At 54.9% G+C, this 57671-nt stretch carries 50 protein-coding genes and 3 pseudogenes; 28 read left to right on the top strand and 25 right to left on the bottom strand.

Going from position 1 to position 57671, the window contains the following annotated elements:
* Positions 1 to 18: 18 nt before the first annotated feature.
* Both VD17_RS26005 and VD17_RS26000 read right to left on the bottom strand, forming a co-directional pair.
* Positions 19 to 408: an NAD(P)-dependent oxidoreductase gene (locus VD17_RS26005; RefSeq protein WP_259674595.1), complete on the bottom strand. Its 390-nt coding sequence runs from the start codon at positions 406 to 408 to the stop codon at positions 19 to 21.
* Between the two features lie 41 nt (positions 409 to 449).
* Positions 450 to 1430, bottom strand: coding sequence for an isopenicillin N synthase family dioxygenase (locus tag VD17_RS26000; RefSeq protein ID WP_046056330.1), 981 nt, complete (start codon positions 1428 to 1430; stop codon positions 450 to 452).
* A gap of 361 nt (positions 1431 to 1791) precedes the next feature.
* Here VD17_RS26000 and VD17_RS25995 point away from each other — a divergent pair, with 361 nt between their 5' ends.
* From VD17_RS25995 to VD17_RS25985, 3 genes are all read left to right on the top strand, one after another.
* Positions 1792 to 3828: an NADH:flavin oxidoreductase gene (locus tag VD17_RS25995; RefSeq protein ID WP_046056329.1), complete on the top strand. Its 2037-nt coding sequence runs from the start codon at positions 1792 to 1794 to the stop codon at positions 3826 to 3828.
* 55 nt (positions 3829 to 3883) lie between these two features.
* Positions 3884 to 4999, top strand: a complete 1116-nt coding sequence (locus tag VD17_RS25990) for an S-(hydroxymethyl)glutathione dehydrogenase/class III alcohol dehydrogenase (protein WP_046056350.1) — start codon at positions 3884 to 3886, stop codon at positions 4997 to 4999.
* Between the two features lie 63 nt (positions 5000 to 5062).
* Complete coding sequence (locus VD17_RS25985) at positions 5063 to 5446, top strand: VOC family protein (protein ID WP_046056328.1); 384 nt, start codon at positions 5063 to 5065, stop codon at positions 5444 to 5446.
* 69 nt (positions 5447 to 5515) lie between these two features.
* On the opposite strand, the gene VD17_RS25980 is transcribed toward VD17_RS25985, so the two are convergent.
* From VD17_RS25980 to VD17_RS25965, 4 genes are all read right to left on the bottom strand, one after another.
* Positions 5516 to 6292: a pyrroline-5-carboxylate reductase family protein gene (locus VD17_RS25980; protein ID WP_046056327.1), complete on the bottom strand. Its 777-nt coding sequence runs from the start codon at positions 6290 to 6292 to the stop codon at positions 5516 to 5518.
* Positions 6282 to 6989, bottom strand: a complete 708-nt coding sequence (locus VD17_RS25975) for a TetR/AcrR family transcriptional regulator (protein WP_046056326.1) — start codon at positions 6987 to 6989, stop codon at positions 6282 to 6284. Before VD17_RS25975 ends, VD17_RS25980 begins: the two co-directional genes overlap by 11 nt.
* A 220-nt stretch (positions 6990 to 7209) precedes the next feature.
* The gene (locus VD17_RS25970) at positions 7210 to 8331 is read right to left on the bottom strand and encodes a mandelate racemase/muconate lactonizing enzyme family protein (protein ID WP_046056325.1); all 1122 of its coding nucleotides are present in this window, start codon (positions 8329 to 8331) and stop codon (positions 7210 to 7212) included.
* Positions 8318 to 9436 carry an alcohol dehydrogenase family protein gene (locus VD17_RS25965; RefSeq protein WP_046056324.1) on the bottom strand — a complete coding sequence of 373 codons (1119 nt, stop codon included), beginning with the start codon at positions 9434 to 9436 and terminating at the stop codon, positions 8318 to 8320. Before VD17_RS25965 ends, VD17_RS25970 begins: the two co-directional genes overlap by 14 nt.
* 525 nt (positions 9437 to 9961) lie before the next feature.
* On the opposite strand from VD17_RS25965, the gene VD17_RS25960 reads away from it, so the two are divergent.
* The 3 genes from VD17_RS25960 to fdhA all read left to right on the top strand — a co-directional run bounded on the left by VD17_RS25960 (position 9962) and on the right by fdhA (position 13131).
* Positions 9962 to 10729: an SDR family NAD(P)-dependent oxidoreductase gene (locus VD17_RS25960; RefSeq protein WP_046056323.1), complete on the top strand. Its 768-nt coding sequence runs from the start codon at positions 9962 to 9964 to the stop codon at positions 10727 to 10729.
* 12 nt (positions 10730 to 10741) lie between these two features.
* On the top strand, positions 10742 to 11497 hold the full coding sequence (locus VD17_RS25955) for an SDR family NAD(P)-dependent oxidoreductase (RefSeq protein WP_046056322.1): 756 nt from the start codon (positions 10742 to 10744) through the stop codon (positions 11495 to 11497).
* A 434-nt stretch (positions 11498 to 11931) separates the two neighbouring features.
* Positions 11932 to 13131, top strand: a complete 1200-nt coding sequence (fdhA, locus tag VD17_RS25950; protein ID WP_046056321.1) for a formaldehyde dehydrogenase, glutathione-independent — start codon at positions 11932 to 11934, stop codon at positions 13129 to 13131.
* A gap of 162 nt (positions 13132 to 13293) precedes the next feature.
* On the opposite strand, the gene VD17_RS25945 is transcribed toward fdhA, so the two are convergent.
* The 12 genes from VD17_RS25945 to VD17_RS31870 form a co-directional block, all read right to left on the bottom strand.
* Positions 13294 to 14535: a M24 family metallopeptidase gene (locus VD17_RS25945; protein ID WP_046056320.1), complete on the bottom strand. Its 1242-nt coding sequence runs from the start codon at positions 14533 to 14535 to the stop codon at positions 13294 to 13296.
* 58 nt (positions 14536 to 14593) lie between these two features.
* Positions 14594 to 15511 (bottom strand): DMT family transporter, encoded by a 918-nt coding sequence (locus tag VD17_RS25940; RefSeq protein ID WP_046056319.1) that lies wholly within the window; start codon positions 15509 to 15511, stop codon positions 14594 to 14596.
* A gap of 35 nt (positions 15512 to 15546) precedes the next feature.
* Complete coding sequence (locus tag VD17_RS25935; protein ID WP_185753228.1) at positions 15547 to 16560, bottom strand: GlxA family transcriptional regulator; 1014 nt, start codon at positions 16558 to 16560, stop codon at positions 15547 to 15549.
* A gap of 102 nt (positions 16561 to 16662) precedes the next feature.
* On the bottom strand, positions 16663 to 17661 hold the full coding sequence (locus tag VD17_RS25930; protein ID WP_046056317.1) for a 4-hydroxyproline epimerase: 999 nt from the start codon (positions 17659 to 17661) through the stop codon (positions 16663 to 16665).
* Positions 17662 to 17673: 12 nt separating this feature from the next.
* The gene (locus tag VD17_RS25925) at positions 17674 to 18522 is read right to left on the bottom strand and encodes an ABC transporter permease (RefSeq protein ID WP_046056316.1); all 849 of its coding nucleotides are present in this window, start codon (positions 18520 to 18522) and stop codon (positions 17674 to 17676) included.
* The gene (locus VD17_RS25920; protein ID WP_046056315.1) at positions 18519 to 19367 is read right to left on the bottom strand and encodes an ABC transporter permease; all 849 of its coding nucleotides are present in this window, start codon (positions 19365 to 19367) and stop codon (positions 18519 to 18521) included. Before VD17_RS25920 ends, VD17_RS25925 begins: the two co-directional genes overlap by 4 nt.
* The gene (locus VD17_RS25915; protein WP_046056314.1) at positions 19364 to 20482 is read right to left on the bottom strand and encodes a quaternary amine ABC transporter ATP-binding protein; all 1119 of its coding nucleotides are present in this window, start codon (positions 20480 to 20482) and stop codon (positions 19364 to 19366) included. Before VD17_RS25915 ends, VD17_RS25920 begins: the two co-directional genes overlap by 4 nt.
* A gap of 75 nt (positions 20483 to 20557) precedes the next feature.
* Positions 20558 to 21409, bottom strand: a complete 852-nt coding sequence (locus VD17_RS25910) for a glycine betaine ABC transporter substrate-binding protein (protein WP_046056313.1) — start codon at positions 21407 to 21409, stop codon at positions 20558 to 20560.
* A gap of 68 nt (positions 21410 to 21477) precedes the next feature.
* The gene (locus VD17_RS25905; protein ID WP_046056312.1) at positions 21478 to 22824 is read right to left on the bottom strand and encodes an NAD(P)/FAD-dependent oxidoreductase; all 1347 of its coding nucleotides are present in this window, start codon (positions 22822 to 22824) and stop codon (positions 21478 to 21480) included.
* Positions 22821 to 24338 (bottom strand): aldehyde dehydrogenase, encoded by a 1518-nt coding sequence (locus VD17_RS25900; RefSeq protein ID WP_046056311.1) that lies wholly within the window; start codon positions 24336 to 24338, stop codon positions 22821 to 22823. Before VD17_RS25900 ends, VD17_RS25905 begins: the two co-directional genes overlap by 4 nt.
* A complete protein-coding gene (locus tag VD17_RS25895; RefSeq protein WP_046056310.1) occupies positions 24331 to 25242 on the bottom strand; it encodes a dihydrodipicolinate synthase family protein in 912 nt (303 codons plus the stop codon). Before VD17_RS25895 ends, VD17_RS25900 begins: the two co-directional genes overlap by 8 nt.
* Entirely contained in the window at positions 25239 to 25577 is a 339-nt protein-coding gene (locus VD17_RS31870) for an FCD domain-containing protein (protein WP_259674594.1), read from the bottom strand. The genes VD17_RS25895 and VD17_RS31870 overlap by 4 nt, the downstream gene beginning before the upstream one ends.
* 582 nt (positions 25578 to 26159) lie before the next feature.
* On the opposite strand from VD17_RS31870, the gene VD17_RS25885 reads away from it, so the two are divergent.
* Together VD17_RS25885 and VD17_RS25880 are read left to right on the top strand one after the other, a co-directional pair.
* A complete protein-coding gene (locus tag VD17_RS25885; protein WP_046056308.1) occupies positions 26160 to 27395 on the top strand; it encodes an aromatic ring-hydroxylating oxygenase subunit alpha in 1236 nt (411 codons plus the stop codon).
* 122 nt (positions 27396 to 27517) lie between these two features.
* The gene (locus VD17_RS25880) at positions 27518 to 27715 is read left to right on the top strand and encodes a tautomerase family protein (protein WP_046056307.1); all 198 of its coding nucleotides are present in this window, start codon (positions 27518 to 27520) and stop codon (positions 27713 to 27715) included.
* Between the two features lie 81 nt (positions 27716 to 27796).
* On the opposite strand, the gene VD17_RS25875 is transcribed toward VD17_RS25880, so the two are convergent.
* A complete protein-coding gene (locus tag VD17_RS25875) occupies positions 27797 to 28750 on the bottom strand; it encodes a LysR family transcriptional regulator (RefSeq protein ID WP_046056306.1) in 954 nt (317 codons plus the stop codon).
* 447 nt (positions 28751 to 29197) lie between these two features.
* Here VD17_RS25875 and VD17_RS25870 point away from each other — a divergent pair, with 447 nt between their 5' ends.
* The 8 genes from VD17_RS25870 (at position 29198) to VD17_RS31295 (ending at position 37282) form a co-directional block, all read left to right on the top strand.
* Positions 29198 to 30235, top strand: a complete 1038-nt coding sequence (locus tag VD17_RS25870) for a quaternary amine ABC transporter ATP-binding protein (protein ID WP_046056305.1) — start codon at positions 29198 to 29200, stop codon at positions 30233 to 30235.
* A gap of 47 nt (positions 30236 to 30282) precedes the next feature.
* Positions 30283 to 31248 (top strand): glycine betaine/L-proline ABC transporter permease ProW, encoded by a 966-nt coding sequence (gene proW, locus VD17_RS25865; RefSeq protein WP_046056304.1) that lies wholly within the window; start codon positions 30283 to 30285, stop codon positions 31246 to 31248.
* 68 nt (positions 31249 to 31316) lie between these two features.
* Positions 31317 to 32360, top strand: a complete 1044-nt coding sequence (gene proX, locus VD17_RS25860) for a glycine betaine/L-proline ABC transporter substrate-binding protein ProX (RefSeq protein WP_185753226.1) — start codon at positions 31317 to 31319, stop codon at positions 32358 to 32360.
* Between the two features lie 86 nt (positions 32361 to 32446).
* Entirely contained in the window at positions 32447 to 33802 is a 1356-nt protein-coding gene (locus tag VD17_RS25855) for an MmgE/PrpD family protein (RefSeq protein WP_046056302.1), read from the top strand.
* A 41-nt stretch (positions 33803 to 33843) separates the two neighbouring features.
* A complete protein-coding gene (locus tag VD17_RS25850) occupies positions 33844 to 34878 on the top strand; it encodes a GlxA family transcriptional regulator (RefSeq protein ID WP_033061684.1) in 1035 nt (344 codons plus the stop codon).
* A gap of 100 nt (positions 34879 to 34978) precedes the next feature.
* Positions 34979 to 36130 carry an MFS transporter gene (locus tag VD17_RS25845; protein WP_046056301.1) on the top strand — a complete coding sequence of 384 codons (1152 nt, stop codon included), beginning with the start codon at positions 34979 to 34981 and terminating at the stop codon, positions 36128 to 36130.
* Between the two features lie 137 nt (positions 36131 to 36267).
* Complete coding sequence (locus tag VD17_RS25840; protein WP_046056300.1) at positions 36268 to 36909, top strand: dimethylsulfonioproprionate lyase family protein; 642 nt, start codon at positions 36268 to 36270, stop codon at positions 36907 to 36909.
* The gene (locus VD17_RS31295; RefSeq protein ID WP_052962739.1) at positions 36896 to 37282 is read left to right on the top strand and encodes a hypothetical protein; all 387 of its coding nucleotides are present in this window, start codon (positions 36896 to 36898) and stop codon (positions 37280 to 37282) included. The genes VD17_RS25840 and VD17_RS31295 overlap by 14 nt, the downstream gene beginning before the upstream one ends.
* Positions 37283 to 37607: 325 nt before the next feature.
* Here the strand turns inward: VD17_RS31295 and VD17_RS32745 are convergent, their stop codons facing one another.
* From VD17_RS32745 to VD17_RS25825, 3 genes are all read right to left on the bottom strand, one after another.
* Positions 37608 to 37739, bottom strand: coding sequence for a hypothetical protein (locus tag VD17_RS32745; protein WP_259674593.1), 132 nt, complete (start codon positions 37737 to 37739; stop codon positions 37608 to 37610).
* A 395-nt stretch (positions 37740 to 38134) separates the two neighbouring features.
* Positions 38135 to 38350 (bottom strand): hypothetical protein, encoded by a 216-nt coding sequence (locus tag VD17_RS25830; RefSeq protein WP_046056299.1) that lies wholly within the window; start codon positions 38348 to 38350, stop codon positions 38135 to 38137.
* Positions 38351 to 38517: 167 nt separating this feature from the next.
* A complete protein-coding gene (locus tag VD17_RS25825) occupies positions 38518 to 39291 on the bottom strand; it encodes a ParA family protein (RefSeq protein ID WP_046056298.1) in 774 nt (257 codons plus the stop codon).
* A gap of 230 nt (positions 39292 to 39521) precedes the next feature.
* Between VD17_RS25825 and VD17_RS25820 the strand changes: the two genes are divergently transcribed.
* A complete protein-coding gene (locus VD17_RS25820) occupies positions 39522 to 40388 on the top strand; it encodes a patatin-like phospholipase family protein (protein ID WP_046056297.1) in 867 nt (288 codons plus the stop codon).
* Positions 40389 to 40775: 387 nt separating this feature from the next.
* The gene (locus VD17_RS25815) at positions 40776 to 41384 is read left to right on the top strand and encodes a trimeric intracellular cation channel family protein (protein ID WP_046056296.1); all 609 of its coding nucleotides are present in this window, start codon (positions 40776 to 40778) and stop codon (positions 41382 to 41384) included.
* A 232-nt stretch (positions 41385 to 41616) separates the two neighbouring features.
* Here the strand turns inward: VD17_RS25815 and VD17_RS25810 are convergent, their stop codons facing one another.
* Both VD17_RS25810 and VD17_RS25805 read right to left on the bottom strand, forming a co-directional pair.
* A complete protein-coding gene (locus VD17_RS25810) occupies positions 41617 to 43071 on the bottom strand; it encodes a TrkH family potassium uptake protein (RefSeq protein WP_046056295.1) in 1455 nt (484 codons plus the stop codon).
* A 352-nt stretch (positions 43072 to 43423) separates the two neighbouring features.
* Positions 43424 to 44461 carry a GGDEF domain-containing protein gene (locus VD17_RS25805; protein ID WP_046056294.1) on the bottom strand — a complete coding sequence of 346 codons (1038 nt, stop codon included), beginning with the start codon at positions 44459 to 44461 and terminating at the stop codon, positions 43424 to 43426.
* Between the two features lie 77 nt (positions 44462 to 44538).
* On the opposite strand from VD17_RS25805, the pseudogene VD17_RS31865 reads away from it, so the two are divergent.
* The 3 genes and pseudogenes from VD17_RS31865 to VD17_RS25800 all read left to right on the top strand — a co-directional run.
* A pseudogene (locus VD17_RS31865) lies at positions 44539 to 44739 on the top strand (FAS1-like dehydratase domain-containing protein); the annotation flags it as partial.
* A 3-nt stretch (positions 44740 to 44742) separates the two neighbouring features.
* Positions 44743 to 44820: pseudogene (locus VD17_RS32740) on the top strand (hypothetical protein); the annotation flags it as partial.
* Positions 44821 to 45011: 191 nt separating this feature from the next.
* Positions 45012 to 45440, top strand: a complete 429-nt coding sequence (locus VD17_RS25800; RefSeq protein WP_046056293.1) for a hypothetical protein — start codon at positions 45012 to 45014, stop codon at positions 45438 to 45440.
* A 283-nt stretch (positions 45441 to 45723) separates the two neighbouring features.
* On the opposite strand, the gene VD17_RS25795 is transcribed toward VD17_RS25800, so the two are convergent.
* Complete coding sequence (locus VD17_RS25795; RefSeq protein WP_046056292.1) at positions 45724 to 46350, bottom strand: hypothetical protein; 627 nt, start codon at positions 46348 to 46350, stop codon at positions 45724 to 45726.
* A 258-nt stretch (positions 46351 to 46608) separates the two neighbouring features.
* Here VD17_RS25795 and VD17_RS25790 point away from each other — a divergent pair, with 258 nt between their 5' ends.
* From VD17_RS25790 to VD17_RS25760, 7 genes and pseudogenes are all read left to right on the top strand, one after another.
* The gene (locus VD17_RS25790) at positions 46609 to 47625 is read left to right on the top strand and encodes an AraC family transcriptional regulator (protein WP_046056291.1); all 1017 of its coding nucleotides are present in this window, start codon (positions 46609 to 46611) and stop codon (positions 47623 to 47625) included.
* A 242-nt stretch (positions 47626 to 47867) separates the two neighbouring features.
* Positions 47868 to 49214 (top strand): MFS transporter, encoded by a 1347-nt coding sequence (locus tag VD17_RS25785; protein ID WP_046056290.1) that lies wholly within the window; start codon positions 47868 to 47870, stop codon positions 49212 to 49214.
* Between the two features lie 62 nt (positions 49215 to 49276).
* Positions 49277 to 50014: a nitroreductase gene (locus tag VD17_RS25780; RefSeq protein ID WP_046056289.1), complete on the top strand. Its 738-nt coding sequence runs from the start codon at positions 49277 to 49279 to the stop codon at positions 50012 to 50014.
* Positions 50011 to 51663: an AMP-binding protein gene (locus VD17_RS25775; protein WP_046056288.1), complete on the top strand. Its 1653-nt coding sequence runs from the start codon at positions 50011 to 50013 to the stop codon at positions 51661 to 51663. Before VD17_RS25780 ends, VD17_RS25775 begins: the two co-directional genes overlap by 4 nt.
* Before the next feature lie 142 nt (positions 51664 to 51805).
* A complete protein-coding gene (locus VD17_RS25770) occupies positions 51806 to 53068 on the top strand; it encodes an OprD family porin (RefSeq protein WP_046056287.1) in 1263 nt (420 codons plus the stop codon).
* A 432-nt stretch (positions 53069 to 53500) separates the two neighbouring features.
* A complete protein-coding gene (locus VD17_RS31290) occupies positions 53501 to 56902 on the top strand; it encodes a bifunctional diguanylate cyclase/phosphodiesterase (RefSeq protein WP_185753224.1) in 3402 nt (1133 codons plus the stop codon).
* Between the two features lie 369 nt (positions 56903 to 57271).
* A pseudogene (locus tag VD17_RS25760) lies at positions 57272 to 57671 on the top strand (diguanylate cyclase); the annotation flags it as partial.

Genomic DNA, 57671 nt, shown 5'->3' with positions numbered 1-57671 from the left:
ATGCGGACACCATCGCCCTTAATGCTGGAGTTCGGAAGGTGACTTGGTCAGACGCTTACCCAGAACATCCAGTACGGCACCTTCCAGACGGCCTTCACCCAACGCAGAAAGCAAAGCGGTTTCTATAACGTGGGCGCCACGTCCCACGTTAATCAGTCCCGCTCCATGAGGCAGGCAATCGAGCCTCACAGCATTGAGTATCCCGTCTGTTTCGGGAGTCAGTGGCAACATGTTCACAAGGATGTCGCACTGCCCTAAAAACGCCTCTGGTTCTTCCGGGCCAACGTAACAATGGCCACCTGGCACCTCCTTCAAAGAACGACTCCAGCCACCGACCTGAAATCCCAATGGCTGAAGGCGATCAAGCGCGGCGCGTCCGAGATTGCCAACCCCCATGACGCCCAGCATCGGCGGGGGCGGCCATGTATAGGATGCACATAGACAACTCCCTACTCGACTTTCAGATGCGTATAGCTATCAACGAAACGCTTAAATTTGTGTTTGCCACAAGTGTACGCTTCATACTTCGCGGGTAGAGCCTCACTCACGCAGGTTGGCACAGGCTCGACAACTGCATCGAAATCCAAATCAATAAAGAAAGGTATTGAATAGCGCTCTAGGCCGCTAGTATTTATGACGCGATGCATTGTCGAGGTGTAGCGATCATTGGTGAGGGTTTGAACCAAATCACCAATGTTGACGATAAAAGTGCCTTCAACTGGTGGGGCAGTAACCCACTCCCCTGCACGGTTCCTGACTTGCAAACCGCCAACTGCATCTTGGGAAAGGACCGTCAAGAAACCATAGTCCGTGTGTGCCCCAATACCGATCTCCTCTTGGGAGACCCTTCCGATCTGGGGCGGGTAACGCAAAATTCGCTGAATAGTGATGGGCTTACGCTGAAGATGTTCAAAGTAATCTTGTGGTAAACCCAAACTCAGCGCGATCCCGCCAATGAGCATTCGCGCGAGAGCCAATACAGAGGAATGGTAATCTTCGGCAACCTTCTCAAATTGCGGCAGTGCAGACGGCATTTGATTAGGACCAAAAAATGGAGAGACCTCATCATAATGAGCTCCGCAATCAAAACACTCTTTGAAATCGCGGGTGTTAGCAGGATCGACGTTTTCCGCGTACATCGGTATATAACCACGTAGCGTGAGCCCGGAATTCACGACATTAAGCTTGTTCTTCTCCTCATAAGGAAGCTTGAAAAAACTTTTGGTCAGCGCATACATCTCATCTATTAACCGCTGATCAACACCATGGTTTTTTATATAAAAAAAACCCACCTTTTCGCATGCATCACCTATTTGGCTTGCCACCTTCAGCGGATTTTCACCGTTTATGAGCGACGATATATCTATGACTGGAATTTCAGTGAAAGCTGTCTGTTTGCTAGCCAAGCGAATATCAAATAACTCTGTCACCTATGCTCTCCTTTCCGAAATATCAATAAGGCAGAAGTTTAAGAAAGCACGACTGTGCCCTCTTCAATCCCACTGAATCACATCTGAACCGTCACCTATAACACCCACTTTCATGTGCGCCTCAACGAGTGCGGTTTGCCGCTGCACGCACTTTCATCACGCCGCGGGCACTGACCGCTCAATGCGATGGAAACCAGGCGCGTACGAGTCAAATCAGTCCGGGTTTTGACGGATGTTAATCCTGGATTTTTTGTCACGCAAGCAAAATGTACACATGTGTCATCAACCGTTGACACAGGTGTACATTTATCCTAATTTTAAGTCACCGAGCCTGATGAAGCCCACTTTGGAGCGCACCACGATGTCCAGCGATCCCTTGCTGCAACCCTATAAAATCAAGAATCTGACCCTCAGAAACCGGATCATGACCACCTCCCATGAACCGGCCTACCCTGTGGACGGCATGCCCAAGGATCTCTACCGCGCCTACCACGTGGAGCGCGCCAAAGCCGGTGTCGCCCTGACCATGACTGCAGGTTCCGCTGCCGTATCCCGAGACAGTCCGCCGGTGTTCAACAATGTGCTCGCCTACAAGGACGAAGTAGTCGGATGGTTGAAGGACCTGACCGATGAATGCCACGAACATGGCGCGGCAGTGATGATCCAGTTGACTCACCTGGGCCGTCGCACCCGCTGGGACAAGGCCGACTGGTTGCCGGTGGTGTCGCCGTCACACCGTCGCGAGGCTTCACACCGCTCCTTCCCGAAGAAAATGGAAGAATGGGACATCGAGCGGATCATCAAGGACTATGTAGACGCCGCGGAGCGCATGAAGGCGGCAGGTCTCGATGGCCTGGAGCTGCAGGCTTACGGGCATTTGATGGACCAATTCTGGTCGCCGTTGACCAATGACCTCGACGGCCCTTACGGCGGGTCACTTGAAAACCGCATGCGCTTTACCTTCGACATCCTGCGTGGCATCCGTCAGCGGGTCGGCGAAGATTTTCTGCTGGGAGTTCGCTACACCGGTGATGAAGAATTGCCCGGTGGCTTCACTGCCAGCGAGGGCATGCAGGTTTCTCACATGCTCAAGGACAGCGGACTGGTCGACTTCCTGAACGTCGTGCGTGGTCACATCGATACGGATGCAGGGCTGACCGATGTCATTCCGATTCAGGGTATGCGCAACTCGCCTCATCTCGACTTCGCTGGCGAGATCCGCTCATCAACTGGCTTTCCGACCTTCCACGCTGCGAAGATTCCAGATGTCGCCACGGCGCGCTACGCGATCGCCTCGGGCAAAGTGGACATGGTGGGCATGACCCGCGCGCACATGACCGATCCGCACATCGTGCGCAAAATCATCGAGAAGCGCGAAGAAGACATTCGTCCGTGCGTGGGCGCCAACTATTGTCTGGATCGCATCTACCAGGGTGGCGCGGCCTACTGCATCCACAACGCAGCGACGGGTCGGGAAACCACCATGCCTCACGACATTCCCAAAGCCGCCGTCAAGCGCAAGGTGCTGGTGGTCGGTACGGGCCCTGCCGGGCTGGAAGCGGCGCGGGTCGCCGGTGAGCGCGGCCATGATGTAACGGTGCTTGAGGCGGCTGACCAACCTGGTGGGCAGATTCGTCTGACTGCGTTGAGCGAGCGTCGTCGCGAGATGATCAGCATCATTGATTGGCGCATGGCGCAATGTGAACGGCTGGGGGTGAAGTTTCACTTCAACACCTGGGCCGAAGCCGACACTGTGCAAGCCTTCGAGCCTGACGTGGTCATCGTGGCGACCGGCGGCCTGCCGGATACCGAGGTGCTCCGCGAAGGCAACGAACTCGTGGTTTCAACCTGGGACATCATTTCCGGTGACATCAAGCCGGGGCGCAACGTACTGATCTTCGACGATGCTGGGGATCATGCCGCCCTGCAGGCTGCCGAAGTCATCGCGCAAAGCGGTGCGACCGTAGAGATCGTCACCCCTGACCGCTCGTTTGCACCTGAAGTCATGGCCATGAACCTGGTGCCCTACATGCGCAGCCTGCAGGACCTGGACGTCACCTTCACCGTCACCTACCGGGTCGATACAGTGGAAAAACGTGATGACGGGCTCGTTGCAACCTTTGGCAGCGATTACGGGCAGGTCCACAAGCAGCGCGTGGTCGATCAGGTGGTCGTCAACCACGGCACCCTTCCCCTGGATGACTTGTACTTCGACCTGCGTCCTCTCTCCACCAATGGCGGCGCGGTAGAGCAGCATGACCTGATCGCCGGCACGGCACAGAACATCGTCACCAATCCCGAAGGACGCTTCCAGTTGTTCCGGATCGGCGACGCCGTGTCTGCTCGCAACACCCACGCGGCCATCTACGACGCTTTGCGCCTGATGAAAGAAATCTGAATCCGAACCTCCATTCCTGTTGGAACGGAGGCTCGCCATGAACAAGAGGGAAACCATGTCCGCAGTGACCATCAAATCGAAGGCGGCAGTCGCTTTCGGCCCAAGACAGCCGTTACAGCTGGTGGACATCGATGTCGCACCGCCCAAGGCTGGCGAAGTACGGGTAAGAATCGTGGCAACCGGAGTCTGCCACACGGATGCTTTTACCCTGTCGGGCGACGATCCCGAGGGAATCTTTCCTGCCGTGTTGGGTCATGAGGGCGGCGGGATCGTCGAGTCAATCGGCGAAGGTGTTACGTCATTGTCGGTCGGCGATCATGTGATTCCGCTGTACACGGCGGAGTGCCGGCAATGCAAATTCTGCCTGTCGGGCAAGACCAACCTGTGCCAGGCAGTCAGAGCGACACAGGGCAAGGGCCTGATGCCTGACGGAACATCGCGCTTCTCCTTTCAGGGCCAGCCAGTGTTCCACTACATGGGCTGCTCGACCTTCTCCGAGTACACGGTACTGCCGGAGATCTCCCTGGCCAAAATCCCCAAAAATGCGCCGCTAGAACAGGTGTGCTTGTTGGGCTGTGGCGTGACCACAGGTATTGGTGCCGTACTCAATACTGCCAAGGTCGAGGCCGGGGCAAGCGTTGCGATATTCGGGCTCGGCGGGATCGGGCTGGCGGCCGCGAAAATGGCCAACGCCGGGCGAGTCATCGCCATTGATATCAACCCGGCCAAGCGGGACGTCGCCCTATCGCTCGGCGCGACCGACTTCATCAATCCCAAGGACTATGACAAGCCCATCCAGGACGTGATTGTCGAGCTCACCGACGGTGGCGTGGACTATTCGTTTGAATGCGTCGGCAACGTCAAGTTGATGCGAGCTGCTCTGGAGTGCTGCCACAAGGGCTGGGGTGAATCGATCATCATCGGTGTCGCCGGTGCGGGCCAGGAAATCAGCACCCGCCCTTTCCAACTGGTGACCGGGCGCGTCTGGCGTGGCAGCGCGTTTGGTGGAGTCAAGGGCCGCACGGAGCTTCCCAGCTACGTTGAGAAAGCGAGCACCGGCGAAATTCCGCTGGAAACCTTCATCACCCATAACCTTGGCCTTGAGGACATCAACAAGGCTTTCGAATTGATGCATGCCGGGCAAAGCATTCGCACCGTCATTCATTTCTGAGCAAGGCACTGCCGTGATATCGGCCAGCGCTCACACCCTCATCACAACCCAAAGGAAATCAAAATGTCTGTTTTTACCCATGTCACTGTCGGTACCAATGACCTTGCCAAAGCACGGACCTTCTATGATGGCGTTCTGAAAGAAATTGGTCTCAACCGTGTTGCCGACCTTGATGAATCCGGCTCCATTTGGGGCGTGAATAAACCGTCGTTCTTCGTGCTCAAACCCGCCAATGGCAATCCTGCCAACGTTGGCAATGGCGTGACTGTGAGCTTCGAAGCGCCTAATCGCGCTGCGGTACATGCATTCCACGAAACCGCACTCGCGGCGGGTGGCATCTGTGAAGGCCAACCGGGTTCGCGTAACTGGGCTGAAAATGCCTATGCCGCTTACGCTCGGGACCTTGATGGCAACAAACTGGCTGTCTACTGCTTCAAGGCCGAATAATCGCAACCGGCTGACACCTTTTACAGTGAAGGCCCTTCAGCGGGCCTTCACTGTCTACCCCCTGCCTGGCTACATTCCCCGCCGCGCAACCTCAGCGCCTGCCTTTACTGCCCGCCCCACAATGGACTCGATGTTCTGATCGGCCATCGACTGCAGCGCTGCCGCCGTCACGCCACGGTAAGCCATCAACGACTCAATCATTTGCCGCGGATCGCGGCTGGCAAGCATCTGGCCGCCCCCCACCACTACGCCTTGTGCAGCGCGCTGCGCGATGACAAGGGGAATTCCCGCAGCCACCGCCTGATTAGTCAGCGCCATTTGCAGCATTGCCGGGAAGGCCGGCCCAGTCCCGGACAACGCGCTGAGGTAATCAATACAGTCTTCATCAGGCACTTCGTCCGCCGAACCTACGCACTCGAACAGTCGCTGCACCCACTGGCGGTCGCGTTCAACAAGGTTTCCGACACAGTACCAGGGCGTGAACGACTGCCTGATTTCCACGGCCGCATTCGGCATGGCCCGCACTATTACATCCGCACCGGTGGCCGCGCTGATGGCTGAAGCCGGAACTCCGGCCATCAGAGAAATCACTACCTTGCCGCGGGCGTTGATCCGCAGTTCGCGAAACTGCTCCGGCCGGATAGACAGCACGACAATATCGCTGAGGTCCACCAACTGCTGGTTGTCGGTCAGCAGCTTCACGCCTGGCTCGAAGGTACTGACGCCTGAGCGGTTCGAGATCAACAAATGGTCAGGCTTGATGAAGCCGCTTTCAAGGAGCGCCTCGGCAATTGCACGCCCGAGCCAGCCGGTGCCCCCAATGATGCCCAGGGTTCTATTCTCCATCGGCAGGAGACTCCTCGAATGTTTCGACCAAGGGAACGAAAACGCCCGGTTCTTTTTCTGCGTAGCCGAACTTTCCATAAAAGCGGTCCAGCTCGCGCCGCTTCGGTACTTTGCCGGTAAACACGCTCACGTACTGAGGAATCCGTCTAAAACGGACGACAATATCTTCATCGGTTTTCATGGAGATGTAGCCGATCTGTGTGAGGTAGATCGTCCTGGCCCGAACGTCAGCCCCCTCGCCGTCGTAGCCAAACCGTCGGAACATCGCGGCCAGGGCATTCATCCGCGCTTCATCGGCTAAAGCGATTTCAGCTTTGACCTCGTCCGATTGCAGCGCCCAACTGCGCACGGCAAATTCGAACTGCGAGTCGAACAGCTCAGGGCTCACCCAGCACTCAAAGACGTTGAGAATCGCTTCGGAAATACTTTCTGCATAACTCTCACATTGGCTGACCATACCGCCGGTGTTCTTGTCCCGCCATCGAGCCAGGAGTGCCGCGAGCAGTTGTTCCCGATCTTCATAGAACCAGTAGAAGCTGGTACGAGACAAATTCAAGCGCTTGGCCAGCGGCATCACCCGCACAGCATCCACACCCGACTCTTTAAGAGCATCGTAGGCGGCATCCAGCCAACCATCGACGGAGCCTCGCCAGCCTGCGTCCTGCGCTTTGGTTTTCGCCCTTCCTGTCTGTGACATTCGGGTTGACCTTTCTTTGAAAATTCCTCGTCACTGTACACCCCAGGATCTTTGGCGTACACGGCATGTACACCGGCGTACATTTTCGAGACGTTCTTTCGCCAACTCAAGTGAGCACACCAGCAATAGACCCGAATCAATTCGCTAGTCAAAAAGCAGATTCCACACAAAAAAACGCGGCGCACGAAGTACTTCATGCGCCGCGCTGCTGGAGATGAACTCAGCGATATACCGTTACGGGTTCACCGACGACGTCCCGATTGATCGTGATGCCCAATCCTGGTGTCTGCGGGGCACGGATACGGCCATCCACCACGGGAATGTCGACGTGCGCCGTGATCGGTGGATACATATCGCGCGTATCAAGCACGCAGCGCAAATTTCGGTGTGGGATAGATTGCCCGAGGTGAATCAGCGCTGCGAACGCTACCTGTGAGCCAGCGGTCTCCTGAACGCTCATCGTCAAACCGGAGGTCATGCACATGTCGCGCAGACGTCGGGCTCTGGTCAGGCCACCATGTTTGGAAACTTTCAGACCAATACCGTCGGCAGCTTTCTCGCTGATCAGTTGCATCACAGAAGCTTCGTCCGTCGCCAGCTCGTCCATGATCAGCGGCACATTGGTTCGCTGGCGCAGGGACATGTGCTCAGCCCAGGTGGCGCATGGCGCCTCAAGGACGAAGTCCAGCCCGGATGGCAGCAGTTTCAGCATGCGCAATGCATGCTCCACCGTCAGGCCACCGTTGCAATCAACGATGAAGTATTCCTCGGGGCGTGCATCTGCAAGTGATGCCTCAATGCGCGCAGCATCCAGCGCAGGCCCACCCTCCTCCGGTGTCGCGCCGACCTTCACCGAATGCCCCAGGTATCCTTGCTTTCGTGTCTGAGCAACTCGACGACGCATGTCCTCAGGATCGCCGGCATAAGTTGAGTCGATGATCGGCATGGACAGTCCTGTACTGCCCCCCAGCAGTTCACACACCGGCATACCAACCGCTTTGCCCAGGATGTCCCAGCAGGCCACATCAATCGCTGCTTTTGCATGAAGGTGGCCCATCAAGGTACTGTCCATGAGATCGTTGATACGATCAACCTGCCGGGGATCCCGGCCGAGGAGCATGTCCGCCATTTCGGCGATACCCGCTCTCACCCCCAGGGCGTGCGCTGCAATGTAGTTCGGGCCAAAAGGTGTCGATTCGCCCCAGCCTTCAAAGCCAGTGTCTGTGCGAATACACACTATCGTGGAGTCAAAACTTGTGTAAGTACGGCCGCCTGACAGCTTATAAACGCCGCCAGCATAGGGCAGATCGACTTGATAAACTTCAATTTCAATGATCTTCACAAACACTCTCCTGTGGTGGCACCAATACCAGTTTTCCCGCATAACGTTTTTCTATGAAGTCATCCTGTGCCTTGGCAATGTCGGACAGCGGATAACTGTTGCTGACAAAGGGACGGATACGTCCATGTTCAATATGACTGACCAACTCCTCGAAAACTGCATCCTCTTGGAAAGTGCAGCCATGAAATGTGAGGTCCTTCAAGTAAAGCGTTCTAAGATCCAGCTCGACGATTGGGCCAGCGATCGCACCCGAAACACCGTAGCGACCACCCCGCTTGAGCACTTGCAAGAGTGCGGGCCAATCGTTCCCGCCCACCAGATCCAGCACCACGGAGACACTATTTTCACCCAGCGCCTCCACTAAGTTTGCGTCTCGATAAATAACGCGATCGGCGCCCAGAGACAAAATTTGATCCGCCTTGCTTGCGCTGGTAATTGCAATTACCTCGGCGCCGCGGCACTTTGCCAACTGGACCGCAGCCGATCCCACACCGCCGCTTGCACCGGTGATCAGTACTTTGTCAGTACCATTGACGGCTGCACGCTGGAGTAAAAGTTCGGCGGTTGAATAAGCACATGGAATAGAAGCTAATTCGATATCGCTCCAATTACTGTTCACGGGCCAGGTGTCCGCTGCGGGAGCAACCGTAAATTGCGCAAAAGCACCATTGCAGTCTGAGCCATAAGTCCAGCATTCGAATGGCCGACTCTCAACCGGTGCTCGGAGCATGTTCCGTACCAGTACCCGCTGTCCGATTCGAGAATCGTCCACCCCTTGGCCAACCGCTACAATGCGCCCGCAGCAGTCGGCCCCCTGGATCAGCGGAAATTTAAGCGGAACGCCGGACCACGATGCGTCCTCAGTGTCGATGTTAGCGAACCCGGAAGCGCCTCCCGAATTTGTATCGCCGGTTACTTGTTTGGAGTACCAACCAATACGCGTGTTGATGTCGGTGTTATTGACTCCAGCAGCGCCAACTTTTATCAAGACTTCGCCGACACCAGGGCGAGGCACTGGCACATCAGTTCGATACTCCAGTTGCTCCGTCCCCCCATGCCCCTTCAGAAGCACGGCGTGCATGGTCTTGGGTAATGTAAACGTCATTCGGCTCTCCTAGTCGTTTGAGGGTTATGCAACCTGTCTTCGATTTTTATTAGTCGGCGGATTTGCCAAGAGGTTGTTTGCTGCGCGCGCAAACGGAAACGTTTCACTGGCGTTTATTTTTTCTTACTCATCAGGCGCTTAAACGATGTGTATACAACGCCTTAAGTGTTACCAGTAAAATAATGAGACTTGGAAAGTGCAAGCTTGTAGCTTCCCACTTATAGAAAACCTTAGCAGCTGGTCCCCCCTGACCATAATGATATTTTAGATACATAAATGATGACTTCTCGTTATGAACGGCTGGCGTGCTGCTCGCTATGCAAATAATCAATATTTTCTCAGGGTGGGGTTTGGTGGCGGAACTACATTTGCCCCACGCCGGCTGGCTCGAGCGTGAATCCAAACGCTCGAGTCAGTTTTTTTGATAACGCCACGTTATCTTTGGCCCTATGAAAAAGTTGCTAGACGCTGCGATCCGTTGAAATTAAATAATGGCTGCGCCAAAAAACTACCAGGCAGGGCCCTATGAAATTCAATAATAAAGTGGTAGTCATTACCGGCGCTGCCGGCGGTGTCGGACAGGCGCTAGCACTATTGTTCGCCCGAGAAGGCGCAAAGCTTGTTTTGTCTGATCTTGATGAAGCCGGTTGCAAATCAATTTCCGTCAAAGTCCGTGACCTGGGCGCCGAAGTGCACTACGTGGCAGGTGATTTACGCCGAAAAGAATATTGCGAAGCGATTGTCCAAACTGCCGTCGATGTTTTTTCGGGGATCGACATCGTGTTGAACAATGCGGGCATCATTCCCCGCGGCACGATTGAGGAAACCACTGACGACATGTGGTTCGACGCCATGGGCGTAAACCTGAATGCGGTGTTCTTCATCTGCCGTGCCGCGATACCGCACATGAAAAATCGCCCAGGCGCCGCAATCGTCAACACATCATCTGTCTGGGGCATTTATCCAGGCCCCGCTCATGTGGCGTATTGCACAAGCAAAGGGGCTGTCGCGGCTTTAACCAAAAATCTGGGCCGCGATTGCGCCCCTTTGGGCATTCGCGTCAACGCCGTGTGCCCGCATGAAATCAATACCCCGATGATACGCAGCGGCTTTGAGCGTCGTGGCCTGGATCCGGACCAAGCCGTGCAAGAACTGAATAGGAGCGTGCCGTTAGGCCGTATCGCCGAGCCTGAAGACATTGCGGATGTCATCGCATTTCTGGCGTCCGACGAGGCCAGGTACATCGCCGGTGAAACGGTAGAAGTCACAGGCGCCAAGCCGGTATCCGGCTAAGGAGAGGTAGCGATGCTCAACGGTAAAAATGTAGTAGTGACAGGGGGCGGCAGAGGGATTGGCCGAGGCATCACCGAACAATTGCTTGAGGCGGGAGCTACTGTGTTGATCGCTCAGCGCCAGGCACTGGACGCCGACTTGCAAAATCACCCTCAAGTCTATTTCGTCGAGGCTGATCTCGCCTCGATGGAGTCACCCAATTTGATTGCACAGTTCGCCCAGGAGCAGCTTGGCGGAATCGATGTATTGGTTAACAACGCTGGGTTCATGTTCGAGAAATCCATTGATGATATGACCGAACAGGACTGGGATCGCATGATGGCAGTCAATCTGCGGGCGCCAGCGTTCTTGTGCAAGGCGTTGGTGCCACAGATGCGTCAGCGAGGCGGTGGCAGCATTATCAACATCGGCTCGATCGAAGGCATAGGAGCCAACCCTGAACACGCCGCGTACTGTGCCTCCAAGGCGGGCATCCATGGGCTGACCCGAGCCTTGGCAGTCGATCTCGGCCGAGACGGCATCCGCTGCAATGCCATTGCTCCGGGGTGGATCAACTCGGAGTTGAGTGATGCGTACCTCGCCGCTCAAGCTGATCCGCGTGCGGCGCGCCAGGCACTCCTGCGCCTTCACCCGGTCGGACGTACCGGATTGCCGACGGATGTTGGCGGAACAGTTGTCTTCCTGGCCTCCGAATCATCGGCCTTTATCACCGGGCAAGTGCTTGTGGTGGATGGGGGGCGCACGGCGAAACTGCCACTGCCGTTTTGATCGAATTCGCCCCAGCTTGCAACGGAGGGAGCCACTCACCCACCTCCGTTGCAGGTTGCGCGGAGCCGGACTCTGGCCCTCCGCAATATTTTGCAGCGGGCAACGCATTCAATACTTAGAGGCTTTGTTCTCTATCAGGCAATTGTTCACTACCGGCTCCGCTGACAAGCGCTACCTGACCAGTCGAGTCCGCAATCATCGCGTTTGCTCCTATCGTCCGGGGTTAGTGACTGGGTGTTAAATGCTCTCGCCGGGTACTGATACCAGGCGTAGGATCGATACGATGACTGCTAATCACGCGTCGTTGGAAGGTGACTTCCAACCAATCTGCACTCACGCGCAAACGCAAGACATATACCGCCGCACTGTAAGGCCGCGCGACCCTTCGAAGTACAAGGGCCGTGTTCTCACAACAACAAAAGCGAGGTGCAATCATGTCTGGTAATCGTGGTGTCGTGTATCTCGGCGCAGGCAAGGTCGAGGTGCAGACCATCCCCTATCCGAAAATGGAAGACCCGCGCGGCAAGCGCATTGACCATGGCGTGATCCTGCGCGTGGTCTCGACCAATATCTGCGGCTCCGACCAGCATATGGTGCGTGGCCGGACCACGGCCCAGGTCGGGCTGGTGCTTGGCCATGAAATTACTGGTGAGGTGATCGAGAAGGGCCGTGACGTGGAAAACGTGCAGATCGGTGACCTGGTCTCGGTGCCGTTCAACGTCGCCTGCGGCCGTTGTCGCAGTTGCAAGGAACAGCACACCGGCGTCTGCCTGACGGTCAACCCGGCGCGCCCCGGCGGTGCCTATGGCTATGTGGACATGGGCGACTGGGTGGGCGGCCAGGCCGAATACGTGCTGGTGCCGTATGCCGACTTCAACCTGCTGAAACTCCCGGATCGCGATCGCGCGATGGAAAAAATCCGCGACCTGACCTGCCTCTCCGATATCCTGCCGACCGGCTACCACGGCGCGGTGACCGCCGGCGTCGGCCCTGGCAGCACCGTGTATATCGCCGGTGCCGGTCCGGTCGGACTGGCTGCTGCCGCCTCCGCCCGTCTGCTTGGTGCGGCGGTAGTGATCGTCGGCGACGTCAATCCGCTGCGTCTGGCGCATGCCAAGGCCCAGGGCTTCGAGATCGCCGACCTGACCAAGGACACTCCACTGCACGAGCAAATCGCCGACCTGCTCGGTGAGCCGGAAGTCGATTGTGCGGTCGACGCGGTCGGCTTCGAAGCCCGAGGCCACGGCCATGACGGCGCGCAGCACGAGGCCCCGGCCGATGTGCTCAACGCGCTGATGGGCGTGGTGCGGGTCGCCGGCAATATCGGTATCCCCGGTCTGTATGTCACCGAAGACCCGGGCGCGGTCAACAAAGCCGCCAAGCATGGCAGCCTGAACATCCGTTTCGGCCTCGGCTGGGCCAAGTCCCACAGCTTCCACACCGGCCAGACCCCGACGATGAAGTACAACCGTCAGCTAATGCAGGCGATCATGTGGGACCGGATCAACATTGCCGAGGTCGTCGGCGTGCAGGTGATCAGCCTGGACGACGCGCCGCGCGGTTACCACGAGTTCGACGCCGGGGTGCCGAAGAAATTTGTCATGGATCCGCACAAGCTGTTTAGCGCGGCCTAAGGAGTAGGTTGGGAAAAGGGCAGCGTTGAGCTGCCCTTTTTTATGGCCGTGTGTCCCGTCCTGCGACGCCGTTGTCACGCGTGGACCGAGCCATGATCGGTCATTTGTAGTTCGGCCCCACAGGCGCCGGCAAGTACTCCATGCTGGTGAACGAAAAAGAAATCAGCTGAGCCAATCCGTCTCGAAAGGATAGGTTGAGAGAGGGACGCAGCCATCACGAGTAATCAGCACCTGCTCTTCAAGTTTGATACCTTCCCGCCCTCCTTCTGCGGCTATACAGCTTTCGATGCAAACAGTCATGTTTTCAACGAACACACCATCGTAGCCGCCACCCTTCCAGTCCCCACCTGCATGGGCGATGGCGGGGTATTCATCGACCATACCGATGCCATGAGCAACACAACAATACCGATTCTTGTAGAACTCTTCCGGTATCTTCCATGCCTTGGAACTGAATTCATGGAACGACATTCCAGGCTTCAAAATCTCCATATTTTTCTGAATTTGTTCGTATGCAGTTTGATAAAGCCTACGTTGCTCCGCCGTTGGCGGCACATGACCAACAGTCCACGCACGGGATATGTCAGCGCAGTATCCGTACGGGCCTATCAAATCAGTGTCAAACGCAATGATTTCGCCTTCTTGCATTACCCTGTCGCTACTTTCTTGCATCCATGGATTGGTGCGCGGTCCCGACGCAAGAAGACGGGTTTCGATCCACTCACCGCCATGGCGGATATTCTCGAAGTGTAACCAGGCCCAGAGCTCATTTTCCGTCATTCCCGGACGAAGCTCTTCCGACATCCGCTTGATTCCGCGCTCACACACGGCAATGGTCCACCTGATCAGCTTGAGTTCAGCTGCCGACTTGACTGCCCGCGCCTGCTCCATGAGGGCTTGTCCCTGAAACAGTTCCACACCGTGATTATTGAGGCAAAAAACGCCTTCTGGTTCCAACTTGTCCACTGCCAAACGCATATTGCCTGAACCATGGCGCCGTAGCAGATCGACAATTTCTCCTGACCATTCAAGCGCTTTTTCTTGTACCCGGGGACCCGCACCAAAATAAGCCCAATTGATAGATGTGCGCACCTCATCGATAGCGTTCAGATGACCGCTAAGATGATCACAATTATGAAACTCCCAAAGAATGACCGCGCCGTTTGCGAACACCATGGCATATCGAGCGGCATTGTGCCCCGTCCAGACCTGCATGTTGGATGAGTCAGTGGCGTATCGAATATTGACGGGGTCATAAAGCAGAATTGCCGCGTAATCGTACTTGGCTAAAAAATCTCTAACCCGTTGGAGACGGTAGGCGCGTGCGGCCTGCAGGTCTGCGTCACTCACTGGGTTCTTCAAGGGAATTCGGGTGTCGGCATTAAGGCTCGAAGTCTTATTCATTAGTAGGCTCATCCAGGAATCCAACCACACATTGATTACTTCCTACACTCAGGTACGTTCACGCCTTTGCTTTAATCGCATACAGCCCACCGATAATCACCAACGTGGCTCCGACAACCACCCAGGTATCAGGGCGCTCGGCAAAAACGATCACACCAATCAAAGTAGCGAACACCAGAAGCGCATAGTTGAAAGGCTGCAGGGAAGAAGCGGTCGCGTATTTGAGTGCTTGAATGAAAAGAATCTGAGCAACGACTCCCGTCAATGACAGGATCCCCATCAAGAGGCCCTGGACCGGAGTCGGAGTAACCCATGCGGGCAGCCCCGCAAATGTGACTGTCAGGGCACCCACAGTTGCCATAAAGAGCATGTTCGTCGCAAAGGAATCGTGCTGGCTAATCCGGCGCGTCAGTACGTTGAACACTGCGAACGCCAAAGCAGCCAGCAGGGGGATCAGCGCCGCGAGTTCAAAAACGCCCGCGCCTGGTCGAAGGATGATCAGTGTCCCGGTGAACTCTATGGCGGCGGCAATCCAGCGCCGCAGACCTATGAACTCCCCAAGCACGGCCCCCGCCAATGCCAGTGCCATCAGCGGAAATACGGCATAGAGCGCATGCATTTCGGCCAGGCCCAAATATCGTAGCCCCACTGCAAACAGTAGGGTTTCACCTACGGCTAACAGCGCTCGAATGAGTTGGAGCCAAGGGTGCTTACTCCGAAACGACGCCTTTTCCCTACCTTGGTAGGCGGCATACCCGAGGGCAAAAACGACAAACACCCAATAGCGCATCATGACCAGTTGGGCAACCGGGAAGTCTTTGACAAGCACCTTGGTTAGTCCATCCTGGCTCGCAAAGATAAGCATTGAAAGCAGGCATAGAAAAATCCCGAGTTGGGGCCTTGCGACCCCAGGATTAGCGGCAACGGTGGGTGCAGTATTTTTTGTTCTGTCGCTCTTCAATTGCAACTCGGTCATGCCCTCCTCCTTAAAATTTAAGCGACAGCCTTTTTTTACTTCACCAATCGCATTTCTCTCGAAGGCCGGTAACCAAAATACGAGCTGTAGCATTTGCTGAAATGGCTCGGTGAAACAAAGCCGCATGCGACCAGCACATCAACCTGAGACAGCTCTGTGTGCTGAAGCAACCGCCGTGCCTCGGTAATGCGTAATTCCAGGTAATACCGTTGCGGTGTGGTACCCAGTTGTTCTTTGAACAAGCGCTCTATTTGTCGGCGGGAACGTCCGGCATAGACCGCCAGTTGGTCCATTTGCAACGGCTCTTCAAGGTTGGCGTCCATCAGCTTGACCACCTCTTTAAGGGGGGCGCTCAACGAGATGTTCTGTGTCGGTTTGATACGCCGATACCGCGACTCTTCGAAAGACAGAATGTCTTCGATGCCCTCGACAAGCGCCTTGCCGTGCAGCCCTTTGATCCACTCGAGGGCCATATGAAAAGCACCCGCCGGACTCGAAGCCGTGAGCCGGTCTCGATCCATGACAAATGCTTCACTGGTGACATGCGTGACTTTTGAAATTTCTGCGAGCGCGGGTCGGTGTTCGGGATGAATCGCACAACGGTACCCTTCCAACAAACCTGACACGCCCAAAAACCATGCCCCATTCCAAAGCCCGGCCAGTGTGATACCCAGTTCCGATGCCGTTTTGAGGATGCTGATCAGCTCGTGATTGACTTTGAGTTCTGTGCGATAGCCGCCGCATATGACCAACAAATTAAGGTGTTTGAGTGCTGCAACCTCCAACCTCGCATCCGGTCGAATGACCAGGCCAAGGTCGCTGTTGACCTCTCCGTCCTGCAACCCGAAGGTTCGTGAAGAGAACAACGTGGGACGCAAGAGGTTGGCAGTGACAATCGTATCGAGCGCTTGTGTAAATGCAGGCAGCGAGAAGTGCTCGAGCAGTAAAAATCCTGCCCGGGCATGAGCTGTCGGCTCACTCCGAGTCTCTTCCAGATAGCGCAGGTTTTTACCTTTCATACACCCGCTGAAATCTCGTCGTTCGATCACTTTAAGCCTCGCTTCTTTACACTGACGAACGCAGCCATTGTGCAAACCACGGTTGAATCTGCGCATCCGAAGAATCAACCGTTGGCGCCGTGACCAAACTCTTTATGCGAGCTGGAACCCGTGGGCTAGAGGGTCTTTGTCATCAACGAAAATGGTGTTGTGACCTATCACTTCAGCCCAGCCGCTGACACTTGGATTCATGCCGTCAAAGGTTCCGACTTTTACCGACGCTTCAACTTTTCCTTCGTAGATCGTACCGATCAGACTTTCGAGTCGATAAACGTCGCCGACGTTCAGCCGCCCCTTTCCGAAGAGCTGAGCCATCCGGGCCGAGGTACCGGTACCGCCGGGAGAACGATCAATAGCTTTATCGCCGTAGAACACGGCACAGCGTCCATGCACGGTTCTGCTCTGTGGTTTGTCACACCAGATGATGTGATGGACACCACTGATTCTGCTGTTCTCTGGATGCACAGGGTCACAAATGGCCGAGAGCGCTGCGCGCAGCTTCTGGCTCAACCCCACGATGTCAGCCGTCGTCTGCCCTTCGAATCCAGTCCAGCACTCCTGTGGTTCGACCACCGCGTAGAAATTCCCGCCGTAGGCGATGTCCACCGTTAACGTACCAATACCGGGTACTTCCACCACCACATCGGCGCTGTGCAGGTAGCTGGATACGTTGAACAAGCGAATCGACTCAACAAATTCGCCGCCCAGGGTGTATTCGACATCGACACGCCCCGCCGGTGTTTCAATGGCCAGTTTTCCCGGCTCACGAGGTGTCACCAAGCCTTCTTCAATGACCACGGTCGATAACCCGATGGTGCCCGCTCCACACATCGGCAGGCAGCCGCTGACTTCGATAAACAACGCACCGAAGTCGCAGTCATCACGTACCGATGGATAGATAATGACGCCGGACATGATGTCGTGCCCCCGGGGCTCGAACATCAATGCGGTGCGCACCCAGTCGTGGTCACGCACGAATATATCGCGCCGCTCCGCCATCGATACGGAGGGCATCAGCGGTGCTCCGCCCGCTACAACCCGAACCGGGTTGCCACACGCGTGCGAATCAATGCAAAAAAAGCTGCGTCTCATACTGATGCTCTTTCAAAGGAGTTTGCTGGGAGAGTGACGCTGCAACGCGCCCCGTGACAGTCGATCCAACAGCAGCGCAATAGCGACAATGGCCAGGCCCGCTCGAAGCCCCAGGCCCATCTCCATCCTGGAGAGGCCACGGGTGACTTCAGCCCCCAGACCGCCTGCCCCCACCAGACCGGCCAGCACCACCATCGCCAGCGACATGAGGATGCATTGGTTCAGGCCTACCAACAGCGTGGGTGCAGCCGTTGGCAGTTCAATTTTGAACAGAATGTCTTTAGGTGAAGCACCGGATGCCTGGCCCAACTCAAGGAGATCCTTGGGTAACTGCTTGAAGGCAAGGGTCGTCAATCTGAGCATCGGCGGGATGCCGTAAACAATCGTTGCAATGATCGCGGGCACCCGTCCCAAGCTGAACAGCATCACGGCAGGGATCAGGTAAACCCAGGGCGGCACGGTTTGCATGATGTTCAGAATCGGCAGCAACGCTTCATCTACACGCTTCACCCGGGCAGCCAGAACCCCCAGCGGGAAAGCAATGGCCACCGAGATCAGGACCGCCACACTGACGAGCGCGATCGTCTGGATGGACGCGATCCACAGGCCCGCGAACAAACAGAACGCCAACATCACCGCAGCGAAAACAGCGACCCGCTTATTGGCAAAAAAGAACGCCGCGACGACGACAATACCGATGAATAAATACGGGTGGGGAGTAAGCAGCGCTCCCTCCACTGCACCGAGTACCGCCTCAACGACCTGACTGATCCCTTTGAACAAGCCATGTAAATTCGTGTTCAGCCAATCCACGGCAGGCGCCAGGTAATCGCCTGGAGAAAATTGAATGTGCGTTGTCATTGAGATGCCCTCACCCGCGACTGTGCAGCGCTCTGCGCCAGACGATCCAGAATCATGGTCAGAATGACGATAGCGATGGCTGCGTTGATCGACTTGGCGATATCCAAAGTACGAACGGACCCGTAAATCGCCTCGCCCAAACCGCCCGAACCCACAATGCCGGCAATGACAACCATACCGAATGCCATCATCAGGCTTTGGTTAACGCCGGCCATGATGCTGGGCATGGCGAACGGTAAGCGGATCTTGAAAAACATCTGCATACCCGTCACGCCGCTGGCATCTCCCAACTCGATGAACTCCTTGGGCGTCATGCGAATCCCCAGGGAAGTCAGTCGTAGAGCTGGGGGAAGCGCGACGATAAAAGTCGCCAACAGCGCCGTGGCGGGGCCGTAGCCGAGTAGCGCAATGGCCGGTAGCAGGTAGATGTAGGGCGGCATCGTCTGGATCAAATCCAGACAAGGATCAACCACACGATCAAAAGCCGGCGCCAGACCCGCGACGACTCCCAGCGGAATGGCGACCGCCAGTGCCAACACAGTCGCAGTGAGCACCAGTGCAAGCGTACTGACTGTCTCTGGCCACAAACCGATGAGGTCGCACAGCAACAATGCCAGACCTGAGAGAATCGCGAAGCGCACGCCGACCACACGCCAGCCAATCAACGCCAGGACAATCGCCACGACGTAATGCGCTGGATAAGCGATACACCACAGCACGCCTTGGTAAAGGCCATTGAGCACCGCATTGACGGCATCGAACACGAACTCGCCATTATCTGAAAGCCATTCCAGCCCCGTATCAATGGATGCATCGAACTGACTGGAAAAATCCGGCGTACTCATGCGCACGCCCCCATTGCATTGGCAGTTGCTATGGGCGCCAATTCATTGGGAATACCTTGCACGCCCCGCAGCAGATCACGAGGGGTAACGATCCCCACCACCGTTCCGCTATCGACAACGGCAAGCGCATCGCGCTCGGACTTCATCGTCAATCCGATCAGCTCATTGATATCGGCATCAGGCGAAGTTTTGGTGAGCCTGGAGATGTCGCATGTCGGGTGTGCTGCCTTGTAGGCCTGGACCGACGTCATGACCGAGTGAGCCTTCACCAGATGCAGTCGGGAAATGCCGGCAACAAATTCCGCCACGTAATCGTCAGCGGGATTTAGCACGATCTCCTCGGCGGTGCCGACCTGAATGATGGCGCCATCCTTCATGATCGCAATGCGATCACCAATGCGGATGGCCTCGTCCAGGTCGTGTGTAATAAACACCGCGGACTTGCCCAGTTCCTTGGTCAGTTGACGGAACTCATCCTGCAACTGTCGGCGAATCAGCGGATCAAGCGCGCTGAACGGCTCATCCATCAAAATCACTTCTGGATCGGCAGTCAGTGCACGTGCCAGCCCGACCCGTTGTTGCATGCCCCCGGACAGCTCGCTGGGATAACGCGAAGTCCACTCGCTCAATCCAACCTTCGCCAACGCCTGCTCGGCCACTTTGTAACGTTCAGCCTTGCCCACACCCTGCACTTCCAGGCCAAACGCGGTGTTCTCAAGAACCGTACGGTTAGGCAGCAAGGCAACGCTTTGAAAGACCATACCGATGTGACGCGCCCTCACCTCTCGCAACTGTGCCGGCGACAGGGATGAAACGTCTTTGCCTTTGACCAGCACCTTCCCCGAGCTAGGGGTGATCAGCTTGTTCAGCAACCTGATAAGGGTGGATTTGCCACTGCCGGACAAACCCATGATGCAAAAAATTTCCCCCCGGCGAACCTGGAGACTGACATCGGAAACCCCGACCACGCAGCCGTAGTTTTGCAGGATCTGGGTCTTTGAAAGACCCTGCTGGACAACCGCATCCATGGCTGCCGGTGCATTTTTACCGAAGATTTTCCAAACCGACTGGCAATCTACCAGCACTTCGTCAGTATTAATTGTGGCCATTGTCATTTCGCAATCCATCGAACCAGTTGTTTGCTGGTTTCTTTAATTAATCAAAGGGCGGCAGTGGCAAACAAACACAACTTAATAGTTCTTGATATTTCCCCAACGATTTACAAGATCGGTATGACTATCAATCCAACCCTTGATAGCCTCGTCCATGGTCTTGCCATCCTTGACTTCAGCATTCATCGCGGTGATGTCCGTGATAGGCACATAAACGCTGGCCATTAGTTCACGCGCACGCGGATTGGCTTCAGCGAAGCCTTTGTGTCCGATCCAGTAATAACCCTGCAATGGCGGGAAGACCCCTTTTGGATCTTTCAAGAATTTAAGATCAAATTTCTTGGTCATCCACGATGGATCCCAGACGGTTACAGCCACCCATTCTTTGCGGTCGACTGCCGACTTTAAAGCTGCGGTCATGGCGGAAGTACTGCCTTCGACCAGCTTGAGCTTGATGTCGTAAGCTTTGACAACGTTGTTCGCGTCACTCATCAAACCTGAACCAGGCTCGATGCCTATGATTCTGTTCCCCAGTTTGTCCGCGTTTGCATTCAGCTGTTCGATGGAGTCGATGTCCACGTAACTGGGTACTGCCATGCCCTGATAAAGACCATAGGAGACCGGTGACAGCTTCTCGATTTTGTTTTTATTCTTTTTCCAGTAATCGGCTGCAGCGTAATCAGTCTGGGATGCCAACACTTGAATATCCCCTTTGCTGAGTGCAGCGTAGGCGATACCCCACTCGGAAAACTCCACCACTTTTACGGTATATCCAGCGTTCTCGAGTACCTTCTTGGTAATGCCGGTGATAGGCACCAAGTCCTCCCAAGACATGGTGCCCATTACTATGTTTTTTTCTTCAGCGTGTGCCTGCAAACTCATCATGCCCACAAGCGCGAGCGCGCAGAATGCCTTCCAGATATTTCGCATGGATTATTCCGTTCTTATTAGTGACTTGTTAAACGGCCTTTATTGGAAAAGCCGACAACTTAAATTTGTTAACCTTCTCGCCCGGCCCAAAACTCATGCCAGCGAATAACCGAACTGACGCCCAGTTTCGTTATTATCTTGGGTGGTAGCTTGCTGGGGCCTGGTGCGTGACTGAAGCTATCGAGAAACTCCGAAGGCGTGCCCGATGCCAACTCCGCAGCCATCACACCTGCCAGGGTACTTTTCACAGTACCCAGTCCATTTTCGCAGCAAGCCGAGTACAGGTTTTCTTCAATCTCGCCAAATGCAGCGGCGCTGTTACGACTTAGGCACAGGCGGCCGGCCCAACTGAATTCCAATGCAGTGGATTTCAACTCGGGAAAGCGCGCATCCAGGGAATGTCGCTGTTCTTTGGCCACTGCAGCTACACGCTCTGGAGTAACCTGGATACTCGGGTCATAGGTGAACTTTGTCCGAATGACAATTCGCGAGAGACCGTCTGAAGAGATCTTGCGAACGGTCGCTCCCATTGGGTCCGCTGGCAGCAAAGCCCACTTGGCTTTGCCCGTCACCTCTTTCCTGAATGCATCTTCACTGTACGCTGCCGTCATGGAGGCGTAAGTGAAGACGTGCAGCAGGCGTCCTTGATAATGGCCAAAGTCTTCTATGTGGCCGTTAACCCCCAAGATGACTTTGGGAGCGTGCACCGTCCCGTTATGAGATCGAGCGCTCCAACCGCGTCCCTGCTTGGTCAATTCAATAATGGGAGAGCGTTCGAACAGCGTGATTTTCCCTTCGAGCCCTGCTGCCAGGTCTCGGATGTATTGCGCGGGTTGAATCATCACTGCGCCGGGCGTGTAGATCCCACCGTTGTAGTAGGTGGACCCGGTGATTTCGCGCATTTGCGCGGCATCAAACATCTCGAACTTCTCGCCAATGCGCTCAAGGGATTTGGCGTAATTGACGTTCAGCTTCAATCCCCGCTCAGTGGCGGCCGCGTTGATCTTCCCTGAAGGGTCGAAGGTGTCGGCAGACATGCCGTACTCCCGCGCGGCTTCAGCGGCAAAAGCAATCGCAAAACGATTTTGCGTGATTTCCAGTGCCGTTGCAGACTCGCTCGCCACGGAGTATTCGCCGGACGACAGACTGTGCGGCACATCAATCATGAAACCAGAGTTTCTGCCCGCCGGCCCCTTGGCGACTTCATGAGCATCGACCACAACAATGCTGTCACCCGGGTGTAACTGTGAAAGTCTGCGAGCGGCGGACAGGCCGGCAAAACCGGCACCGATAATCAGCCAATCCGCCGTCACATTTCCATCAAGCATGCGGACAGGCGCAGTGCGTGCGGAAATCGCCTCCCAACCTGAAACCCCGGTGTCTACCGGCAGGCGCTTGATGGTATGGGTGCTCATTTTTCGGTCTCTTCGTCCGACCGATCAGACACATCGATCCAGATTGTTTTGATTTCGGTGTATTGGTCATGGGCGAAGATGGATTTGTCCCGACCACCGAAGCCTGACTCCTTGTAGCCACCGAATGGTGTCGATGCGTCACCCTCGCCAAAGCAGTTGACGGTGACGATGCCCGCGCGAATTTCCCGCGACAACTTGATCGCGCGACGCAAGCTGGCGGTGTAAACCGAGGCCGCCAGGCCGTATACCGTGTCATTGGCCAGCGCAATGGCTTCGGAGATCGTGTTGAACGTGGTGACCGAAAGGATTGGGCCGAAGATCTCTTCCTGGAACAACCGGCTATTCCGATCCACACCGTCTATCACCGTCGGTTCTACGAAGGCACCGTCTTTGGTTGCGCCGCCATACACGACTGCAAGCTTCCCGGCGGTGGCGTGCTCAAGGTACGACTTCACTTTTGCGAAATGCTCTGGGCTGACCAGCGACCCTACGCGGTTCTGCGGATCGAGTGGGTCACCCATCTTCCATTCGCGGATGTAGGCGCCCATTCGCTCCAGCAGTTCGTCTTTAACCGACGCATGGACGATCAGACGTGAAGTCGCGGAGCAGTTTTCGCCCATGTTCCAGAACGCGCCATTGACGACATGCTGAGCGACGAGATCCAGGTCTTGGGCATCGTCCATCACCACGGCCGGATTTTTTCCGCCGCACTCAAGGACGATGCGTTTCAGGTTCGAATCGGCGGCGTAATGCAGGAAACGGCGGCCGGTCGCGGTGGATCCGGTGAAGCTGACCATGTCGACATCGTTATGCAAACCGATTGGCTCACCAACGTCTTTGCCCGTGCCGGTGACAATGTTAAGGACACCAGCGGGTATACCGGCTTCAAACGCCAACTGAGCGACACGCAACGTGGTCAGCGAGGTTTGTTCTGCGGGTTTGACGATGACCGAACAGCCCGCAGCGAGCGCCGGGCCGATTTTCCAGGCCAGCATCAGCAGTGGGAAGTTCCAGGGCAATACGCAGCCCACCACGCCGATCGGCTCCCGGACCACCATGGTCAGCGCGTCGCTGCCAACCGGTGCTGTGTTGTCATAAATCTTGTCAATCAGTTCTGCGTGCCAGCGGATCGTGTGGATGGTGTCCGGGATGTCGACCAACTGACATTCACTGACCGGTTTACCGCTATCGAGACTTTCGAGGACGGCCAGTTCGTATTGATGGCTTTCAAGCAGGTTTGCAAACTTCAACAGAACCGCTTTGCGCTCTCGAGGAGAAATAGATCTCCAGCGTCCATCCTCAAAGGCCTCCTTGGCATTGCTCACCGCGAAGTCGACATCATCGGACGAACAAGCTGCGACGTCGGTCAAAAAGTCACCGGTCGCCGGATTGTTCGTGGCAAAGGTTTTGCCAGAGATCGCGGGTTTAAACGCGCCATTAATGAACGCCTTCGATGGCAACGAAATGTCTTTGGCCAGAGCGGCATACTCGGCCTTGCTCAGAAGATCACCCATGGCTGGCTCCCGAAGAAATGTTGGCTACGTTACGTTTGAGTTCAGTAATGACCGACGCGAAACTCTGCTTTTCGTCCGCTTCAAGTGGCTGCAATGGCAGGCGCACGTTACCGACTTTCAATCCCGCAACTTCGCAGCCGTACTTGATCGACTGCACGAACTTGCCACCGTCCAAAGCATTCATCAGCGGCATCATCGCCGACATGATTTGACGGCCTTTGTCGAAGTTCTTTTCGATCACGCAGGCTTCATAAAGCGCAACGTGTTCCTTGGGCAGGAAGTTGGAGCCTGCGCACACCCAACTGCGAGCGCCCCAGGCAAAAAACTCGAGGGCCTGGTCGTCCCATCCGCAGGACAAGGCGATGTTCGGGAACTGCCGGGCCAGCATATGCACCTGGCCCATGTCGCCAGAACTTTCCTTGATGGCGACGACGTTTTTCGATTGGCTGACACGCGTGAAATACTCTTCATCCATCGAAACGCACATACGCCCCGGATAGTTGTAAAGCATGATGGGTAAATCCGCTGCGCGATCGATAGTGAGCGCGTGAATCGCGTTTTCCTGTGAGGTTGGCAGCGCGTAAGGCGGGGACGTGACGAGAATGGCGTCCGCTTTGATCGATTTGGCATCCTTGGCGTACTGAACCGCATCTTCGGTACGAATCGCCCCGGTACTGACGATCAGTTGCACCCGAGTGCCGATCACATCTTTGGCGTAGGCCGCCAACTCGGTGCGTTCTTCGGAAGTCTGCGCATAATACTCGCCGGTCGACCCGCCGATAATAATGCCGTGCACCTTCGCCTCAATCAGCGACTCCAAAACTTCCGAATACACATTCCAGTCAATCTCCCCGTCCGAGTTATAAGGAGTTACTGCTGGCGTATAAATACCTTCAAATTTCAAGATAAATGCTCCGAATGCGAGTTAGGTGGAAGATAAACGAGCGCGTCAGCTTTGATGCCTTGAGGCGCGATAAAAATCTCCATGTTTTCACGGGACAGTTCCCAATGCTCAAACACGAGATCAACTACGGCACTTTCATCACGCCGTTCAATGGCTTCAATAAAAGCGTCATGATGTCCGGCAGATTGCTCGAGTCGTTTCTCCATGCCCCTGTTTTGAGGGCGAAAAAACGTATCTCTCGAATATCTATATAACCTTCGCCAGCCAAACGTCTGAACACCTCCAGAGGTTGTTTTGCCGACTAGCACGGTTAACTGTTGAATCCAGACTGGCATGGGCCAAGAAGACGGTCAATAGAGTGTATTTCCAGCGTATACATTTCTAGAGGGGTGCTTTACTCGTCCTGAAAAATATTTTTCCCTTTATTTTCAACGATTTAAAATTTCCTCATCGGGGCCGCGACGTCAATTGATAACATTTGTTTATGCATTGATAAGAGTAAATGTTTCTTGTTGATACATGATTGCCATCGTAGCCTTACAACAGCGATATTCTACCGACGAATTGGATAAGAGAATTTCTCGTACATTCGTTCCATTAGTTGGAATTTATTTGCACTGGCTCGAATAAGGAGCTGTAGAAAAACTGCTATTGATGCAAACATCGGCATTACAGGAATGCCTGCATTAGTAAGGACTTGAACGAAATGAGTGCACGGATGGCACCACCATCCAAGAAGGCACATTTTTCGTAAGACGCTTCCTGGACGTGGCAAAACGTTCCGGTTCGCGGATAGAAGCAGCACGGTTTGATGGGCTTGCATCCACAGACGGTACTGCGAACTCAAGACCGTTTGGCCTCACCTCGCTGAGCAGGCTGAACGTGTCGCCCCCTTGGTATTTTGGAGTGTGTTGACCGTGAGCACTAAATCGGCAGTTTCAAATCTAATCGCGCAGCGCAAGCCTGACCACGCGCTGCCAGGTGCCCTTTATAGCGATCCAGACGTTTACAGGCAGGATCTGGAACAGATCTGGCACAAAAGCTGGATCTTCGCAGGGCACACATTTGAGCTGGAGAAGTCGGGTCAGTACCTGTCGCTGCAAATCGGCGATTACCCTGTCGCGGTCGTCCGTGGTGGCGACAAACAGATTCGTGCCTTCCACAACGCCTGCCGCCATCGCGGTTCCAAGGTGTGCCCGGAAGCAAGCGGCAAAGTCGCCAAACTGGTGTGCCCTTACCACAAATGGACATTCGAGCTGGACGGCAGGCTGCTTTTCGCCGGGAACATGGGGGAAGATTTCGACAAGTCTCAGCATGGGTTGAAATCCGTGCATTGTGAGGTCGTCGAAACGTACATCTATGTGTGCGTTGCAGATGTCGCCCCAGACTTTTCGTCGTTCAGAAAATCCGTCACCCCTTTCGTTGCGCCTCATAACCTGGACGACTGCAAAGTCGCGTTTGAGTCGAACATCATCGAGAAAGGTAATTGGAAACTGGTTTTCGAGAACAACCGTGAGTGCTACCACTGCGATTGTACTCACCCGGAATTGATGCACTCATTCGTCGACAACCCGTCAGTGGGTGGCGCCGGCGGCGATGAAGATCTCGAACTCAAAGAGCACTGGGATCGCTGCGAGGCGGCAGGTCTGCCTAGCCGATTGGTCATGGATGATGAAGGTCGTTTCCGAATGACGCGCATCCCCCTGTTCTCGGGGGCCGTCAGCTACACAATGGATGGCAAGCCTGCGGTCGCTGGCCGGTTGGACACGACCGGTGAAGCCAACATCGGTGCGCTGCTTTATTTCAACTACCCATCAACCTGGAACCACTTTTTGGGCGATCACGCGCTGAGCTTCCGCGTTCTGCCCATCGGTCCAGGCGAGACGCTGGTCACTACAAAATGGATCGTCAAAAAAGACGCGCAGGAAGGTGTCGACTACGACATCGATCGCCTGACCAAGGTTTGGCTTGCAACGAATGACCAGGATCGCACCTTGGTTGAAGGGGCACAGGTCGGCGTCAGCTCCCCAGCTTACGAGCCAGGCCCATTGTCGGTGGCCAGCGAAATTGGTGTGTGTCAGTTTGATGATTGGTACTGCAAAACGATGCTTGAACAGCTCAATGACACGATCCCGTTAAGATCTGTCGGCTAAGCGCAACACTGCCGGTGGTGAGAACCACGAATGATCACCACCGGCATCCCCTTCAGTTCTGCTTTGAGAAATACCTGTTGGCTGTCAGCTTCCAGCCCCTTTCAAATAATAAGGATCTTCAGATGCCCGTCATCCGTGTCTCTTGGTTCAATGATAAGACGGACGCCATCAAGGCAGAGGTCGCCGCAGAACTGACAAACGTGCTGGTGCAGAAAACCGGCGTGGACAAGAAATGGGTATACGTAATCTTCGAAGATGTGAAACCAACAGACTGGGCTGTCGCCGGGGAAATTTTCAGTCCTCCTGCTTCGTCCGATTGATTCACACCGTCAAACCTCTCCCCCTCCCCGCAACCCAAGTCACCACTCAGCCACTGGCCGCGCTCCTTTCTACTAAACAGCTCAGGAAAACTGGGCCAGAATCCAGTCGCGTAGCCGGCAACAGGCGTCGTCATTGATCCGGTCTTCACGAAATGTCAGATAGTGCTGACTTTCATGGAGAACCACTTCCTCTTCGATCGGCCGAATCAGCGTGCCGTTTTCGATCAGGTTTGCAACCAGGTGATTCCATCCCAGCGCTACGCCCTGATGGGTCAACACCATGCTGATTACCAGGTTGTAGTCATTCGCGTTGAAAACGTGAGGGCTGTCGTGGGGGCGTTTCTCGATATCAACATCGTGATAAGCCAGCCAAACGCCCCAGTCAACGTGCTCCGCTACCTGGGATCTGCCATAGGGGCTGAGATTGAGCAAAACCCCGTCGCGTAATCCTTCCAGGCTGGACAGCTCAGGGTGCTCCGCTTTGTAACGAGGTGTGCACACCGGGTAGATGACGTCATGAAACAACGGATAACTGCGGTAGCCATCCTGAATCCTGGCCATTTTGGTGATGAAGATGTCCGGAGTTACACCCGGCTCCATCGACAAAAAGTTTTGAGTAGTTACCAGATTGAGGTCGATGTCTGCGTTCTTGGTAAAAAACCCCGGCAGTTTCGCTGCGAGCCAGAGGGCTGAAAACGCGGGAGAACAGCAAAGCGTCAACGTGCGCTTGCCTGCATTGTTGGTGCGAATGCGCTCCGCCGCTTGGGAAATGTTGACGAAAGATATCTGTGCCGCATCAAAAAAGATGGATCCGGCTTCCGTCAACTCGACTGCTCGCCCCACCCTCTTGAAGAGATCCACCCCAAGGTACGCCTCAAGCTCCCGAATCTGACGGCTGATTGCCGCTTGAGTAACGCACAGCGCTTCAGCCGCACGCGTAAAGCTCTGATATTTGGCGGCGGCTACGAATGACTTCACTGCTTTCAGAGACGGCATTTTCAGCAGCGTCATGTCTGGATCGATGTGCTTAACCATAACCTAGAGTATTGAATATCCGGTTCGGGGCCCTTTGGAGGGCCGTTAGGGACGAGATCGGCGGGAGGATTCCACCTAGAGCTTATGCTGGAGCGTAGCTGAAACACAGGGTCTAAGACAGGGCCAGTGGCAGTCGTCTTCGCAACTAGCACTGCCGCAGTCGCAAATTGACATAATCAAATGATTGATAACATCACGTTATTGATTGGCTGGAAGAAATGTTGTTAGACGCTGACTCTATTAGGTAATAACTTGGCTCTCAAGGAACTGCTTAATTCAGCGCCGATAAAACAAAAATAATAAACATCCATAATAAAGAGGATGGTCACAATGACTAATTCCCAACCTTTCTCCCAGCTTGACTGCCCCCACAAGCACCGCCTTAACTGATCAAGATACGTACACCTAAATTCTTGATCTTACGTCGTAATTGCAGCAGGAGGGGTTATGAGTCTTGGTGACGAGATACTCTCGGTAAAAAACATTTACAAAGTCTTTGGTGCTCAGCCAAAGCTCGCGATGGAGATGCTGGCTCGCGGTGCTGACAAGAATGAAATTTTCAGCAAAACCGGTCAAGTCGTTGGCGTTTTTGATGCCAGTTTCTCCGTAAAACGTGGAGAGATCTTTGTCATCATGGGGCTTTCCGGTTCCGGGAAGTCGACGATGGTCCGGTTGTTCAATCGACTGATCGAACCGACCTCCGGAACAATCCATCTCAACGGCCAGGAAATCACCGGTCTGTCGGATGCTGATCTTCTCAGCGTTCGTCGCAAAGACATGAGCATGGTGTTTCAGTCGTTTGCCCTGATGCCCCACATGAGTGTGATCGACAACGTTGCTTTCGGCCTGGAAATCTCGGGTGTCGAGGAAAGTGAACGGCATAAACGTGCACTCGAGGCACTCAAACAGGTGGGGCTCGATGGCCACGCCTACAGCTATCCGCACCAACTGTCCGGCGGTATGCAACAGCGGGTAGGCCTGGCCCGAGCGCTGGCCAACGACCCCGCCATCCTGCTGATGGACGAAGCCTTCTCGGCACTCGACCCGCTGATTCGCCACGAAATGCAGGGCGAACTGATCCGCCTGCAGGCAGAACAGCATCGCACCATCATCTTCATCTCCCATGACATTGACGAGGCGATTCGCATCGGCCATCGCATTGCGATCATGGAGGGTGGCCGGGTAGTTCAGATCGGTACCCCGCAAGAGCTGCTTTGCAACCCCGCGAACGATTACGTCAGAGCTTTCTTTAAAGGCTTTGATGCCTCGAAGATCCTCAAGGCGGGTGATGTTGCCAAAATTTGCGCAGAGCATCCGTACGCCATGGATCAATCCACTCCTACGCTGCGCGACGATGTACTCCTGCAGGACGTCTTTCACATCGTTGCTGATGCCGTTAATCCAGTTGCCGTGCTGGATCGCCAGGGTGTGTTCAAAGGCACGATCTCCAAGAGCCTACTGCTTCAGACAATGAGCCGACACTAATAGGCTCTATTTGCTGGCTTGCCAGGCTCGGACATTCAGGTGATGACATGAACGAATTCAATTTTCTAGACCCATTTCAATCCATCAACGTCCCTTTGGGCCAATGGGTAGAAGTTGCCCTGAACTTTCTGGTTCATAATTTCCGCGAGGTTTTCCGATCGATAAGATGGCCAATCGACCAGGTACTTAATGGCATTCAGTTCGGCTTGTTGGCTATTCCTCCTTCAATATTCATTATTATTGCAACGCTCTTCGGCTGGCAGGTAGGAGGGAAAAAGATAGGAATACTTTGTTTCGTCACCCTCACCCTCTTAGGAGTGATCGGCGTATGGAATGACGCCATGATCACCCTCGCCCTGGTGCTCACTTCACTGTTTTTCTGTGCAGTTATCGGCATACCGCTGGGTGTCCTGTGTGCCCGTAGTGACCGACTGGAGATGCTTCTACGTCCGGTACTCGACGCCATGCAAACGCTGCCTGCGTTCGTATATCTGGTACCCGTCGTGATGCTGTTCGGTATCGGCAACGTACCGGGTGTACTGGTCACGATCATCTTTTCGGTAGCACCACTGGTCAGGCTCACCAACCTGGGCATTCGCCAGGTACCGGAAGACAAGGTTGAGGCGGCCCGTGCTTTCGGATGCACCCCACGCCAGATGCTGAGGCGGGTTCAACTTCCTCTAGCTGCACCGACGATCATGGCAGGTCTGAATCAGGCATTAATGTTGTCACTTTCCATGGTGGTGATCGCATCAATGATTTCGGTTGGCGGGTTGGGAATGATGGTACTTCGCGGGATTGGCCGCCTTGATATGGGCCTGGCAACCGTCGGTGGATTGGGGCTGGTGTTGCTGGCGATTTTCCTCGACCGACTGACCCAGGCAATGGGCGAACGCAGTAACAGGGCAACCAAAGGTGAGCACTGGTACCAGACAGGCCCGGCGGGGGTCATTTATCGCCTGAAGAGAAAAGACACTGTCACGAAAATAGAAGTCAGTCCCAAAGAAAGCTAACTCCGCTAAGCGGCGCGTCGTGAACCAAAAGAAATGCCAACTTCTTAATCCAGCCAAGGCAAACGATAATGAACTTCACAACCTTCGGAATAAAACAGAAATTCATTCACTCTGTGGCGCTTTTAGTACTAGCGGTTTCCCCTGTTTTCGCATCAGCCGCCACGGCTCAGGAGCCCGGAAAAGGGGTATCAATCACCCCAATTTTCCCGTCAATTGCCGAAGAGCGATTTCGCGGAGAGATTGCAATGGCGGGTCTCAAGGAGTTGGGCTACGACGTTGAGACGCCTAAGGAAACCGAATACTCCACCATGATGATTGCGATTGCCAATGGTGACGCTGATTTCTCGGTTCATCTGTGGGAGGAACTACACAAATCTTTCTATGCGAAGGCCGGCGGCGACGAAACGATGGTGAAAACCGGCGCGATTATGCCGGGCGTACTACAGGGCTACATGATCGATAAGAAAACAGCTGACGAGTATCACATCACCTCTCTCGATGATTTGAAAAAGCCAGAAATTGCCAAGCTGTTCGATAGTAATGGCGACGGTAAAGCCGACCTGACAGGTTGCAACCCTGGTTGGGGCTGCGAGCTGGTCATTGCCCACCATATGAAAGCCTATGGCCTGGAAAAGACCGTTTCCAATAACCAGGGCTCCTATTTTGCCCTGATGGCCGACACCATTGCTCGTTACAAAGAAGGCAAGCCGATTCTCTATTACACCTGGGTACCTCAGTGGATCTCCGGTGTTCTGGTCGAAGGTAAAGATGTGGTTTGGTTAACCGTGCCACGTACGGATCTTCCAGGTGGTAAAAACGATACCAACACTACCTTCAATGGCAAAAACCTTGGTTTCGCGGTAGACAGTGTCAGAGCGGTCATCAACAAAGAGTTCGCCGAGAAAAACCCGGCGGCCGTGAAGTTCCTGTCTGAAATGCAGATCTCTACCGACGATGAAAGCGCGCAAAATCTGAAAATGCACAATGGTGAAAAAAGTGCAGCTGACATCACCCGGCACGCCAAAGAATGGATCGCGGCCCATCGCGCGAAATACGACAGCTGGCTGGCAGACGCACGCGCCACTGCTAATACCGCCACCGCAAAAAATTAATCCCTTCTTTTAAGACTGAGTAAAAGGTTGCCCTTCCCCGGGCAACTTTTTATCCGTTTGGACGTTCATCATTCAGGAATCATGAAATGCAGTTGTATTCATTCGTCCAGAATTTCAGTTACAAGGACGCGCCCCTGCATACACGCGAGTTGGTTAAAACTTGCCTGCTCGACATCATTGGTGTGGCCGCCGGTGCTCGCGACAATCAAACCAGCGTGATGCTCAAAACCTACGCTGACACCCACTACTCTGCCAACAAGCTGTCCAGCCGCCTTTGGTTCGACGGCAGAGCCGTACATCCATTGGGCGCGGCGTATGCAGGCGGTTTCTGCGTTGATAGCCTGGATGCACATGAAGGTCACTTCACCTCCAAGGGGCATGCGGGTGCAACCGTTGTCCCGGCCATTGTCGCATTGGTTGACGCGTATCGCAGTCAGGGCAAAGACATCAGCGGCGAGGAATTCCTCAGCGCACTGTGCATTGGTTATGAGACCGCCTTGCGTGCGGGCCAGGCATTAATGGCCACTGCCCCGGAATATCATGCTTCAGGTGCCTTTTCCGGGATCGGGGTCGTTTGCGCCGGTGCCCGCCTGCTGAAGCTTGATGAAACGACATTCCGTCATGCGCTGGGTATCGCGGAATACTTTGGCCCCCGGTGCCCGATGATGCGCCTGGTAAGCTTTCCGACGATGTTGCGTGATGCCCACGGCGCCGGGGCTTATGCCGGACTGAACGCACTACTGATGGCACAGCTCGGTGTCACTGGCGCTCCAGCCGCCACCGTTGAACCTTTGGAGATTTCCACTTTCTGGCAGGACATCGGAACTCGTTGGGAGATCGACGAGCAATATTTCAAACCGTGGCCGGTATGTCGCTGGGCGCAACCGGCGCTCACAGCCATGACCGATTTAATGCGAGCACATCCAGCCATCACTGCTGAGTTGATCGAGACCATTGATGTCGAAACCTTCCACGAGTCTGTGTGCTTGCAGGGGCATTTTCCGAAGAATGCGGACGAGGCCCAGTATGCGCTAGCGTTCCCCTTGGCTGCCTTGATCGTTCGCGGAAAGCTGGGCCCTAAAGAGGTCACCGGGGATTCCATTCATGCGCCAGACATCTTGAGTATCAGCGAGAAAATAACCCTTCATGAGGCGCCTGACCTGTCCGCCAGGTTCCCGGAGGAAATTCTGTCCCGCGTCACGGTTACCCTGAAAGACGGCACGCGTCTTACGAGCCCTACCGCGACGGCCAAGGGCGACCCCGGCAACCCTATGTCGAGTGACGAATTCGCTGCTAAATACCATTTACTGGCTGATGACAGTTTGGGAACCACGCTCAGCAATGCCATCAAAAACAGTGTTGAAGCATTGCCCGGTAGTGATGACTGCCAATCATTCTTTGATTTGTTGCTGTCTGCTCCAAAAACCGCTGCCTGGATTTAGCAACGGTTTTTAGCTATTCGTTCAGGTGTCAAAGAGGATTTATGCCATTCGTATTCGAGAGCGTGCTCAAAGACAAAAACATGGGGTACTCCTATACGGCGGAGAAACCAATAAAGCCGCAGGCGGTGACTCGTGTAGCTTTCGTGCTTTTGAACAATTTCTCGATGATGTCATTTACCGGCGCTATCGATGCACTGGTGACCGCCAACCTGATTAGCGAGACACCGGCATTTGAGGTGTTGACAGTCGGCATCAAGAGCCGTCTGGTCATGAGCGATCTGGGAATTGCGATTTCGGCAGACCTGGAGCTATCACAACTTCCGGATCGTATCGACGTTCTCATCGTCGCCGGTGGTTTGCGAGTGAAGCTGATTAGCGACCCGCTATTACGGCGCAAGCTGCGTAACGTCGCCTCCCTTGGCGCGACCATGGGCGGTTTGTGGAACGGGGCATTTTTTCTGGCGGAAGCTCAGCTAATGGACGGTGTCGAGTGTGCTTTCCATCCAGACGGGCGAGCGATGATGGAGGATGTTTTTCCCAAGGTGCTGGTCTCTTGTCGAACGCACGTAATCGATCGAAACCGTATCACGTGCGCCGGCGCCAGCAGCTCGTTACGAATGATGCTGGAACTCATCACCGCCAAACAAGGCGTGTCGCTGACCCATGCTGTCGAGGAAATTCTCAGTTGCGATCAAACCTCTGAAGTCTCTGGGATATCGACTGTCATTGTTGACTCTGACCCCACCTTGCCACAAACCCTGAAGCTCGCTTTAGAACTGATGCAAAAGAACATCGAAGAGCCGCTATCGATCGATGAGCTGGCTGAATGTGTGAACATTTCCCGACGGCAATTGGAGCGTCGCTTCTGTCGTTTCGTGGGCGCCACGCCCACACGCTACTACCTTGAGCTGCGCTTGACTCGAGCACGCCAGCTTATTCTGCAGAGCAATCGGCCAATCACCGATATCGCGATTGCGACCGGCTTCTGTAGTTTCGCCAACTTCCATATGCGTTTTCGTGACTTCTTTGGCGTCGCGCCAAGCAGTTATAGAGCAACGTATGAGCGCAGGCGCTAGGTGTTCCGAAACCCAGGCCCGCCAAAAACACACAAGAAACCCGTACTGTCTAAGCCGAACAAACGATGGCTAGCATCATCGATAAGGATTACCGAGAATTATGAATGCTCCATCGCCGGTGTTGGTACCCACGGCTAACTACAGCGAGCGGATGTCTACTCGCATCGCCTTCCTTATCGCGGGTTTACTCATGTCCGCATGGGCGCCTCTGGTCCCATTGGTGAAAGCCCGCGCCGGCCTGGACGATGGTGGCCTGGGGTTGCTGCTGCTTGGCCTGGGCGGTGGATCTATTGTGGCCATGCCTTTCGCAGGTTATCTCACTGCACACTATGGATGCCGCCCGGTCGTCATCTGGGCGACGATTGTCTTGTGTGCCGTTCTTCCGCTGTTGAGCACCGTAGTGTGGCTACCGGGCCTGGTCATCGCTGTCATTATCTTCGGTGCCAGCATGGGGATGCTTGATTGCGCCATGAACATACAGTCCGTCATCGTCGAGAAAAACAGCGGCCAGGCACTTCAATCCGGCTTCCATGGCCTTTACAGCGTCGGAGGCATATTGGGCGCCGGGGCGATGACCGCTCTTCTGACCTTGGGCCTGCATCCGTTGATTGCTGCGCTCTGCATCGTTGCCACCGTTTTGGGAGCACTTTACAAGGCAGCGCCTGCTTTTCTGACTTATGGCACTGAACGGGGTGGACCCATGTTCGCGGTGCCCAGGGGCATCGTGCTGTTCTTAGGGGCGCTCTGTTTCATCGTCTTCCTCACTGAAGGCGCAATCCTCGACTGGAGCGCGGTTTTCCTGGTCTCGAGCCGAGGGTTAGAGCCGAGCATCGCCGGCTTGGGCTACGCATCCTTCGCCGCTGCGATGACGGTGGGCCGCCTGACAGGAGATGCCATCGTCAGCAAACTAGGTGGCGTGCGCGTCGTTGCGCTTGGCGGACTCTGCGCAGCCGCAGGCATGATCGTGTCGCTTGGAATCGACGGCTGGGCCGCGTCCCTGATTGGCTACGCTCTGGTCGGTGCTGGATGCTCAAACATTGTCCCTGTGCTCTTTACTGCTGTAGGCCGCCAGCAACGTATGCCACAGGCGGTAGCCATCCCTGCTGTGATCTCGATGGGCTACGCGGGGATCCTGATAGGTCCCGTATTTATCGGGGCGGTCGCCCATCTGAGTACCTTGTCATTCGCTCTTGGCTGCGTAAGTGTTCTGCTGGTTTTTGTCAGTGCGACAGCTCGATTACTTCGAAATTAACGGATCTTTTCAGACGTAATTTCTGCATTGCCCATTGTGAACGGGCTCAGTCGTTCAGAAAGCCTGGAGAAATCACGAAGGATGTATCACTGAATTATCAAAGGGACCTGCCAAGTATGTACAAGAGGTAAAACGTCATGCAGTTGTACCCACAGATGTCGGAACAAGAACTCCTGATACAGGGAGTGGTGATGCGGGAGGCACTTGTGCGAATCCTGGCCCGGCATTCTCAAGTGAGTGGTGTTGATGGCGTGGATGCAGAAATCTGTGTTCGCTCATTGAGCAATGCGCACCTGGACATCGGCTTGCCTCCCTTCTCGGGCGCCTCCCTGCCCGCTTGCCTGGAACCCACGGTAACGCAGGCATTGGCTGATGCTCCCCGAACGGAACGGGACTTCAAGATTCTGCTGTCGGCTCTTGAGGCCCTGCTGTCCAGCAGTCGCTGGATAAGGCGATCCGCTTCAGAAGGGGACGATGCTGCTTTCGAAGAAAAGCACCGACATGCGCTGATTCTCGGCAAGGGCGCACTGCTTGAATGTTCGACTATGACAGTGGGGTTGGCGGTCATGGAGCCCGAACTTTGCTATCCGTACCACAAGCATCCACCTGCAGAGTTTTATGTCGTTTTATCGGAAGGTCACTGGTACCGAGAAGATGTCGGCTGGTGGAATCCCGAGCCAGGCGGCGTAGTGTTCAACCCACCCTCCGCTGTCCATTCCATGAGGTCAACCGACAAGCCGTTGCTGGCACTTTGGGAACTTTCTTATGCAGTGGATTGATGCACCGACAATCAGCAAACTGCTCGACTATCCAAGCTTATGTACCGCAGTCACCCAGGCACATAGAGAACCGCCCCCCGTCATCGCCGATCTGAGTCTGGAGCCCCTGGTAGCAGGTACCGGTGACATGGCAGGCTCACTCATCGAGGCATTCACCGCATTGAGACCGTCATTGCGCCAGGTTCGTATCTGGAACCGCAGTAGATCTCGCGCAGAGAAACTGGCTGCCGACCTTCAAATACCCGGTGTTGAACTTACTGTTGTCGATGATCTCGACGCGGCATTACCTGCGGCTGAAGTTAGCTGCGCCGCAACCATGAGCGACCAGCCGTTGATCCGTGGCGCCCAGGTTGCACCGGGCACACATGCGTGAAGCTGATAACGATGTCCTGATTCGCGGCCAGCTCTATGTGGACTACCGACCTACTGCCCTGGCGAGTGGCGAGTGGCGAGTTCCAGCGTCCGTTAGCGTCAGGCGTGATCTCGGTGGACGATATATTTGGCGATCTCTTTGATCGGTGCGATTGCTCGCGCCCCGAAGAAAAGACAATTCGATCAGTGCCGCCATTCCCGAACGAGCCACACGGCCCCGACGCTCAGCGTTTAGTAGTCCGAAGGGGATGAAAGCGAAGATCTCCGACAACACAGGGGCGCGTCCGCAGAGGCTGCGCTGAGCAGACCTGCCGCATTTGGCCGCTTCAGGACCGTGTCAGGACCGTGTCACGGGTCTGTACTTCCACTTCGATACTGTCGTCGTCAATCGCCGAGTTATCGGCGTTGAGTGGCAGCTTGAAGGTGGCCTTGGTTTCCAGGTGCGTCTGGCAGTTCATGCAACCTTCGACGTGCCAACGGCTGAGGATCGGCCGGGTACTCTCTCACTGCCTGCGTTCCTGTCGATTACGGAATCATCCCGGGCATGCACCCCGTTCAGGCTGTGCTGCATAAGTCGTAACCGCGTCAGGGTCGTGCTGTAGCTTTTCTTGTACTTGCGATTCGAGCATCGCACGTAGCGCGTCTTTGTCGGGCCGAGTCAGCAATTTGTCACTCCTATCAGATGCGTGCGGATGCTGAAACCGGAGTGATACATAAATCAGTGCGCGAGCCGATGGACGATGATGAACGTCTACCCACCTACCCCGCTGGCCCACCGGGATAGCTCGGGACGGGTCCCTTGGCCCGACAGGCAAGCGCGGCAGACTGACCAAGGAACGCCTCCGAGACCGAATCACGCGAGCTTTATGGCTCCGCCCTGGATATCGTCACGCGCCATTCGTAAGTCAATAGCGTCCTGGTTGAGTCGGTGAATCATGTTGAGCAACCGTTGGCGTAGCACTTCGTCTTGGAGCTGCTCTGCTGCGCGCATCATATCGAGCGCCGCAACCTCATTGTTATTGGCGACGGAGTCGAGCAGTTTGCGCATGCTTCTTAATGGTCGATTCATCTCCAGCTCCCTGGATTTCAGTGACGCGAATCATATGGCCAGAATGTTTCGTCAGTATTTCAGCTGCACGAACTGGCTTGAATCACCGGCTCCGGCTCATTTGACGCTAGCTGGAGGGACAACCTGAGGGGGTCGATTACGCTTGTTGCAACCCGTGATTGATGAAGCTAAGCGGCTCGTTCCAGAGCATCCAGCAAACCAAAAAACTCCCGAGAAAGCTTATGCCGAGGGGCCAAATGAATGATGGGTACTGAAACCTCGTGAGATTCGCGCATCTTGACGGAGCTGCTTAGGTACACCGGCAGCACAGGTAAACCTTCGGCCAACAGCTCATCAACGAGATTTTGGTGCAAGCCGGTATGCCCGGTGAACTGGTTGACCACCACCCCCTCTACTTTCAGTGATTCATTGTGATCAAGACGTAGCTCCTCTACCTGCGCGATCACGCGATACAGCGCCTGGCGAGAAAAACTGTCGCAATCGAATGGGATCAGCAAACTGTCCGCAGCCACCAGGGCACTGAATGTGTAGAAGTTGAGTGACGGAGGTGTATCGATATAGATGCGCTCATAATCCTCGGACAGTTCAACCAGTAGCTTGCGCAGCTTATTGATCTTGTATCTGGACTCGAGTTTTGACTGGAGGTCTGACAGCTCAGGGCTCGCAGTCACCAAGTGAAGGTTGTCGTAAGAGGTCTCAGTTATGACCACGCGACTCCTTCTACCTTCGAAGCCGCCGGATAGTGTTTGTTTGAAAAAATCGGCGATGCCCGAAGGGATGCTCTCGTTGATCAGGCCCGTGAGATAGTGTGTCGAATTTGCCTGAGGATCGAGATCAACCAGCAGCGTTCGGTAGCCTTCGGCAGCACTCGCGGCGGCAAGATTGCAGGCAATGCTGGATTTTCCAACGCCCCCTTTCTGATTGAATACAACACGACGCATGGGGCTTGCTCATCCATGAAAAAGGCCAAAGGCCGACTGAAAGAAGGTGTAATAAGTCATGTCAATTCTATGACCGTAATGTTTCAGTTTTACGACTGCGATTGACGGAAGGGCTGAGCTAGAGGGATGGCCTGGCGATGCGACGGCTCGAGCATGTGGCGAGCACCCGCAAGTAACGCTATTCCGTCAGCTACACTAAATCGGTACATTTGCGCACCGAGACTTCCATCATGGCGACCAAAACCGCAATCGTATTCGCTGGCGGCGGCAGTTTGGGTGCGGTGCAGGTGGGCATGTTGCGGGCCCTGGTTGAGGCCAATGTTCGATGCGATATGGTGGTTGGCGCTTCGGTAGGCGCTATCAACGGGGCCTACTTTGCCGCAAGGCCCGATTCCGATGGCGTCGAGGCGCTCGCCGGATTCTGGCGGGGTCTGTGTAAAACTGACATCTTTCCCCTCTCCTGGTTCGATACCTGTAGAGGACTGATCAAACGGCGAGGCTTTCTGTTGCAGCCGGCGGCTTTGAAGCGACTGCTGGATCAGGCATTACCCATCCACCGCATTGAGGATGCGGCGTTGCCCCTGTACATCGTCACCACCGACCTGCTCAGTGGCGCCGAGACGGTTCTGTCCAGTGGCGAACTTGAGCAGGCGTTACTGGCCAGCGCTGCCATCCCACTGGTGTTCCCATGCGTACAAATCGCCGATCAGTTCCTGGTTGACGGCGGCGTGGCAAGCAATACACCTATTTCGACTGCCGTAGCCTTGGGAGCCACCAACGTCGTGGTCATCCCTACCGGGGTGAGTTGCGCCCTGACACAACCGCCCCGAGGCCTGGTCGCCTTAGCCCTGCACACCGTCAATCTGATGAGCATGCGCCAACTGGTGAGCGACATCGAACACTTCCGCACGCTCACCAGCCTGCACATCGTCCCGCCCTTGTGCCCTGTGGATGTCTCGGTGTTCAACTTTGACCAGACCGAGTCTTTGCTGCAGCGCGCCTATGAGCAGACCCTCCAGTGGCTGGAAGGTGGAGGGCTCGAACGCACCAAGGTACCCGGTGCCCTGACCATCCATTCACATGCCCATGAGCATTGAGTGATGTGAGTTACCGATAAAAGAGGCCCTCAACACTCCGTGCAGTATTGCGAGAGTACCTGGAGAGGTTGAGCATGCCCCACTTGGATGTCGACCTATGCCGAGTGTCCCGTGAGCACTACATCACCGGGAAAGCCGCGATCAATTTCCAGCCACTGGAGGCTTGATCGAGATGAATCCCCCCTCCTACCACCCGCGAGATCTCCCAGGTGCTGCAGAGTGTTGCGCACGGCACACACATCCGTCCCCTAATCCAACACCCTCCTGAGAAAGAGGTCGCACCTAACTGGAGAAGCCGGGCCCATCTGCCCAAAAAAGCGATTTCTCCATCTTGGGCTACTGTCTCAACATAGTTGGGTGTTGGGTAACCTGAGAAAGGAACACAGGATGCTTTATTTTCAGGAGATGCTAGGCATTGCCGTATTCTCAATAACCGGCGTGTTGGCTATCCAAAAAGCCGATGTCGATTTGTTCGGCGCTGTGGTGCTTGGCATCATCACCGCAATTGGTGGTGGCACCCTACGGGATCTGCTGCTGGATTTACCGATCTTCTGGATTGCAGATTTCAATTACATTTGGGCTGCGTTGCTCGCCGCCCTGCTTGCGTTTTTTCTAACCCAACGATTACAACGACGTTACCGCCTGTTGCTCTATCTCGATGGTTTGGCCGCAGCACTGTTTGGGCTGGCTGCTACTGAAAAAGTGCTGGCATTGCACCTTGCCGCGCCTTTGGCGGTGATGATGGGAGTGCTGACCAGCATTGGAGGTGGTATAGCACGCGATGTCCTGGCTGGAAGAGTTTCGCTGTTGATGTCACGAGAGATATACGCTACGCCGATCTTGTTGGGGTGCACCCTCTACGTCGTGTTGCGCAACCTGTTCCCGTCGGTCTGGGTCGCCGGTTGGATCGCTTTAATTTTCACTTTTGGCCTGAGGTTTTTGGCCATTTACCTGCATCTTCAAATGCCAGCGATTTTCTCTACCAAGCAGGGATAATTCGTCCGGAAAAACGGCACTGTCGGGGCTCTTGAGATCTGGCAGCGCTACGCGGATGGTAGCGGCAAAGATCTGATATCCAAGGGTCATCATCCAGAATCATCACTCGCATTCTACGAATGCCTGTCCTGCCAGCATGTGCGTGGACAGGTGACTAAACTAAGGAGCGCCTGGATATCAGCTTTCCATCCACGGCGGGCGGGTATCAAAAAACGCGATCCTACCAACCCAATCAGTACCTCCAAAAGACGGGTGTGAGCAGCACCAGCACGGTCAAAATTTCCAGCCGTCCCAAGAGCATGCCGACCGTCAGCAACCATTTTGCGGCATCTGGCAAGGTCGAGAAATTGCCCGCGGGACCAATGATCGTGCCCAGCCCGGGACCAACGTTGCATACTGCGGTGGCTGCACCGCTTAAGGCAGTCGTCCAATCAAGACCGATCAGCGCCAACCCCAAGGCAATGCCACCGATGGTGATGGTGAAAAAGAATGAAAAGGTCAAGAGCGAGCGCGCGATGTCTTCGTCGATGGGATGGCCGTTGTATTTTTTCCGAATCACCGCACGAGGATGAATCAGTTGTTTCAGGCTGCCCATCAGCAATGAAGAGGCTACTTGAAAGCGGAAAATCTTGAGTCCCCCCGCCGTAGACCCGGAGCAACCGCCGACAAAGGTCAAATAGAAAAACAGCAAGACAGAAAAGCTGCCCCATAAGGTGTAATCCCCGAGGGCCAATCCCGTGGTGGTGACCACCGAGGTTACATTGACGGCCACGATACGAAACGCTTCCCACCAGCTGTAGTCACTGTTAAAGCACAACCACGTACCAAATAGCAGCCACGTGATCACCAGAAAACCAATGAACCCTCGCACCTGATGGTCTTTTAATAACGCACTTTTGTTGCCCCGTAGTGTGGCGACATACAAGGTAAAAGGCAGGCTGCCGAGAATCATGACGACCACGGATACCCAATGAATAGCCGGTTGAGGCCAGTGCGCCAGGGATGCATCCGAGGTTGAAAAGCCGCCGGTTGAAATAAATGACATCGCATGATTGATCGCTTCGAAAGGCGTCATTCCCGCGATCCATAGCGCCAGAGTGGACACCCCGGTCAGCCCGAGGTAGAGCACCAGAATATACTTGGCCGCGATGTGAGAGCGTGGTGTCACTTTCTCTGACCAGTCTGAAGATTCTGTCTGAAACAAACGCATGCCGCCGACTCGCAACAAAGGCAAAATCGCCACAGCCATGCCGATAAAACCAATTCCCCCCAGCCAGTGCAGCATCGAGCGCCAAATCAGTAATCCTGGAGACGCGGTATCCAGCCCCGTCAAAATCGTCGAGCCCGTAGTGGTGATACCGGACATTGTTTCAAAAAATGCATCGGTGTAGCTGATGTGATGGATGAGCACCATCGGCAAAGCCGCAAAGGCGCAGACGACAACCCAACTGGCCGTGGTCAACAGGTACATATCTCGTGGACGAAGTTGGGCAACCTCTGGACGCCCGCGAACAATCAGCATCAGCCCACAGACGAAGGTGGTCAGGCTCGACCAGAGAAACGCCGACAGATCATCACTGCGGTCATAAGCCAGCAGTGTAACCATGGGAATCACCATGCTCACGGCCAACGTGATCAAAAAAACACCCAGGATAAATCCAATAAGCCGCAGTACTGCAATGGACATAAAAAACGCCTGTTTGATGAGCGCCGCAAAGTATCAATTGACTCAACATGGCTGCCCGTAAAACTCACCGGTGGAACTGAGTTCATCTGATCGTCATTAGCTATCTGCGCGAACGCTGAACCGCGGCAAGCGCAAAAAACGCATCGAGGTCGCTGATGCAGCCATTGATCGAGTCGCTGTAGAGCGTCGAGTCGAACGTCTGAAGGTACGGCTCAACTGGCCGAGCAGCAGGACGATCTGATTCGCCAGCAAGCCCATGTGGATCAAGCGGCAGCGATACAGCAAGCACCGCCCTGGCAATGCTGCCAAGTAACCCACTCCATCCAGGTAAATAATCGATATAGGCTATTTTTCAGTTCACTCGATTGCGCCCGTTACGCTTGGCTTGGTAAAGCGCATCATCGGCGCGAGTCAGGAGGCTCTCCAGGTTGTCACCCGTTTTGGCGAGAGCGACACCAAAGGACGCAGTGATAGTGTCGAGCACCTTGTCGGTGCCACGAGCCTTGATCCGCAACGACTGGATTTTCAGACGCAGCTGCTCAGCGAAAACATGGGCACTGGTGATATCGGGGCACTCCTGCAGGATCACGCAGAACTCTTCACCGCCATAACGCGCCGCCATGGCTTTGGGTGACAGTGAGTTGAGTAGCACCTGACCGACATGTTGGAGTACACGGTCGCCTAACGGGTGCCCGTACTGGTCATTGAATTGCTTGAAGTGATCAATATCCAGCATGACCAGAGCCACACCCTGTGGGGCGTTGCTCAGCGCTTGCCCCAGCAACCGAGTGAAGGTGTCTCGGTTGAGTACCTGAGTCAGACCGTCCAGCGTCGCGGCCAGCTGGGTGCGTTCCAGCTTGTCTCGCAGGCTTTTAATCTCATGTTGAGCCGCGTGCAGCTGGGAGAGGAAAAGCTCTTGCTGATCCTGCATGATCTTGGTGCTCTGTTGCAGCTCGCTAAGTATGCTGGGCAACCCTTTGCTAACCGGCTCCTCAAGCATTTCCAGGCAGTGCCCAAGGCTGGCCTGAAAGTTGAGACTACCGTTCACGCTACACGAGACGTCGCGCTCCATGTCGTCAACCAGATTGATCGCTTGTTGCTGCCCGGCGCGGGCGTCCTCCAATTCGCTGCGAATGATGTAGTCGCGAAAAAGCTTCGCAGCGGATTCCGGAGGGAAACTGTCGAAGTCTTTGACAACCCTGTCCAGGTGGCGATTGAGTTCTGGATCCAGGCCTTTGCTGTAGGTGTACCAGAGGGCATAGTGCACCGGGTTGGGCGGGATATTGTGACGCACCATCAGAGGTATAGCTTGCTTCAGCAGGGCCGCCGCCTCGCGGGTGTCCTCTGGATATAGCGCCAGGGCAGTCGCCCGCTTCTCTGATTGGCTCATAACGTCACTGTCGTTGTTTATTTTTGCCGAATATACAGCAAGAGTCGCTTAACCATGCATCTGACAAACGACCACCCTACCGCGAACCCTCCCCACCCAAACTGAGCGGCACCGAAGCGCTCCCTGAAGGCCAATGGCAGAAACAGGTCGAGCCTTCCCCGACCCTGCTATTCCGCCGAACCTTCAATGGCCATCGAATTCACTATGAGTGGCCTTATGTCACCGAGACGGAAGGCTACCCGGGTTTGGTGGTGCATGGTCCATTGATCGTAACAGTCTGGGACAGGGTCATTGTCGACCTGGAAGATGCCGTGCAAGAAAACCTCAAGGAACAGGCCAGGGGTAACCTGGAGCGCTTCTTTACACCGAAAAACCAACCACCTAAAGCTTCAACGGAGCCGTAAATACCTGCGTCCAGGTGGTTGTGTGCGGCTGCTCTACGGTCGAATGATCGCCGGCAGCGCTGTGATCAGCACCGGATTTTTACTCCGAAGAGAAAATGTAAATCCATGGCAGTGATACATTCGCCCTTTTCCAGGAGAGAATAATCATGCAAAGGATTATCGCAGTGGGGGCGCTCTTGCTGGCCTTGGGCGGTTGCGCAACATCACCTATGTCGGTTTCTGAAGCACGGCCAGTTCCTGCCGATAAGATGTATGCACTCAAAGACCAGGGTACGAAAGATTCGGGACGCCTGACCGTTTTTCGGGATGACGTGTTTGTCGGTGCGGGATGTGACGCCGTGCTCTACATTGATGGTCAGCGCGCAGCCAAGATAGGTCCAGGGCAAAAAGCATCTTTCATTTTGCCTGCCGGTGAAGTGAATCTCGGTACCGGGCTCGCCGAGTCTGGATTATGTGCTGGCGCCGCGATCAAAACTGTCGCGTCCAACATCAAGCCAGGGAAGGAAGTGATTTATCGAATCAGCTGGGATACGCAAGGTTTTTACCTGGGCCCCTACGTTGAATATCGACGTTGAGCCCAGACAGTTCCAGCCTGTTTCGCACGCCACACCGTCGACCGTAAGTGTTGAAACCAACACAGCGTGGCGTTTTTCCACCTCGTTATACCGATGACCTGGATTTGCGCCATTGGGGATGCCGCCTTCAAGCCAAATGGCTATCGATGGTGTATCGCCCAAAGGGTTTGTCCAAGCCCCCCAGGGGGCTTTTTGCGCCGGCTGGTCAGTAGAGAGTAAGCGGATGGCTAACACATCTTTACTTCGCTCTCACATCTATCCGCCTTCCACTGCTATATAAGGCTCAGTCTCGCCAAGCGGTGTGAGTAGGTTGTGGGAGCGATGCGATCATTTGATCAAAGGCCGCTACCGCATATCTTCCATCAAGGCTTTTCAAGGTCGGCATTTCTGAAGGAAAACCGAATCGCACTCGGCCGGGAAGTACCTTTTCGATGGCCGAGTACCAGTTCAAAAGAGCGGTTTGGAGGCGCACGTGTAGCTCGAATCTACCCCGTCGGCGGTTCGTGTCTGCTTGAGCACGCTGCCGCGCGAGCTGCGGATCGATGCTGCCGACAATGTAATAGTCAGCGAAGCCAATCCGCCTTTGGGCTATCGTTTCTCGTGTAGCCGCCAACTCCAATCGCCAGTCGCGTTCGCTTGCCTCGCCGATCTGCCAGAGGCTCCAAATGTAGTGGAGCTTGAGGGGGTCGCTGTCGCACAAAGCCCACGAAGACATTTCTTCCATGGCGAGCGCTGCCTGCCAGCGATCTACGTTTCGCTCTGCCCAGAAGGTTGCCGCTCCGACTGGGGCTTGTAGTCGATCCGGCTCGTCCTTAAAACGTCCATTTTCAGGAATGACATGTTGCCCTCCATGCTTTTCGCACCAGGTGGTTTTCCCGCTAGCGCTGATACCGTCGACAACTAAAATCATCGTTCTGACTGCTCCGCAAAATGCATCATGCTCCTGTAAGCCTACAGGCATCCGTGTGACTTATGCAGGTATCCACCCAGCCTTGAGCGAGGGGAGCTGGCGTGGGCCGCCCTGAATAAGGGCCTGGATATCGCCTGGAACGCTACCGATCTGAACAGCTGGATTAAACAGGCAGGGTAAGCTGAAAATAGCTAATGCATGGCGAGGCAGCGAACCGACCTGACGGATCGAGCACCGCCGTCCATTCACGGAGCACTCATGGCGACATCCCAGGACAAAGGAACCACGTCAATCGCACTGGTGCACGAAGCCCTCTACAGCGCCAGGCAACGAGACATCGAGGTGGCATTTGCATTAGAGAAAGCCGACATCGACCCTCAACTGCTGGACGCCCCGCGAGCAAGGGTTTCTGCCAGTTCATTCGCTCGTCTGTGGGTCGAGTTGGCGGACCTGCTGGATGACGAGTTCTTCGGTATCGACAGTCATCCAATGCGACGTGGCAGCTTCAAACTGATGTGCCATGCCCTTCTTGATTGCGACACGCTGGGCCAGGCTCTACAGCGAATGCTTTCGTTCCTGCGGCTGGTTCTCGATGATCTCCATGGTGAATTACACACCAAGGAAGATCACGCCTTGATCATCCTGCAAGATCACGGGAGCTTGCGGCGTCTGTTCGCTTATGGCACCTGGTTTATCCTGGTCCATGGCTTGGCGTGCTGGCTGGTCAACCAGCGTATTCCATTGCTGGCGCTCAGTTTCCGCGCCCCAAGGCCTGCCGATGAAAGCGACTACCGAATGCGTTTTTGTGAAGCGATTCAATACGATGCCCGAATGACCCAGGTCATCTTCGACAAGAAGTTCCTGGACATGAAAATTGCACAGACGCCCGCCAGTCTCAGCACTTTTCTGAAAGAGTCCCCCGCCAGCCTTTTGGTCAAATACCGTAACGACGACAGTATCAGTGCGCAGATAAGACGACGCTTGCGAGGGCTGAGCCCGGACAAGTGGCCAGAAAGGGACGAGCTGGCGCTGGTGCTTTGCATGTCCAACTCTACCCTGCAGCGCCGGCTGCAAGCAGAAGGCACTCATTATCAAAACCTCAAGGATGATTTACGTCGCGACATGGCCATCGACTTGCTCTCGCGTGGCGACCTGACGGTGACCGAAGTCGCGGCACAAACCGGATTTCAGGAAACCAGCGCTTTCCACCGCGCATTCAAAAAGTGGACGGGGGTCAACCCTGGCGCCTATCGGCGCAACCATTCAGACGAGTAGTGTCGCTTTACCGAAACGACGCACCGCCCCCCTTCCCCGCTCGATAAACGCCGGCCAGGAACCCGCTTTCCTGGCAACCGCGCGCGCTCTTCAAACATGCCCAAACAGCTCACACAAGTTGGCGCGCCCAGGCATGGGCTGCCCAAAATCGTCTACCTAGAATGGCCAGGAAACCGCGGCTATCTCGATGTATGCAGGCAAGTGCACTTCACCAAAAAAAATAAAATCGAAGGAGACACGATATGCAATCAGTGAACGTCTATACGCTCGCAGGCGAATCAACATTCAACAGCTTCCATCGGCTGATTCTTTTCTGGTGCGTGCTGATATTGGTCATCGACGGCTATGACCTCGCCGTTGTTGGCGCTGCATTGCCCGCCATCATGCAGGACATGGGTATCGACCCCACCAGCGCAGGCATCATGGCCGGCTCGGCATTGTTGGGAACGATGCTTGGCGCCATCTTTCTGGGGACGTTGGCCGACCGAATCGGCCGACCTAAAATGATCGCCATCTGCGTTGCGTTGTTCAGCCTGTTCACGGCGGCTGCAGGGCTCACCAGCGACCCGATCAGCTTTAGCATCGCCCGCTTCATCGCCGGACTGGGAATCGGTGGCGTTCTGCCGATCGTGACCGCGCAAATGGGTGAGTTCTCGCCAGCGAAACTTCGTACCCGGCTGGTGACCTTAGTCTTTGCAGGATACTCCGTGGGCGGCATTCTGGTCGCACTCACCGGCAAGCAACTGATCGAAAGTCACGGTTGGCAGTCCGTCTTTTACGTCGCCGGCCTCCCCGTGCTGTTGATCCCGTTTATCTTGAAGACCATGCCGGAGTCGATGGCGTTCTTGCTCAAACAGGGCCGCCAGCAAGAACTGCGAGTCCTCATCAAAAGGATCAGTCCCTCTTATCCATTGGACAGCCAGGCGGTGCTGGCGGGTAATCCTGCCGAGAGCGAAGCCTCGCTCAACACTCCGATCAAAGGGCTGTTCAGCGAAGGCCGCGGCTTCAGCACGGTGATGATCTGGGCAGCGTTCATGACTGGACTGTTCATGGTCTACGCGCTCAATTCATGGTTGACCAAACTGATGGCTATGTCAGGCCACAGCCTGGGTTCGGCGCTCAATTTTGTCATCGTTTTCAACGTAGGTGCGATTGTCGGTGCGCTCGGAGGCGGATGGCTCAGCGACAAGTTCAACATCAAATATGTGCTGGTTTCATTCTACGTGGTCGGCGCGGTGGCACTGACCGTGATGGGCTACACACGCTCGACCGAGTTGTTGTTCGTGGTCGTCTTCATTGTCGGCGCCTCCACCCTCGGCACTCAATTGATTGCCTACGCCTATGCGGGCGATTTCTACCCGACCTCAATCCGTTCCACGGGCGTGGGCTTCGCATCCGGTGTCGGCCGTATCGGCGCAATCATTGCGCCAGTGCTGATCGGCTGGCTCGTCTCGCTGGCCTTACCACTCGAACAGAACTTCATGGTGATCGCACTCGCAGGCCTTATGGGTGCCTTGGCGGTCACGTGTGTAAACCAGGCACGGGCGGATTCCACACAGGTCAGCAAAGCGCCAGCGTTGTCTCGCTGATCGACCGTCTGTAGTCCAGATCTCGTTGTCGTCTGACTCCAATCAGTTGAAGGATGTGTCCCTTGAATCGCTTGTCACTACCGCCGCTGTCAGCGCAAGAATTAAAGCGCACTGTCGACTGGGCAATCGCCTCACGTCGCAGTGTCAGAGCCTTCCTGCCGACGGCCGTGTCGCGTGAAGAAATCGAAGCGATTCTGGACATCGCACGCTTCAGTGCCTCGGGGGTCAACATGCAACCGTGGCGCGTTCACGTCGTCACCGGCGACGTGAAGGAACGTCTGTCGGTGGCGATCGAAGCCATCGACAACGATCCGCAGCTCAGTAGCGAGATGCAAGATCCCTACGAATACTACCCGCGTGAGTGGGTCATACCCTACGTTGATCGCAGGCGCAAAGTGGGTTGGGATCTCTACGGGCTGCTGGGGATCGCCAAGGGTGACAAACAACGCATGCACCAACAGCACGGACGCAACTACCGGTTCTTCGATGCACCGGTAGGCCTGCTGTTTACGCTGGACAAAGTGCTTGAGCAGGGCAGCCTCCTGGATTACGGCATGTTCCTGCAAAGCGTGATGGTGGCGGCCCGCGGTCGAGGCTTGCACACGTGCCCGCAGGCTGCATTTCTCAAATATCACACAGTCGTTTCAGAGGTTCTGGGCATTCCAGCCGGGCAAATGCTGGTGTGCGGCATGAGCCTTGGCTACGCCGATCCCGCGTCCATTGAAAACACGCTGGTCACGGCCCGTGAGCCGGTCAGCGCTTTCGCCGTTTTTCATAATAATAAGGAGACCTGTCCATGATTACTGGTGCCTACGCTCACGGACTCGATCAGAGTCCGGCGAACCATGTCCCGCTGACACCCCTCGGCTTTTTGGATAGAGCCGCACTGGTTCACCCCGAACGCGTCGCCATTGTCCATGGCGAGCTGCAGAGGACTTGGGCGCAAACCCGCGAGCGCTGCTACCGGCTTGCATCGGCGCTGGTAGGCAGAGGGGTGCTCCCAGGCGATACGGTCTCCATCATCTCGCCCAACACGCCGGCGATGATCGAAGCGCATTTCGGGATTCCGTTATCGGGCGCCATCCTCAACACGATCAACCATCGCCTGGACGCCGAAGGCATTGCGTTTATTTTGCGTCACAGCGAATGCAAGTTGCTGCTGGTCGATTGTGAATACATGGCCGTTACCTGCGCGGCACTTGAGCGACTCGAATGCCGCCCGGCAGTGATCAACATTCGCGATCACTTGGCCGCCGTGTGTGCCGACTCACAGGTGCCCGACTACGAAACACTGCTCGCCGAGGGCGACGAGAATTTCGAAGGGCTATGGCCGAGTACCGAGTGGCAACCTATTGCCCTCAATTACACCTCGGGCACCACCGGAGACCCGAAAGGCGTGGTAGTCAGCCACCGTGGCACCTACTTGATGAGCCTGTTACAGATGACCAATTGGTCGCTCCCGCAAGCGCCTCGATACCTGTGGACATTACCCATGTTCCACGCCAACGGCTGGTGCTTTACATGGGCGATCACGGCTGCGGCCGGCACTCATGTGTGCCTGCGCAAGGTATCGGCAGAAACGGTGTTCGACGCGATTGCCAAACACCAGGTTGATCATTTCTGCGCGGCACCCACGGTGATGGGCATGATCGCCAATGCATCCGACTCCCCCGCGCTGCCCCACTCGGTTCGCGTATTGACGGCAGGTTCCCCGCCACCTGCAACTGTGCTGGACGCGGTGGTATCGATGGGTTTCCAGGTTGACCATGTGTATGGCATCACTGAAGTGGCGGGCACGCCGATCAGCTGCGTGTGGCAGGACGGATGGGATGAGCTCCCCGATCGAGAGAAAGCGAAAATGCGTGTTCGACAAGGCGCACGTGCTGCAGCATTTGAAGGGTTGATGGTCGCGGACCCGCAAACGCTACAACCCGTCCCCCATGATGGCCAGACCACCGGCGAACTGCTGCTGCGAGGCAATACCGTGATGATGGGCTACCTGAAAAACCAGACCGCCACGCAAAAGGCATTCGAGGGCGGCTGGTTTCATACCGGTGACGTCGCGGTGGTTCATGCAGATGGTTACATGCAGATCACCGACCGCTGCAAGGACGTCATCATTTCGGGCGGTGAAAACATCTCTTCGGTCGAAATCGAAGACATTCTCCATGGTCATACGGCAGTACTTCATGCCGCCGTGGTCGCGCAGCCGGACGATAAATGGGGCGAAGTGCCCTGCGCTTTTATCGAACTGAAAAGCGAAGCCCTCTCCCCTACAGAAGCGGAACTCATCGCGTATTGCCAGACACGCCTGGCCCGTTACAAGTGCCCAAGCCGGGTGATCTTCATGGAGCTTCCGAAAACGGCCACCGGAAAAATCCAGAAGTTCATTCTTCGCCAACAGGCCGGCAGTCGGGAAGCCATCGTGCGATTGGCTTCAAGCGGCTAACACCGGTGTGATCCCGGATCACGCTGCCCCTACACAACTGACACCCACACATTAATCAACGTGCGGAGCGCAGCCGCGTCGCTCTTTCAGGGAGATGTGCGCGCTGCAGACACCAAAAACAACAACAAATGGTGCATTAGACATGTCAAAAAAACGCATGACGTCGTTCTCGACAATCGTGTTCACGTGCGCGGCCCCCAACGCCTTTGCAGACTTCATCGGTGACACGCAATCAAGCCTTGAATTGCGCAACTTTTATTACAACCGTGACTTTCGCAACGACGGCGCCAGCCAATCCAAACGCGATGAATGGGGCCAAGGTTTCATCTTGAACGTGCAGTCGGGCTTCACCGAGGGCACGCTGGGCTTTGGCGTCGATGCGCTCGGCCTGCTCGGGGTCAAACTGGATTCCAGTCCCGACCGGACCGGTTCCGGCCTGCTGGCTTTTGATTCGCAGCGCAATGTGAATGACGAGTACAGCAAGCTCATTCCAACCGCCAAGGCTCGCCTGGGGCGCGGCGAACTACGCATCGGTGGTCTCAATCCCGTACTGCCCCTGTTATCCAGCAACAACAGCCGCCTGCTCCCACAGGTGTTCCGCGGTGGAATGCTGATCTCTAAAGACCTCGAACCTTTGACCTTCAGTGCTTTACGCATTAATGCCGTGAAGCAGCGTAACTCGACGGACTTTGAATCCCTGACCACGTTCGGCTACAAGCCGGTACAGGCCGATCACTACACTTATCTGGCCTTTGACTACAAAGCGATGCCGCAACTTTCGCTCAGTTATCATGTGGCTGAGCTGGAAGACCTCTACCGCTCTAACTTCTTCGGTTTGAAGTTCGAACAACCGCTGGGAACCGGATCGGTGATCTCCGACGTTCGCTATTTTTCTGCCAATGAAACAGGAGATGAAAGCCTGGGTGAAGTGGACAACCGAACGCTCAGTACGATGTTCTCCTACCGTCAGAGCGGCCACACGTTCGGCGTCGGCTTCCAGAAAGCCTGGGGCGATACGTCGTTCGCCATGGTCAATGGTGCTGATACCTATCTGTTCGGCGAATCGCTGGTCAGTACCTTTACAGCACCGAACGAGCGCGTCTGGATCGCACGGTACGATCTTGATTTCGCAGCCGTCGGCTTGCCCGGCCTGACCCTGGGCCTGAAGTATGTAAAAGGCGACGAAGTAGACCCTGCACGTTTGGGAACATCCCAGGCTGCCAACTTGCGATCTCTAGGGCAGGATGGCAAGGAGTGGGAGCGCGTCTCCGACATCACTTACACCGTACAAAGTGGCCCGCTCAAGAACGTCTCGGCACAGTGGCGCAACTCCACGAATCGCTCCACCTACGCCGACAGTGCCAACGAAAATCGTCTGATCTTTCGATACACCTTCAAGTTCTGAATGACCTCTCTGATCGATGGCCGCACTCAGATACTGCGTGCGGCTATGGGCGTGACCTCGCAATCCCTCGCTTCGTCACGCAAATTTGTTTTGCAAACCACCATGTCACTTCGCAGCTGTGCGATCAGTTTCGCTATAGCCCGACGGGATGTGAGCTTTATTCCTGGCGCATGCACTGACGATACGCTGGGTCGTTCCGATTCGCCTCCACCTGAACGTGCCGTATGATTTATCGTGCATAGTGATGCACGTCCACACTAGGCCAGCGTCCTCGCCCTAACAGCGCCCATTGTCGAAATTCTTTCATTGAGATTTTGGCAATTTAGCCATCACCCTCCTCTTCAACAGGCTAACTTTACCCTGGAGCGAGATGCAGAGGACGCCAGCGATTAAACCGTGCTATTTCAATGACCGAATCCAGGGACTGACGTTTTGGAAAAATCACGATCGGGAAGCGCAAAATCAGATCGAGCCGCAACAGCCGAAGGGCGCCAAAGTTCGTGGCGCACGCTCGTTTTGCCAACCAGTATTTTGCTAACCGGGATCGTGCTTTCCGTAACCCTTGGTACCTTGCAAGTACGAGAGGAATCACACGAAGCGAAAGCCCAGGTCATTTCCCAATTAGCTAACGTGCGGGCACATCTTGAGAGCGAAATTCGCTCTACCTTTGATGTGACAGAGGGTATCGCACAGCTACTGACGCTGGATGGAGGGATTACTTCTGAGCACTTCGACGGAATGTCGAAGCAGGCAATGGCATCACAACCCCATATCCACCACATCGCGCTTGCTCCCAACGATGTGGTGCGCAACGTCTTTCCCCTCAAAGGAAACGAGGGAGTTTTAGGCTTGGACTACCGCAAAATACCCACTCAATATGGAGCGGTTTTGCGGTCTCACGAAACAAAAGCCCCACTTTTAGCCGGGCCTGTTGAGTTGGTTCAAGGAGGTAGAGCATTCATCCATCGTCGCCCGGTCTTTGTCGGCGATTCTGGAGGTGAAGGCCAGTATTGGGGCAGCGCTTCTGTCGTTGCCGATGTGGACCAGCTACTCGACGCTGGCGGGATGAATCAAACTACCAGTCTGCAGGTAGCCCTACGCGGTCAAGATGGATCCGGTGCCAAAGGGGGGATGATTTTTGGTGACTCTCAGATTTTTCTGAAAGAAGCGATAACCACTGCTGTCGACGTGCCTGGTGGCACCTGGCAACTTGCCGCATTACCTAAAAATGGATGGCCGGCCAGCCCCCTCGTAAAATCCCCTCTCTTTCTTTTTGCCCTCACCTGCACGGGATTTTTTACCTATTTCGCAGCACAGCTCAGTAAAAGCCACAGGGTGATCCGTCAACGTCATACCGAACTTACCAAAGAAATCGAAGAGCGCCAGGCCGCCGAATTATCTCTGACGCAAAGTGAGGCTCGCTTCCGCGCCCTTTTCGAACGCTCACCCGATCCAATCTGCATCCTGGGTCGAGGAGGCATTTGTACCGATGCGAACGCTGCGGCAATAAAGGTCTTCGGTTTTCAGGATTTAGCGTCGCTCCACAGGGTCAAGGCAACCGACATCTCGCCTACGTTGCAGGGCGATGGCCAAGCAACGGAGATCAAAGCTCAAGCAATGCTGGAAACGGCTCTGGAAAACGGCGTTCATCGCTTCGAGTGGCTGCACAAACGAGCTGATGGGACTGTCTTTCCTGCCGAAATAACACTCTGTACGGTGACCCTGTCAGGCAAGCCTATGATTTACGCGGTGGTACGCGACATTTCCGATCGGAAAGAAGCTGAGGACGCGTTACTCACCCAAAAAGCACTACTACTGGATATCGTCGATAACGCCCCCTCTCTCATTTACGTCTATGACATCGAAGGAAAACTTCGGCTCTGTAACCACATGTTTGAACAGGCTGCCGGCTTTACATTTGAGGAGATGGAAGGCAAGTCACGCGAAGAACACCTACCCGTTGAAGAAGCCAGGATCCTGCGCAAAAACGATAAAAAAGTCCTTTCGACCGGGGGCATTCTTCGCTTTGAGGATCAGCTCAAAAAAAATGGAAAGACACAAACTTACTTGACAACCAAGTGCGTGCTAAGAGGAACTGACGGGCAACCCACAGGGATCTTGGGGATTTCCACGGACATTACAGGAATCAAACAAAACACCGAGCAACTTCGCCTCGCAGGCATCGTCTTAGATCACACGGCTGACGGCGTGATCATCACTAACGCACGTGGCCACATACTGTCTGTTAACGCTGCCTTCACAAAAATCACAGGATTTAATGCAGAAGAGTCGATAGGACTCAAACCAAGCATTCTGATGACCGAAAAACAAGACAACGCGTTTTACCGCAACATACTTAAAAGCCTGAAATTGACCGGTTTTTGGCGTGGGGAACTCTGGAATCGAAGAAAAGATGGAGAAATGTATCCTGAATGGCTGACCATTAACACCGTCCACAACGATGCGGGAAAACTGACTCATTACGTGGCTGTGTTTTCTGACATTTCAGCAATCAATCAATCGCAGTCTGATCTTGAACGCATGTCGCATTACGATCCAGTGACAGCATTACCTAACAGATCGCTGTTCCATGAAAGGTTGCAGCACTCGCTTGACCTGTCGTTGAGTTACAACCAAGCGCTGGCCGTGGTTGTATTGGATCTTGATGGCTTTAAAACGGTAAACGACAGCCTGGGCCATTCAATGGGGGACTTGCTTCTACAGCAGGCAGCGACTCGATTCCTATCGTGTGTACGATCAGAGGATACTGTTTCTCGTTTAGGGGGCGACGAGTTTGCTTTGATTCTGAATAACCTGACTGACCCCACGGATGCCATCATCATTGCGAAGAAGCTCCTCCTGTCCCTCCAGGAGCCTTTCGACTTAAAGGGGGTTTCGACCCTTCTGACTGCCAGCATTGGAATTTCGGTCGCGCCTTATGATGCCGAAACGCCTGAGCAGCTGCTTAGGCAAGCCGATACGGCAATGTATGGAGCTAAAGAAAGCGGACGCAATGACTATCGCTTCTACCAGCCTGAAATGACCTTGCGAGCTCAAGAAAGAATGAACAGCGAGCGCTTCTTGAGAAGAGCGGTGCTTAATCACGAGTTCGAAGTCTGGTATCAACCAAAAATCAATCTCTCAAACAATGAAGTCGCAGGGGCAGAAGCGCTCGTTCGCTGGCGCGATCCAATTCATGGTTTGGTATCCCCTGCCGATTTTATTCCCTTGGCGGAAAGTACAGGATTGATCATTCAAATTGGCGAGCACGTTATCGACAGGGTCTGCAGCGATATCAGGCGATGGACTGACCTGGGCATTCCGCACGGTGTCATCGCGGTAAACGTAGCGGCGTTACAAATTGATCGAAGCGACTATGTCGAAACACTCAGGAGCGCGTTAGAAGAATATGACCTGCCTGCAACTGTCTTAGAGGTAGAAGTGACTGAAAGCTTGATGATGGCGAGCCCGGAGCATTCCAGAGAGGTCTTGAGCGCACTACAAAGCCTTGGGATAACAACGGCCATTGATGATTTCGGTACGGGATATTCATCCTTGGCTTACCTCAAACTATTACCCATCAATAGCCTGAAAATTGATCGGTCCTTTATTTCTGATTTGCCTTCTGACAAAAGTGATGTCGCCATCACCAAGACGATCGTGGCGCTAGGACATGCTCTTGGCTTCAAAATCATTGCAGAAGGTGTAGAGACAATCGAACAAAACACTTTTCTGAAGGAAATAGGATGCGACCAGGGACAAGGTTATCTTTATGGACGTCCGATGCCGGCAGTAGATTTCGAATCCTGGTTAGATAAGAAATCAACTTCGTGAAATTTTACCTACTCGCTAAATCCATGAACCGGATTCCGGCGCAACCCTATTGTTGCAGGACTCCGTCCAATCCCATCCCCGAGTCCGGGCAGCTCTACAATTTCTCCTCCTCGCGCTACAGCACGATGAAACCGAAACCCTCATAGAAGCACTGTCAAAATGCTGTTCAGATAGAGAGGTGGTTTTCATGAACAATGTACAATCCATCGCTGAGTGCGAATACGCGCCTACGCTTGATCGATGATCTAATGGCTGCACGAAAAGGTATCAGGTCACCCATACACCCTATGTTGATTGCTACCTTTCCATAACGCACTAACCGCATGCATCCAGAGGGCGTGTGCAGATCAGTCGTAAAAGGACAACTAGATGCTCGGACGCAAACAGTCAACACACAAGGCCGACAGCTCCACTGAACCCTACCCTGCGAAAGCTGTGCAGGCTGGAGCAACGTTCCAACTCACAGTGAGCTTCATGCTGGTGGTAATTGTCGCATTCGTGGCCGTGGAGGGTTGGCGGACGTGGCGCGACTATCGTTCAGCCTTTGCATCTGCCCGCGACTCCGTGACGAATCTTACGCGTGCGACGGCTCAACACGCGGAAGATACCATTCGGCAAGTAGATGTCCTGACCGCTGCGCTTGGTGAGCGGGTGGAAGGCGACGGCTTACAGAGCATCAACGTCCCTCGCATCCACAAACTATTGGTTCAGCAATCCAAAATAATGCCCCAGTTGCACGGGCTTTTTATTGGTTCTTCACGGAATCCCG

Source organism: Pseudomonas fluorescens (assembly GCF_000968015.1).
In the GTDB taxonomy this organism is placed as follows: domain Bacteria; phylum Pseudomonadota; class Gammaproteobacteria; order Pseudomonadales; family Pseudomonadaceae; genus Aquipseudomonas; species Aquipseudomonas fluorescens_W.
The sequence above is the reverse complement of the archived record's forward strand: the minus strand, read 5'-3'. Positions and strand labels throughout refer to the sequence as shown.

Bases quoted from the DNA above. Each gene is read 5' to 3' on its own strand.
- VD17_RS25800 (WP_046056293.1), top strand. From the start codon at position 45,012: ATGCAAAGGATTATCGCAGTGGGGGCGCTCTTGCTGGCCTTGGGCGGT.
- VD17_RS25915 (WP_046056314.1), bottom strand. From the start codon at position 20,482: ATGACAATGGCCACAATTAATACTGACGAAGTGCTGGTAGATTGCCAG.
- VD17_RS25790 (WP_046056291.1), top strand. From the start codon at position 46,609: ATGGCGACATCCCAGGACAAAGGAACCACGTCAATCGCACTGGTGCAC.
- VD17_RS25930 (WP_046056317.1), bottom strand. From the start codon at position 17,661: ATGAGACGCAGCTTTTTTTGCATTGATTCGCACGCGTGTGGCAACCCG.
- VD17_RS25940 (WP_046056319.1), bottom strand. From the start codon at position 15,511: ATGACCGAGTTGCAATTGAAGAGCGACAGAACAAAAAATACTGCACCC.
- VD17_RS25775 (WP_046056288.1), top strand. From the start codon at position 50,011: ATGATTACTGGTGCCTACGCTCACGGACTCGATCAGAGTCCGGCGAAC.
- VD17_RS26005 (WP_259674595.1), bottom strand. From the start codon at position 408: ATGCTGGGCGTCATGGGGGTTGGCAATCTCGGACGCGCCGCGCTTGAT.
- VD17_RS25845 (WP_046056301.1), top strand. From the start codon at position 34,979: ATGAATGCTCCATCGCCGGTGTTGGTACCCACGGCTAACTACAGCGAG.
- VD17_RS25980 (WP_046056327.1), bottom strand. From the start codon at position 6,292: ATGGAGAATAGAACCCTGGGCATCATTGGGGGCACCGGCTGGCTCGGG.
- VD17_RS25770 (WP_046056287.1), top strand. From the start codon at position 51,806: ATGTCAAAAAAACGCATGACGTCGTTCTCGACAATCGTGTTCACGTGC.
- VD17_RS31295 (WP_052962739.1), top strand. From the start codon at position 36,896: ATGCAGTGGATTGATGCACCGACAATCAGCAAACTGCTCGACTATCCA.
- VD17_RS25850 (WP_033061684.1), top strand. From the start codon at position 33,844: ATGCCATTCGTATTCGAGAGCGTGCTCAAAGACAAAAACATGGGGTAC.
- fdhA (WP_046056321.1), top strand. From the start codon at position 11,932: ATGTCTGGTAATCGTGGTGTCGTGTATCTCGGCGCAGGCAAGGTCGAG.
- VD17_RS25945 (WP_046056320.1), bottom strand. From the start codon at position 14,535: ATGAATAAGACTTCGAGCCTTAATGCCGACACCCGAATTCCCTTGAAG.
- VD17_RS25825 (WP_046056298.1), bottom strand. From the start codon at position 39,291: ATGCGTCGTGTTGTATTCAATCAGAAAGGGGGCGTTGGAAAATCCAGC.
- VD17_RS25795 (WP_046056292.1), bottom strand. From the start codon at position 46,350: ATGATTTTAGTTGTCGACGGTATCAGCGCTAGCGGGAAAACCACCTGG.
- proW (WP_046056304.1), top strand. From the start codon at position 30,283: ATGAACGAATTCAATTTTCTAGACCCATTTCAATCCATCAACGTCCCT.
- VD17_RS25955 (WP_046056322.1), top strand. From the start codon at position 10,742: ATGCTCAACGGTAAAAATGTAGTAGTGACAGGGGGCGGCAGAGGGATT.
- VD17_RS25880 (WP_046056307.1), top strand. From the start codon at position 27,518: ATGCCCGTCATCCGTGTCTCTTGGTTCAATGATAAGACGGACGCCATC.
- VD17_RS25975 (WP_046056326.1), bottom strand. From the start codon at position 6,989: ATGTCACAGACAGGAAGGGCGAAAACCAAAGCGCAGGACGCAGGCTGG.
- VD17_RS25910 (WP_046056313.1), bottom strand. From the start codon at position 21,409: ATGCGAAATATCTGGAAGGCATTCTGCGCGCTCGCGCTTGTGGGCATG.
- VD17_RS25985 (WP_046056328.1), top strand. From the start codon at position 5,063: ATGTCTGTTTTTACCCATGTCACTGTCGGTACCAATGACCTTGCCAAA.
- VD17_RS25785 (WP_046056290.1), top strand. From the start codon at position 47,868: ATGCAATCAGTGAACGTCTATACGCTCGCAGGCGAATCAACATTCAAC.
- VD17_RS25840 (WP_046056300.1), top strand. From the start codon at position 36,268: ATGCAGTTGTACCCACAGATGTCGGAACAAGAACTCCTGATACAGGGA.
- VD17_RS25990 (WP_046056350.1), top strand. From the start codon at position 3,884: ATGTCCGCAGTGACCATCAAATCGAAGGCGGCAGTCGCTTTCGGCCCA.
- VD17_RS25870 (WP_046056305.1), top strand. From the start codon at position 29,198: ATGAGTCTTGGTGACGAGATACTCTCGGTAAAAAACATTTACAAAGTC.
- VD17_RS25960 (WP_046056323.1), top strand. From the start codon at position 9,962: ATGAAATTCAATAATAAAGTGGTAGTCATTACCGGCGCTGCCGGCGGT.
- VD17_RS25965 (WP_046056324.1), bottom strand. From the start codon at position 9,436: ATGACGTTTACATTACCCAAGACCATGCACGCCGTGCTTCTGAAGGGG.
- VD17_RS25995 (WP_046056329.1), top strand. From the start codon at position 1,792: ATGTCCAGCGATCCCTTGCTGCAACCCTATAAAATCAAGAATCTGACC.
- VD17_RS31870 (WP_259674594.1), bottom strand. From the start codon at position 25,577: ATGCCAGTCTGGATTCAACAGTTAACCGTGCTAGTCGGCAAAACAACC.
- VD17_RS25820 (WP_046056297.1), top strand. From the start codon at position 39,522: ATGGCGACCAAAACCGCAATCGTATTCGCTGGCGGCGGCAGTTTGGGT.
- VD17_RS25815 (WP_046056296.1), top strand. From the start codon at position 40,776: ATGCTTTATTTTCAGGAGATGCTAGGCATTGCCGTATTCTCAATAACC.
- VD17_RS25925 (WP_046056316.1), bottom strand. From the start codon at position 18,522: ATGACAACGCACATTCAATTTTCTCCAGGCGATTACCTGGCGCCTGCC.
- VD17_RS25905 (WP_046056312.1), bottom strand. From the start codon at position 22,824: ATGAGCACCCATACCATCAAGCGCCTGCCGGTAGACACCGGGGTTTCA.
- VD17_RS25900 (WP_046056311.1), bottom strand. From the start codon at position 24,338: ATGGGTGATCTTCTGAGCAAGGCCGAGTATGCCGCTCTGGCCAAAGAC.
- VD17_RS25920 (WP_046056315.1), bottom strand. From the start codon at position 19,367: ATGAGTACGCCGGATTTTTCCAGTCAGTTCGATGCATCCATTGATACG.
- VD17_RS32745 (WP_259674593.1), bottom strand. From the start codon at position 37,739: ATGAACTGCCAGACGCACCTGGAAACCAAGGCCACCTTCAAGCTGCCA.
- VD17_RS25810 (WP_046056295.1), bottom strand. From the start codon at position 43,071: ATGTCCATTGCAGTACTGCGGCTTATTGGATTTATCCTGGGTGTTTTT.
- VD17_RS25830 (WP_046056299.1), bottom strand. From the start codon at position 38,350: ATGAATCGACCATTAAGAAGCATGCGCAAACTGCTCGACTCCGTCGCC.
- VD17_RS25805 (WP_046056294.1), bottom strand. From the start codon at position 44,461: ATGAGCCAATCAGAGAAGCGGGCGACTGCCCTGGCGCTATATCCAGAG.
- proX (WP_185753226.1), top strand. From the start codon at position 31,317: ATGAACTTCACAACCTTCGGAATAAAACAGAAATTCATTCACTCTGTG.
- VD17_RS25855 (WP_046056302.1), top strand. From the start codon at position 32,447: ATGCAGTTGTATTCATTCGTCCAGAATTTCAGTTACAAGGACGCGCCC.
- VD17_RS25875 (WP_046056306.1), bottom strand. From the start codon at position 28,750: ATGGTTAAGCACATCGATCCAGACATGACGCTGCTGAAAATGCCGTCT.